The sequence below is a fragment of the Chloroflexota bacterium genome, assembly GCA_016875535.1.
In the GTDB taxonomy this organism is placed as follows: Bacteria; Chloroflexota; Dehalococcoidia; order SHYB01; family SHYB01; genus VGPF01.
Window position 1 is genome coordinate 112836 of the sequence record VGPF01000001.1, and the last position, 56576, is coordinate 169411.

Annotated in this window: 56 protein-coding genes (2 of these 56 cut by a window edge); 33 read left to right on the forward strand and 23 right to left on the reverse strand. The window is 65.1% G+C overall.

The features are described 5' to 3' along the window. The 4 genes from coaD to FJ039_00560 form a co-directional block, all read left to right on the forward strand. Positions 1-324, forward strand: partial view of a pantetheine-phosphate adenylyltransferase gene (gene coaD, locus FJ039_00545; protein ID MBM4404662.1) — the 3' portion only. 156 nt of this gene lie to the left of the window's left edge; only the last 324 of its 480 coding nucleotides appear in the window; its start codon lies beyond the left edge, outside the window; it ends in the stop codon at positions 322-324. Between the two features lie 24 nt (positions 325-348). After that, positions 349-930: a hypothetical protein gene (locus tag FJ039_00550; GenBank protein ID MBM4404663.1), complete on the forward strand. Its 582-nt coding sequence runs from the start codon at positions 349-351 to the stop codon at positions 928-930. Positions 931-1014: 84 nt separating this feature from the next. Then, a complete protein-coding gene (gene recF / locus FJ039_00555) occupies positions 1015-2181 on the forward strand; it encodes a DNA replication/repair protein RecF (protein ID MBM4404664.1) in 1167 nt (388 codons plus the stop codon). A 27-nt stretch (positions 2182-2208) separates the two neighbouring features. Continuing rightward, positions 2209-3015 (forward strand): NAD-dependent protein deacylase, encoded by an 807-nt coding sequence (locus tag FJ039_00560; protein MBM4404665.1) that lies wholly within the window; start codon positions 2209-2211, stop codon positions 3013-3015. On the opposite strand, the gene FJ039_00565 is transcribed toward FJ039_00560, so the two are convergent. After that, complete coding sequence (locus FJ039_00565; GenBank protein ID MBM4404666.1) at positions 2958-3416, reverse strand: PPOX class F420-dependent oxidoreductase; 459 nt, start codon at positions 3414-3416, stop codon at positions 2958-2960. The genes FJ039_00560 and FJ039_00565 overlap by 58 nt on opposite strands. Positions 3417-3572: 156 nt before the next feature. Here FJ039_00565 and FJ039_00570 point away from each other — a divergent pair, with 156 nt between their 5' ends. Together FJ039_00570 and FJ039_00575 are read left to right on the forward strand one after the other, a co-directional pair. Further along, entirely contained in the window at positions 3573-3992 is a 420-nt protein-coding gene (locus FJ039_00570; protein ID MBM4404667.1) for a DUF433 domain-containing protein, read from the forward strand. Beyond that, positions 3989-4333 (forward strand): hypothetical protein, encoded by a 345-nt coding sequence (locus FJ039_00575; protein ID MBM4404668.1) that lies wholly within the window; start codon positions 3989-3991, stop codon positions 4331-4333. Before FJ039_00570 ends, FJ039_00575 begins: the two co-directional genes overlap by 4 nt. Positions 4334-4339: 6 nt before the next feature. On the opposite strand, the gene FJ039_00580 is transcribed toward FJ039_00575, so the two are convergent. The 3 genes from FJ039_00580 to FJ039_00590 all read right to left on the reverse strand — a co-directional run bounded on the left by FJ039_00580 (position 4340) and on the right by FJ039_00590 (position 6569). Beyond that, entirely contained in the window at positions 4340-4927 is a 588-nt protein-coding gene (locus FJ039_00580; GenBank protein ID MBM4404669.1) for a trypsin-like serine protease, read from the reverse strand. Between the two features lie 11 nt (positions 4928-4938). Further along, positions 4939-5835 carry a PDZ domain-containing protein gene (locus tag FJ039_00585; GenBank protein ID MBM4404670.1) on the reverse strand — a complete coding sequence of 299 codons (897 nt, stop codon included), beginning with the start codon at positions 5833-5835 and terminating at the stop codon, positions 4939-4941. 122 nt (positions 5836-5957) lie between these two features. Further along, positions 5958-6569: a response regulator transcription factor gene (locus FJ039_00590; GenBank protein MBM4404671.1), complete on the reverse strand. Its 612-nt coding sequence runs from the start codon at positions 6567-6569 to the stop codon at positions 5958-5960. A 114-nt stretch (positions 6570-6683) separates the two neighbouring features. Between FJ039_00590 and FJ039_00595 the strand changes: the two genes are divergently transcribed. Continuing rightward, complete coding sequence (locus FJ039_00595) at positions 6684-7868, forward strand: alanine--glyoxylate aminotransferase family protein (GenBank protein ID MBM4404672.1); 1185 nt, start codon at positions 6684-6686, stop codon at positions 7866-7868. Here FJ039_00595 and FJ039_00600 read toward each other — a convergent pair. From FJ039_00600 to FJ039_00610, 3 genes are read right to left on the reverse strand one after another with little or no spacing between them, the layout of a single operon-like run. Continuing rightward, on the reverse strand, positions 7865-9157 hold the full coding sequence (locus FJ039_00600) for a 4Fe-4S dicluster domain-containing protein (GenBank protein ID MBM4404673.1): 1293 nt from the start codon (positions 9155-9157) through the stop codon (positions 7865-7867). The two genes, FJ039_00595 and FJ039_00600, sit on opposite strands and share 4 nt — an antisense overlap. Next, on the reverse strand, positions 9154-10512 hold the full coding sequence (locus tag FJ039_00605) for an FAD-binding oxidoreductase (protein ID MBM4404674.1): 1359 nt from the start codon (positions 10510-10512) through the stop codon (positions 9154-9156). The genes FJ039_00600 and FJ039_00605 overlap by 4 nt, the downstream gene beginning before the upstream one ends. 7 nt (positions 10513-10519) lie before the next feature. Beyond that, positions 10520-11977, reverse strand: coding sequence for an FAD-binding protein (locus tag FJ039_00610; GenBank protein ID MBM4404675.1), 1458 nt, complete (start codon positions 11975-11977; stop codon positions 10520-10522). A 61-nt stretch (positions 11978-12038) separates the two neighbouring features. On the opposite strand from FJ039_00610, the gene FJ039_00615 reads away from it, so the two are divergent. From FJ039_00615 to FJ039_00625, 3 genes are read left to right on the forward strand one after another with little or no spacing between them, the layout of a single operon-like run. Further along, on the forward strand, positions 12039-13196 hold the full coding sequence (locus tag FJ039_00615) for a glycerate kinase (GenBank protein ID MBM4404676.1): 1158 nt from the start codon (positions 12039-12041) through the stop codon (positions 13194-13196). Positions 13197-13214: 18 nt separating this feature from the next. Further along, positions 13215-13916 (forward strand): response regulator transcription factor, encoded by a 702-nt coding sequence (locus tag FJ039_00620; GenBank protein MBM4404677.1) that lies wholly within the window; start codon positions 13215-13217, stop codon positions 13914-13916. A gap of 1 nt (position 13917) precedes the next feature. Further along, positions 13918-15666: a HAMP domain-containing protein gene (locus FJ039_00625; protein MBM4404678.1), complete on the forward strand. Its 1749-nt coding sequence runs from the start codon at positions 13918-13920 to the stop codon at positions 15664-15666. Here FJ039_00625 and FJ039_00630 read toward each other — a convergent pair. Then, entirely contained in the window at positions 15647-17023 is a 1377-nt protein-coding gene (locus tag FJ039_00630; protein ID MBM4404679.1) for an MFS transporter, read from the reverse strand. The two genes, FJ039_00625 and FJ039_00630, sit on opposite strands and share 20 nt — an antisense overlap. Here FJ039_00630 and FJ039_00635 point away from each other — a divergent pair. Beyond that, positions 16905-17843, forward strand: coding sequence for a 50S ribosomal protein L25 (locus tag FJ039_00635; protein MBM4404680.1), 939 nt, complete (start codon positions 16905-16907; stop codon positions 17841-17843). The genes FJ039_00630 and FJ039_00635 overlap by 119 nt on opposite strands. A gap of 2 nt (positions 17844-17845) precedes the next feature. On the opposite strand, the gene FJ039_00640 is transcribed toward FJ039_00635, so the two are convergent. Further along, positions 17846-18799 carry a methionyl-tRNA formyltransferase gene (locus tag FJ039_00640; protein ID MBM4404681.1) on the reverse strand — a complete coding sequence of 318 codons (954 nt, stop codon included), beginning with the start codon at positions 18797-18799 and terminating at the stop codon, positions 17846-17848. A 112-nt stretch (positions 18800-18911) separates the two neighbouring features. On the opposite strand from FJ039_00640, the gene dnaA reads away from it, so the two are divergent. The 6 genes from dnaA (at position 18912) to pyrE (ending at position 23683) form a co-directional block, all read left to right on the forward strand. Further along, positions 18912-20396, forward strand: coding sequence for a chromosomal replication initiator protein DnaA (gene dnaA / locus FJ039_00645; protein MBM4404682.1), 1485 nt, complete (start codon positions 18912-18914; stop codon positions 20394-20396). A gap of 254 nt (positions 20397-20650) precedes the next feature. After that, entirely contained in the window at positions 20651-21925 is a 1275-nt protein-coding gene (gene obgE / locus FJ039_00650) for a GTPase ObgE (GenBank protein ID MBM4404683.1), read from the forward strand. 4 nt (positions 21926-21929) lie between these two features. After that, positions 21930-22532, forward strand: a complete 603-nt coding sequence (locus tag FJ039_00655; protein ID MBM4404684.1) for a nicotinate-nucleotide adenylyltransferase — start codon at positions 21930-21932, stop codon at positions 22530-22532. A gap of 17 nt (positions 22533-22549) precedes the next feature. Next, positions 22550-22750: a hypothetical protein gene (locus tag FJ039_00660; GenBank protein ID MBM4404685.1), complete on the forward strand. Its 201-nt coding sequence runs from the start codon at positions 22550-22552 to the stop codon at positions 22748-22750. Between the two features lie 104 nt (positions 22751-22854). Continuing rightward, positions 22855-23124, forward strand: a complete 270-nt coding sequence (locus tag FJ039_00665) for a transcriptional regulator (GenBank protein ID MBM4404686.1) — start codon at positions 22855-22857, stop codon at positions 23122-23124. After that, on the forward strand, positions 23084-23683 hold the full coding sequence (gene pyrE / locus FJ039_00670; protein MBM4404687.1) for an orotate phosphoribosyltransferase: 600 nt from the start codon (positions 23084-23086) through the stop codon (positions 23681-23683). The genes FJ039_00665 and pyrE overlap by 41 nt, the downstream gene beginning before the upstream one ends. An 81-nt stretch (positions 23684-23764) precedes the next feature. On the opposite strand, the gene gyrB is transcribed toward pyrE, so the two are convergent. Continuing rightward, the gene (gyrB, locus tag FJ039_00675; GenBank protein MBM4404688.1) at positions 23765-26260 is read right to left on the reverse strand and encodes a DNA topoisomerase (ATP-hydrolyzing) subunit B; all 2496 of its coding nucleotides are present in this window, start codon (positions 26258-26260) and stop codon (positions 23765-23767) included. Positions 26261-27101: 841 nt separating this feature from the next. On the opposite strand from gyrB, the gene FJ039_00680 reads away from it, so the two are divergent. Then, positions 27102-27986: a mitomycin antibiotic biosynthesis protein gene (locus tag FJ039_00680; GenBank protein ID MBM4404689.1), complete on the forward strand. Its 885-nt coding sequence runs from the start codon at positions 27102-27104 to the stop codon at positions 27984-27986. A 141-nt stretch (positions 27987-28127) separates the two neighbouring features. Here FJ039_00680 and FJ039_00685 read toward each other — a convergent pair whose 3' ends face one another. From FJ039_00685 to FJ039_00695, 3 genes are all read right to left on the reverse strand, one after another. Beyond that, the gene (locus FJ039_00685; protein ID MBM4404690.1) at positions 28128-29297 is read right to left on the reverse strand and encodes an acyl-CoA dehydrogenase; all 1170 of its coding nucleotides are present in this window, start codon (positions 29295-29297) and stop codon (positions 28128-28130) included. Positions 29298-29302: 5 nt separating this feature from the next. Beyond that, on the reverse strand, positions 29303-29506 hold the full coding sequence (locus FJ039_00690; GenBank protein MBM4404691.1) for a hypothetical protein: 204 nt from the start codon (positions 29504-29506) through the stop codon (positions 29303-29305). A 193-nt stretch (positions 29507-29699) separates the two neighbouring features. Beyond that, positions 29700-30974 carry an acyl-CoA dehydrogenase gene (locus FJ039_00695; protein MBM4404692.1) on the reverse strand — a complete coding sequence of 425 codons (1275 nt, stop codon included), beginning with the start codon at positions 30972-30974 and terminating at the stop codon, positions 29700-29702. A gap of 56 nt (positions 30975-31030) precedes the next feature. On the opposite strand from FJ039_00695, the gene FJ039_00700 reads away from it, so the two are divergent. Next, the gene (locus FJ039_00700; protein MBM4404693.1) at positions 31031-32203 is read left to right on the forward strand and encodes a mechanosensitive ion channel family protein; all 1173 of its coding nucleotides are present in this window, start codon (positions 31031-31033) and stop codon (positions 32201-32203) included. A gap of 105 nt (positions 32204-32308) precedes the next feature. Here FJ039_00700 and FJ039_00705 read toward each other — a convergent pair whose 3' ends face one another. Further along, entirely contained in the window at positions 32309-32896 is a 588-nt protein-coding gene (locus FJ039_00705) for a hypothetical protein (GenBank protein ID MBM4404694.1), read from the reverse strand. 4 nt (positions 32897-32900) lie between these two features. Continuing rightward, positions 32901-33314 carry a Zn-ribbon domain-containing OB-fold protein gene (locus FJ039_00710; GenBank protein ID MBM4404695.1) on the reverse strand — a complete coding sequence of 138 codons (414 nt, stop codon included), beginning with the start codon at positions 33312-33314 and terminating at the stop codon, positions 32901-32903. A 179-nt stretch (positions 33315-33493) separates the two neighbouring features. Between FJ039_00710 and rny the strand changes: the two genes are divergently transcribed. From rny to FJ039_00750, 8 genes are all read left to right on the forward strand, one after another. Further along, positions 33494-34981, forward strand: a complete 1488-nt coding sequence (rny, locus tag FJ039_00715) for a ribonuclease Y (GenBank protein ID MBM4404696.1) — start codon at positions 33494-33496, stop codon at positions 34979-34981. 172 nt (positions 34982-35153) lie between these two features. Beyond that, positions 35154-35921: a TIGR00282 family metallophosphoesterase gene (locus FJ039_00720; GenBank protein ID MBM4404697.1), complete on the forward strand. Its 768-nt coding sequence runs from the start codon at positions 35154-35156 to the stop codon at positions 35919-35921. A 1-nt stretch (position 35922) separates the two neighbouring features. Then, positions 35923-36759 (forward strand): PHP domain-containing protein, encoded by an 837-nt coding sequence (locus FJ039_00725; protein MBM4404698.1) that lies wholly within the window; start codon positions 35923-35925, stop codon positions 36757-36759. A gap of 147 nt (positions 36760-36906) precedes the next feature. Continuing rightward, positions 36907-37350 (forward strand): 3-hydroxyacyl-ACP dehydratase FabZ, encoded by a 444-nt coding sequence (gene fabZ, locus FJ039_00730; GenBank protein ID MBM4404699.1) that lies wholly within the window; start codon positions 36907-36909, stop codon positions 37348-37350. Between the two features lie 11 nt (positions 37351-37361). Further along, positions 37362-38045 carry a hypothetical protein gene (locus tag FJ039_00735; GenBank protein MBM4404700.1) on the forward strand — a complete coding sequence of 228 codons (684 nt, stop codon included), beginning with the start codon at positions 37362-37364 and terminating at the stop codon, positions 38043-38045. Between the two features lie 2 nt (positions 38046-38047). Next, positions 38048-38584, forward strand: coding sequence for a hypothetical protein (locus FJ039_00740; GenBank protein MBM4404701.1), 537 nt, complete (start codon positions 38048-38050; stop codon positions 38582-38584). Between the two features lie 185 nt (positions 38585-38769). Continuing rightward, complete coding sequence (locus FJ039_00745) at positions 38770-40428, forward strand: hypothetical protein (protein MBM4404702.1); 1659 nt, start codon at positions 38770-38772, stop codon at positions 40426-40428. A gap of 84 nt (positions 40429-40512) precedes the next feature. Continuing rightward, positions 40513-41328 carry an alpha/beta hydrolase gene (locus tag FJ039_00750; GenBank protein MBM4404703.1) on the forward strand — a complete coding sequence of 272 codons (816 nt, stop codon included), beginning with the start codon at positions 40513-40515 and terminating at the stop codon, positions 41326-41328. Between the two features lie 63 nt (positions 41329-41391). Here the strand turns inward: FJ039_00750 and FJ039_00755 are convergent, their stop codons facing one another. Continuing rightward, a complete protein-coding gene (locus FJ039_00755; GenBank protein ID MBM4404704.1) occupies positions 41392-42297 on the reverse strand; it encodes a decaprenyl-phosphate phosphoribosyltransferase in 906 nt (301 codons plus the stop codon). Between the two features lie 242 nt (positions 42298-42539). Between FJ039_00755 and FJ039_00760 the strand changes: the two genes are divergently transcribed. The 6 genes from FJ039_00760 (at position 42540) to FJ039_00785 (ending at position 51075) form a co-directional block, all read left to right on the forward strand. After that, positions 42540-43280, forward strand: coding sequence for a TlyA family RNA methyltransferase (locus FJ039_00760; GenBank protein MBM4404705.1), 741 nt, complete (start codon positions 42540-42542; stop codon positions 43278-43280). Between the two features lie 141 nt (positions 43281-43421). Continuing rightward, complete coding sequence (locus FJ039_00765) at positions 43422-44807, forward strand: amidophosphoribosyltransferase (GenBank protein MBM4404706.1); 1386 nt, start codon at positions 43422-43424, stop codon at positions 44805-44807. A 10-nt stretch (positions 44808-44817) separates the two neighbouring features. Beyond that, positions 44818-45852, forward strand: a complete 1035-nt coding sequence (locus FJ039_00770; GenBank protein ID MBM4404707.1) for a phosphoribosylformylglycinamidine cyclo-ligase — start codon at positions 44818-44820, stop codon at positions 45850-45852. Positions 45853-45871: 19 nt separating this feature from the next. Further along, the gene (gene purH / locus FJ039_00775) at positions 45872-47398 is read left to right on the forward strand and encodes a bifunctional phosphoribosylaminoimidazolecarboxamide formyltransferase/IMP cyclohydrolase (GenBank protein MBM4404708.1); all 1527 of its coding nucleotides are present in this window, start codon (positions 45872-45874) and stop codon (positions 47396-47398) included. A gap of 75 nt (positions 47399-47473) precedes the next feature. Continuing rightward, entirely contained in the window at positions 47474-49240 is a 1767-nt protein-coding gene (locus tag FJ039_00780) for an ABC transporter ATP-binding protein (protein MBM4404709.1), read from the forward strand. Further along, the gene (locus FJ039_00785; protein ID MBM4404710.1) at positions 49237-51075 is read left to right on the forward strand and encodes an ABC transporter ATP-binding protein; all 1839 of its coding nucleotides are present in this window, start codon (positions 49237-49239) and stop codon (positions 51073-51075) included. Before FJ039_00780 ends, FJ039_00785 begins: the two co-directional genes overlap by 4 nt. A gap of 43 nt (positions 51076-51118) precedes the next feature. Here FJ039_00785 and FJ039_00790 read toward each other — a convergent pair whose 3' ends face one another. The 7 genes from FJ039_00790 to thiE all read right to left on the reverse strand — a co-directional run. Next, the gene (locus FJ039_00790) at positions 51119-51718 is read right to left on the reverse strand and encodes a DUF192 domain-containing protein (GenBank protein ID MBM4404711.1); all 600 of its coding nucleotides are present in this window, start codon (positions 51716-51718) and stop codon (positions 51119-51121) included. Continuing rightward, positions 51715-52692 carry an ABC transporter substrate-binding protein gene (locus tag FJ039_00795; GenBank protein ID MBM4404712.1) on the reverse strand — a complete coding sequence of 326 codons (978 nt, stop codon included), beginning with the start codon at positions 52690-52692 and terminating at the stop codon, positions 51715-51717. Before FJ039_00795 ends, FJ039_00790 begins: the two co-directional genes overlap by 4 nt. 14 nt (positions 52693-52706) lie before the next feature. Next, positions 52707-53543 carry an ABC transporter permease gene (locus FJ039_00800; protein ID MBM4404713.1) on the reverse strand — a complete coding sequence of 279 codons (837 nt, stop codon included), beginning with the start codon at positions 53541-53543 and terminating at the stop codon, positions 52707-52709. Then, positions 53540-54322: an ABC transporter ATP-binding protein gene (locus tag FJ039_00805; protein ID MBM4404714.1), complete on the reverse strand. Its 783-nt coding sequence runs from the start codon at positions 54320-54322 to the stop codon at positions 53540-53542. Before FJ039_00805 ends, FJ039_00800 begins: the two co-directional genes overlap by 4 nt. Continuing rightward, a complete protein-coding gene (thiD, locus tag FJ039_00810; GenBank protein MBM4404715.1) occupies positions 54319-55140 on the reverse strand; it encodes a bifunctional hydroxymethylpyrimidine kinase/phosphomethylpyrimidine kinase in 822 nt (273 codons plus the stop codon). Before thiD ends, FJ039_00805 begins: the two co-directional genes overlap by 4 nt. Beyond that, positions 55137-56186 carry a thiamine-phosphate kinase gene (thiL, locus tag FJ039_00815; protein MBM4404716.1) on the reverse strand — a complete coding sequence of 350 codons (1050 nt, stop codon included), beginning with the start codon at positions 56184-56186 and terminating at the stop codon, positions 55137-55139. Before thiL ends, thiD begins: the two co-directional genes overlap by 4 nt. Positions 56187-56272: 86 nt before the next feature. After that, positions 56273-56576, reverse strand: partial view of a thiamine phosphate synthase gene (gene thiE / locus FJ039_00820; GenBank protein ID MBM4404717.1) — the 3' portion only. 353 nt of this gene lie beyond the right edge of the window; only the last 304 of its 657 coding nucleotides appear in the window; its start codon lies off the right edge, out of view; the stop codon is at positions 56273-56275.

The window sequence follows — 56576 nt, forward strand, 5'->3', positions numbered from 1 at the left end:
CTGTTCAAGGAGGCGGTGAAGGGCCTGACGAACGTCACCGTCCTGCCGTACAAGGGCCTGACGGTTGACTATGCGCGCACGATGAAGGCGACGGTCCTTGTGCGCGGGCTTCGGGCGATCTCCGACTTCGAGTATGAGTTCGAGATGGCGATGATGAACAACAATCTCGCCCCAGAAGTTGAAGTGGTCTGTATGATGACTCGTACGGAGTACCAGTTCCTTAGCTCAAGCCTTTTGAAGGAAGTCTGCTCCCTCGGCGGCGATGTGAGCAGGCTCGTTCCCAAGCATGTCGCCGCCGCACTCAAGTCCAAGTACCGCGGATAGCGGACGCATGGAAGGAGCCAGGGCATGACGACGAAACAGCCGAAGCTGCGCAACCGGATGGAGGTCTTCGAAATCCTGGACCGCTTGGAGGCAATCGCCGGGGGCGCGACGAAGCTCCCGCTGACCCAGCGCGCCGTCATCAATCCGCGGGATATCCAGGAGCTCGTTTCCCAGCTCCGCCACTCGCTGCCGCAGGACATCGCCGAGGCGCAGCAGATCATCCGCTACCGCGACACCATTGTGAAGCAGTCCCAGGATGAAGCGACCGGCGTGCGCAAAGCGGCCGAGCGCGAGTCCATGGAGAAGGTCTCCGACACGCAAGTGGTGAAGGACGCGAAGACGCGAGCGGAGGAGATTCGAGCGCAGGCCAAGAAGGACGCCGCCGACCTCATCGCGCAAGCGGAGGTGCAGGCGACGACACGCATCAAAGGCGCGGACGAGTATGCCGTGGACGTCCTTCGCAAGCTCGAAGAGGAGCTGAACACGCTGCTCCTCACCGCCCGCCGTGGCCTTGAGGCCCTTGAGGCCGGCCGCGAGCTGCAAGAGGAGCAGGCGGAGCAAGAAGAAGAGGAAGAGCAGTCCTCCAAGGGCAAGAAGAAGCGCTAGCTCTTCTTCCCGGTCCGTCTCGCTCTCCGTCCGCCGTGCCTATAATGGGCACATCTCCCTAGCCGCTCGCGCTGAGGCCCCTGGGTGCACATCCGCCGCCTCTCCCTGGAAAACTTCCGCAATATCCAGCGCCTCACGCTGGACTTCCCGGTTGGGCACACGGTCCTCCACGGCGAGAACGCCCAAGGAAAGACGAACCTGCTTGAGGCGGTCCACGTCTTCGCGACGGGCAAGTCCATACGGGCGGAGACGGAGCGGGACATCATCCGGTGGGAGGCGCACGGGGACGAAATCCCCTTCGCCCGGCTGCAGGGCCTCTTCCGCAAGGCGAACCGCGACCTCCAGCTTGACGTGGTGCTCCAGATCTCAAGGGCCGAGGGCGTTTCCAGAGAAGAGGAGCCCCAGCTGGTGAAGCGCATCCGCGTGAACGGCGCGCCGAAGCGGGCGGCGGCGCTCATCGGCGAGGTGCAGGCCGTACTCTTCGAGCCGCAGGACATCGAGCTGGTCTACGGCTCGCCGGGAGGGCGCAGGCGCCATCTGGACGCCACGCTTTCACAGGTGGACCGCGTCCTTTTCGACGAGCTGACGAAGTACGGGCGCGTCCTGGAGCAGCGCAATCCCTTGCTGAAGGCCATCCGCGAAGGGCGCGCCGCCAAGAACGACCTGCACTTTTGGGATGACCGGCTCATACAATCGGGCAGCGCTATCATCGCGGCGAGGGCGCAGGCGCTCAGGGAGCTGGCGCTGCTCTGCCAGGCCGTCCACGGCGAGTTGACCGGAGGCAAGGAACGCCTCGAGGTCGTCTACAAACCCTCCGTGCCCTTACTTGGCGAAGGCGACGAAGCCGCCATCGCCAAGGCTTTCGCAGCGCAACTCGCGGCACAGCGGGAGCGCGAGCTGGCCCAGGGCGTCTCCGTGGTTGGGCCGCACCGGGACGACTTCTCGTTCCTTGTGAGCGGCGTCGAGTTGGCCTCCTTCGGCTCCCGGGGGCAACAGCGCTTGGCGACACTCGCCTTGAAGCTGGGCGAGGCGCGATACATGACGGCGCGAACCGGGGAGCAGCCCATCCTTCTGCTGGACGACGTGCTCTCCGAGTTGGACGCGCCGAGGCGGTCCTTCCTCCTGCAGAACGTCAGCGGCCACGAGCAGTCCATCCTCACCACGGCTGATCTACCGTCTCTGGACGCAGGCTTCCGCCGGAAAGCGAACCTTCTCCGAGTGAGCGCGGGCGCCATCGGGCGCGACGCATAAGGCGATCCGCGCTACAATCTGGGCGTCATGCCGGCGAACGACTTTTCCAGCGAGACGCTCCGCGCCATCAACGACGCCGCGCGCCTGGTGCTGCGGGCTAAGCACACGGTGGCCCTGGTGGGCGCGGGCCTTTCGGCGGAGAGCGGCATCCCGACCTTTCGCGGGCCTGGCGGGCTGTGGACCAAGAAAGGCGAACCGGACATGCGGGGTTACCAAGCCTTCCTGCGAGACCCGAAGGCCTGGTGGGAGAACCGCCTGAAGCCGCAAGACCCGGACATGGAGGCCTTCACGAAGGCGCTGGAAGCGGGCAGGCCGAACCCGGGGCACTACGCCCTTGCGGTGATGGAGCGCTCGGGATGCCTCCAGCACATCGTGACGCAGAACGTGGACAACCTGCACCAGGCGGCGGGCAGCATGAAGGTGGCGGAGATCCACGGCAACCGCTACAAGGTGCGCTGTCTCACCTGCCTGGCGCGCTACCACCGCGATGAGATCCCGCTGACCGTCCTCCCGCCGCGCTGTCCGAGATGCCAGGGCATCTTGAAGGGCGACGGCGTGATGTTCGGCGAGCCGATCCCGCAGGACGTCCTGGGCGTCTGCCAGGAGCAAGCCTTCCTGGCCGATTGCATGCTGGTCATCGGCACCTCGGCCCTGGTCTACCCGGCGGCGAGCCTGCCGACGATCGCCCAACAGCGGGGCGCGCCGCTGATCGAGGTGAACCCGTTGCCGACGGCGCTTTCAGGCGCGTGCGACGTCATCATCCGCGCGCCCTCCGGTCAGGCGCTCCCGTACCTGGTAGAGCGCATCCGCGCGCTCAAAGAGGATGCGCAGTAGCCGTCATTCGAGGACGCCGACCGTTTCCGGGCGGATGACGAGGATGACGCAAACCTCGCCGGGGCTTCCCCAGGGAAACTGCCTCTCTCCAAGATACCGCGGGAGAGCTTGTGGATATGCGCCTCCGCGCCTTTGTGACGCCGCTCTATGACGCGGCCTCGGACGTAGATTGCGTCGTAGGGATCCTTGGTGTCAACGGCGGAGATGGCGACGCGCGGATCCCTCGCCACGTTCAGCGTCTTTTGCTGCTCATCCGTAGTATTGACGAGGATGGTGTTCCTCTCCAGATCGAGCCAAACGGGGGTCACCTGAGGGCTTCCGTCCTCCATCAACGTGGCCAGGTGGCCGATGTTCGCCTGTGTAAAGAACCTTTTGTGCGCGGCGGTCAGCTTGGCGGGCATGTGGGCCTCCTTGCGACGTCCGTACGGTCACAGGCGGGCCGGCGGCAGGGCCTGGCCGCCTTCATAGTACCAGGGCTCCGGCCAGCCCCGCACGCAGCGCCTTTGTAGACGATGAATGACAACGTAGTACAATGGGATACATGAAGGAGGCTCCGCATGAAAACAATCCAAAAGAGCCTTCGCGTTCCTCAAGAGGTCGCGGAGGGAATCGAAGGCTTAGCCGACGCCGCACAACGCGATTTCTCTTCGCTGACGAACGAGCTCCTGGAAGAAGCGCTCAAGATGCGCCGTTGTCCTGGGATCTGGTTCGCCGAAGGTCCATCAGGACGTCGTGCTCGCATCGCTGACACGGGGCTGGATGTCTGGGAGGTCATCGCAGCATACAAACACATGTCGTCATCATGGCCGCGCCTCCGCAAAGCCTACGACTGGCTCACCCAAGCCCAGCTCCGCGCCGCCCTCGGCTATTACGCCGCCTATCCGGATGAAATCGAGCGCGCTCTCACCCGCAACGTATCCTGGACGAAAGAGCGCTTAGGGAAGCAGCACCCTTCGCTGCGGGCGATGGCTGAGTGAAGTATTACCTTGACGAGGATATCAACCCCCGCGTTGCTACATTGCTTCGCGCCGCCAGAGTGGACGCAGTCAGCGCTCATGAGGCAGATGCGCGGGGGTTGACCGGCGGGGAGCAGCTCCGGCTTGCCGCGAAGGCCGGGCGATGTCTTGTCACGCGCAACCGGGACGACTTCATCAAGCTCACGCTGCAATGGTTCAACGATCAGCGTCCGCACTTCGGCGTCCTCATCGTTCCCTATTCGATTCCGCCCGACCGCATCTCCACGATAGCTGCTGCTTTGACCGACTATGCACGCCGACACCGAGAGGGTCTTCACCCGTACACCGTTGACTTTCTCTAGCGCCCTTCACACGCCGAAGGCTTCCTTCAAGAAGCGCTTCACCGCCGCCACGGGCACCGCAAGGCCGACATCCAGCCCAGCCATCATCGTATTGATGCCGACCAGGCGGCCTTCGGCGTCAACGAGGGGGCCGCCCGAGTGTCCCGGGCGCACGTGGATACCGGCCGCGAGCCATTCGCGCGCCGGACCGCCGTCCAGGCGGACCTCTCGCCGCTTGCCGATGTAGACGCCCGCCGTGGCCGCGCCGGGGACGCCCCACGGGTTGCCGATGGCGAAGAGGAATTGCCCAGAGCGCAGTCTATCGGAATCGCCGAGGGCGATGGGCGTGAGGCCTGAGGCGGGGGCGGAGAGCGCGGCGAGATCGTAGTAGCGGTCGTCAGCCAGGATGCGCGCTTCGACTCGGCTCCCGTCCGGGAGAGAAACCTCCTTCACGCCGCCGCCGATGACATGGGCGTTGGTCACGATGAGCCCGTCCGGGTGCACGATGGTCCCTGAGCCGAAGCCCGATCCGCTCTGGATGTGGACGAGGCCGTGTTCAGCCTGGTTCACGGTCTTTGCAAGCTCATTGTTAAGCGCGTCAAGGATGGCAGGCATGACGATGCTCCTTAGGGGCGTTCACCGATTATGACCGAGAGGTCGCGGACCTGGCCCCCGCGCACCACAGTCACTTGGACGGCCTTGCCCACGCGCTCGCCGCCAAGGGAGGCCAGCAACTCGTTGGGGAAGCGCACAGGCTGCTTTTCGAGAGCGATGACGATATCGCCGAGGAGGAGCCCCCCTATATCGGCGGGGCTTCCCGGTTCCACGGAGTTCACGAGGAGCCCTGTCTCCTGCTTGGCCTGTTGCGCCGTGGCCCCCTGGAGACGCACGGGGTAGGTGCCGATGCCGAGGTAGCCGCGCTTCACCCTGCCGTGGGCAAGGATCGCCTCGACGACGCGGCCGATGGTGGCGTGAGGAATCGCCACAGGCGCGCCGCGATTGAGGGCCGTGGAGTTCATCCCGGCGAACTGTCCCGCGCCGCTGACGAGGGGGCCGCCGGAGAAGCCGGGGCACATCGTGACGTCCGTCTGGACATAGCGATCTATTCGGCCGCCGACGGCAGTGCGCCAGGCATCGCCCAGGGCGCTGACGACGCCGATGGTGGCCTGCACAGTGCGCCCGGGGCGGCCGAGGGCGAGAACGATATGGCCGACGCGGAGCGTCATATGCTCGGCCCATGTGGCCTTCGCGAGCCCCGTCACTTGGACGCGCAGGACGGCGATGTCCGTCGTAGGGTCGCGCCCCGCGAGGCTCGCCTGGGTACTCGCGCCGTTCGGCAGGCCGATGCCGATGCCCTCATCGCGCTCGAGAGCGTGGTTCGCCGTCACGATGACGCCATCGGACGACCAGACGATGCCGCTGGCTGGGAGTCTGCTTCGCCCTTCCACGCGCACGATGGACGGCCCTGCCAGCTCAACCGTTGTTGCAAGATTCTCCGAGAGCGTTCCTAGGATGCTCGACATCGCTTTCCTCCAAATGACGCGCCGCTACACAGCCATGCACGATTCCGATAGACCAACGATAGAAGCGCTGCGGCAGGAGGGGACTAGCCGAAGGGCTAGTCTTTCCCTAGGAAAGAGGACAGTTAGAGGATGATGAGCCCGAGGCGCGTCGCACGGGTAACCGCCTCGGTGCGGCTCTGCGCGCCGAGTTTGCCCAAGATGGCGTTCACATGGAACTTCACGGTGTGCTCCGTGACGTTCAAGCGGCCTGCGATAGCCTTGTTGGAAAGCCCTTCGGCAAGGAGGCGCAGGACCTCGATCTCCCGTGATGTCAGCTCGTCGGCGGCGTTCAGGCCCGCCTGGGGGGCCCACCCGCGCTCGGCCAGCGAGGCATCGTAGACCGCGATGCCCTCCGCCACGGCATGGATGGCGGCCTGCACCTGGGAGGGACGCGCAGTCCTCTTCAAAAGGCCGCGGGCGCCGGAGAGGCGAACCTCGGCGGCCTGGGCGGCATCAGCGACGAGGGGGAGGGCTAGGGCGCGGACGGCCTCGAGGCGCGCAGGCAGCAACGGCCCCCAGCCGACGTCCCAGAGCAACACTTGCGCCGAGAAAGCAGCTAGCGCTTCGGGCGTCGCCTCACCTTCCGTGAGCTGGGCAGAGATGCTCACCCCTTCGCCCCTTTCCAGGAGCGCGGCAAGCCCCGCCCGGGCCAGAGCATCATCGCCGATGATCACAATCGTGACGGCTTGCGGCATAGGTGCATCCCATTAGATGCAGCAGGGCCGTAAGGGGTGGCACGCCCTTTCCTTGACGGCCCGCCGAAGCCGCTGCTAGGCTGACCGCTACGCCTTTCGACTCCCGGAGGAAGCATGACCGAACGCACCGTGGGCGAGCTAAACCCGCCCGAACGCCTCTTGCTCGGCCCAGGCCCGGCGAACATCCCGCCGTGCGTCCACAAGGCCATGAACACACCCTTGCTTGGCCACCTTGATCCGGCCTTCCTCGCACTCATGGATGAGACGGTGCATCTCCTGCGCCTTGTCTTCAAGACGGCGAACAAGCTCACCATTCCCGTCTCCGGCACAGGCTCCGCAGGGATGGAGGCGGCGCTGTGCAACGTCATCGAGCCCGGCGATACAGTTGTAGTCGGCGTGCACGGCTACTTCGGCGAGCGCATCACGGATATGGCATCGCGCTACGGAGCAAAGGTCGTGCGCGTTGAGGGGGAATGGGGCAGGCCCCTGGACCCGGCGCAGTTCAAGGCGGCCTTGGAAAAAGAAAAGAGGGCCAAGCTCGTCGCTATCGTCCATGCCGAAACGTCAACAGGCGTCTTGCAACCGCTCCCCGAGCTTGCGCGCCTGGCCCACGACCACGGGGCGCTGCTCCTGGCGGATACGGTGACCTCGCTCGGCGGCGTGGACGTGCGGATTGACGAGTGGGGCGTGGACATCGCCTATAGCGGCACGCAGAAGTGCATCGGCGCTCCCCCGGGCCTTGCGCCCATCACCTTCGGCCAGCGCGCGCTGGATGTGCTCCGCAATCGGAAGAGCAGGGTGGCTAACTGGTACCTGGACCTGACGATGCTCGATAAGTACTGGGGCTCCGAGCGCACCTACCACCACACCGCGCCGATCACGATGGTCTACGCCCTGCGCGAGGCGCTCCGCGTCGTCGTGGAAGAGGGGTTGGAGCAGCGCCACGCCCGGCATCAGGCGGTCGCGGCGGCCTTTCGCGCGGGCGTGGAGGCGATGGGTCTGGGACTCCTGGCTCCGGCGGCCTTCCGCGCGAACCCGCTCACGACAGTGAAGATCCCCCAGGGCGTGGACGATATGGCGATGCGCAGCGCCCTCCTCAACGAGTTCAACATCGAGATCGGCGGCGGGCTTGGCCCCTTGAAGGGCAAGATCTGGCGCGTGGGCCTCATGGGCTACAACGCCACGCCGAAGAACACCTTCACCCTCTTGAGCGCCCTAGAGCGGCTGCTGCCGCGACAGGGCTTCAAACCGGCGCCCGGCGCAGGCCTGGCCGCGGCGCAGAAGGCGCTGGGCGGCTAGTCCCGGTACGATTCGTCCAGCAACTCAACAACGTGCGCCACCCGGGCGCGCATCCCGTTGCGCTCAACGCCGCGCTGGAGCTGAAGCATGCAGCCCGGGTTCGCCGTGGCGATGATCGCCGGCTGCGCCGCAGCGACATGCTCCATCTTATGCTCGAGGAGCCGCGACGACATCTCCGGCTGAACGATGTTATAGACGCCTGCCGCGCCGCAGCACATATCGGCGTTCTGCATCTCGATGAGCTTCAGCCCCGGGATGGCCCTCAGCACCGCGCGCGGCGCATCCTTGATGCGCTGGGCGTGAGCCAGGTGGCACGAGTCCTGGTAGGTCACGCGCGCTTCGATGGCCCTTTTCCCCGGTGCCAGGGGCAGGCCCGCCAGGAATTCGTTCGCGTCCTTCACCATCTTCCCAAAGCGCTCCGCCTTCTCCCGGTAGGCCGAGTCGTCCTTCAGCAGGTCGCCATACTCCTTCATCGCCGAGCCGCACCCGGCGGAGTTCACGATGACGGCCTCCGCACCGGTTGCCAACAAGACGTCTATGTTCTTCCGCGCCAGGGCGCGGGCTGCTTCGCGCTCGCCGCCGTGGGCGCTGAGCGCGCCGCAGCAGCCTTGACGTCTGGGCACGACCACCTCACAGCCGTTGTGCGCTAAGACGCGCGCCGTCGCCTCGTTCACCGGGCCGTAGGTGAGCGGCATCACACAGCCGTTCAGCATCGCGACCAGGCGCTTCTTCGCGCCGAGGGCAGGGACCACTTCGCCCCTGGGCGGCGAATAGAACTTGGGCAGCATCGGCAGTTGCTGGTCCATGCGGTCAAGGGGGCCGAAGGGCTTGAGCAGGCGCAGCTGGCGCACAAGCCACTGGAGGCCGGTGCGCTGGTAGAGCTTGAGGCAGTAGCCCATCGCGCGCATGAGCCGCGGCCTGGGGAGCAGCACGCGGAATGCGAGCTTCCGCCCCACGCGCTCGACGAACGCTCGCTTCGTCTTTGCGGCGATCTGCGCGCGCGTCGCCTCCATCATGCGGCCGAAGGGAACGCCCGAGGGGCAGACGGCTTCGCAGGCGCGGCATTGCAGACACAGCTCCAGGTGCGCCGTCGCCGTCTCCGTGAGCCCCGTGCGCCGCTCGTGGACCGCCTTCATGATGGAGATGCGCCCGCGCGGCGATTCGGTCTCCAGGCCCGTCTGCACATAGGTGGGACACGATTGCAGGCAGAGGCCGCAGTGGACGCAGCGCCAGATATCGGCCTCCGCCGGGGCGTCCTGTCCGGAAAAGAAGGGGGCCTGCGCGCTCATAGGCCGCCCACAAACCTTCCGGGATTCATGATGCGCGCCGGATCGAAGCGCTCCTTCAGGTTGCGCATGATGGGGAAGTCGTTCCCCAGCTCGCCCCAGACGTCAATGGCGCGCTTGATGGCGGCGGTGGCGCTCTCCAAGATAAAGGTCCCGCCTCCGTTGGCCGTCGCCTTGCGCAACGTCGCCGCCGTCTCGCTCATCGGCCTGGCTTCGCCGGGGCCTCCGCCTTCGGCCCACCAGGCTGTGCGGATGATGCCGCCCGCCAGATGGGCGACGATCGCCGCTTCCAGATGCGTGCTTTCGGCGAGGGCCTCATGGCCGTGGACGAGGCGCGCGAACTCGGGGAACCGCGTCGCCGCCTTGGTGATCATCGAAGATGGCCGGTCAACGCGACGGCCCATGTTCACAATTTCTCGCCACAAAGCGTCGTGCGCGCCGGGGTCGTCAACCACGAGCGGCTTCCCCTGCGCTTCGGCGATCAGTTTGTGGGCGACCTGAACCTGGCGCTTCACCGCCTCAGGCTTCCCATCAAAAGCCACAGCAACAAAATAATCCCGGTCGCCCATATCCGGCAGGGCGGCGCGTGGGGCCGAAAGTCGGTATGCGGCGGCGTTGAAAAGGTCGAGGGCAACCGGGCGGAGGCTGCTCTGCATGAGTAAAGCGGCGCAGGCCAGGGCCTCCTCCAGCTTCACGAAGGCCCCGAGCAGCGTCGCCCGCGACTCCGGCAGCGGCGCCAGCTTGAAGGTCGCCTCCGTGATGATGCCGAGGCTGCCGAGGGCGCCGATGAAGAGCTTGCAGAGGTCGTAGCCGGCGACGTTCTTCACGACTTTGCCGCCGCCCTTGATGACCAGGCCGTTCGCCTCCACAACCTTCACACCGATGAGCCTGTCCCTGGCGGCGCCGTAACCAAGCCGGCGGGAGCCGGCGACGTTCGCCGAAAGGATGCCGCCGATGGTGGCCCTATCCGCGTGCGGCGAATCAAGGGGAAGCATCTGGCCGTGTTTTGCCAGGTTGCGGTTCAACCCCTCAAGGGTAATGCCCGCCTCCACCGTCACGGTGAGGTCGGCGGGCTCGTGCTCCAGCACGCGGTTCATCCGCCGCAGGCCGATGACCACGCCCGGGCGCTCAGGCGGGCGGCCAAGGGACACCATCGTGCCGCCGCCGCGGGCCATCACCGATATGCGCTCCTGCGCCGCGATCTTCATCGCGCGCGCCGTCTGCGCCGCATCCCCGGGAAAGAGCGCCGTCCGGGGAACAACGCCGTCCACCGCGAAGGCGCTCAATTCGCCGCCTGAGGCGATATACTGCGCGCCGACGGCGGCGGCGAAGGTCTGTTCTAGGCTGGCGGTGGTCATGGCGCGCTCACAGCACCGCTTCAGCGCCCATGGCGGCGCGCATGGGGTGGCGGCTCGCTTCGCCGCAGCCCCGGCCCGTGGGGAGCACCTTGCACGGGTTGAAGTTCTCCGTGGCGTAGAAGGCCGCCTTCACCTTCTCCATCGCTGCCATGTCGTCGGCGGAGAAGATGAGCGGCATGAAGCTCTTCTTTTCGAGACCCACGCCATGCTCTCCTGTGATGGAGCCGCCCACTTCAACGCAGACGCGCATGATCTCCTCGCCGGCGAGCAGGACGCGCTCGCTTTCGCCCGGGACGCGCTCATCGAAGAGGACGTTGGGGTGCAGGTTGCCATCGCCCGCATGAAAGACATTGGCGACGCGGAAGCGGTGGCGCTCGCAGATCTCCAGCACCCTGGCAAGGACCTCCGGCAGCTTGGAGCGCGGAACAACGCCGTCCAGGATGTAATAGTTGGGCGCCAGGCGGCCAAGTGCCCCCAGCGCGCCCTTGCGGCCGGCCCAGAGTCGCTCGCGGTCTTCCGGCCTCTCGGCGGAGCGGATCTCTCGGGCGGCAAGCCCCTTGCAGACTTCCTCTACAGAGGCCGCCTCGGCCGCGACGGACTCCCGCAGGCCGTCCACCTCGATAAGGAGCACGGCTCCCGCCTCCGGCGGATAGTCCGCGCCGTCAACGGCCTGGCTCACTGCGCTCATCGTCACCTTGTCAATCATCTCCAGCGCCGCCGGGATGATGCCCGCCGCGATGATGTTGGAGACGGCGCGGCTTGCCTGGCTGACATCATCAAAGATGGCCAGCAGGGTCCGAACCGCCTCCGGGTTCTGGGTGAGCCGCACCAGCACCTTCGTCGCTATGCCCATCGTTCCCTCGGAGCCGACGAAGAGTCCTGTGAGGTCGTACCCCGGCCTGTCTTGCGTCGGCCCGCCGAGCCAGACGATATCGCCGTTGGGAAGGACGGCCTCCGCGCCGAGGATGTGGTTCGTGGTCACGCCGTAGGCCAGGCAGTGCGGCCCGCCGGAGTTCTCCGCCACGTTGCCGCCGATGGTGCAGGTGCGCTGGCTGGAGGGATCGGGCGCGTAGTGCAAGCCGTGCTTCGCGGTCTGCTGGCTTAGGTGAAGGTTCACGAGGCCCGGCTCCACCAGGGCCGTCCGCGCGATGGGGTCTATCTCCAAAATCCTGTTCATGCGCGTCAGGCTGATGAGCAGGCCTCCTTGTATCGCCACCGCGCCGCCGCTGAGCCCGGTGCCTGCTCCCCTGGGGAGCACGGGGGCGCCGTGCGCATTCGCCAGCTTGACGAGCGCCGCGACCTGCTCCGTCGTCGTGGGGAAGGCCACGACGCTCGGCGCGCCCTTGCCGATGGAACCATCGGCCTCAAAGACCAACAGGTCTTCGGGCTCAAAGAGCACGGCGGACGGGCCGACGATCTCTGCGGCTTCGCGGGCAAGGTCCGGCTGTTTCGTGCGCTTCGCCATCCGGCGCGCCTCCCTGAAATCTCGATGATTATACAACCCTAACCTGGTATACTCCGCCGTCATGAACGTCCTGTGCGCCCCGCAGGCTTTCAAGGGCAGCCTCACCGCGCTCGCGGCCGCGCAGGCGATGGCCGAAGGCGTTCGCCAGGCCTTGCCCCAGGCCACGGTCACCATCGCGCCCATGGCCGATGGCGGCGATGACACCCTCGATGTCCTGGTCTCCGCCACCAGGGGCCGCTACTTCACTGCTCACGTTCAGGACGCCCTTGGGCGGGCCATCTCTGCTCGTTGGGGCGCGTTGGGCGATGGCGAAACCGCCGTGGTGGAGATGGCTCAGGCCTCCGGCATCCGCCTCCTCAAGACAGAGGAGCTTGACCCCCTGCGGACGACGACCTTCGGCACGGGCCAGTTGATCACGGCCGCCCTAAAGGCAAGTTACCGAAAGATCCTCGTCGGCATCGGCGGTAGCGCCACGGTGGATGGAGGCACAGGAGCCGTTGCGGCGCTTGGCGGGCGCTTCCTTGACTCCTCAGGCGCTCCCTTGCCTCCCGGCGGCGGTGCCCTGGCACGGCTCCATCGCATTGACCTCTCGGCTCTCGATGTGCGCCTGGCCCAGACGGCGATCAGCGTCGCCTGCGACGTGGACATCCCGCTCTGCGGACCCCGGGGCGCGTGGACCTTCGCGCCCCAAAAGGGAGCGACCCCCCAGATGGCGAAGGAGCTTGCAGCCGCTATGGAGCACTTTAGCGCAGTCGTCGCCGCCCAGGCGGGCGTTGACTTGCGCGCGATGCCTCTTGCCGGGCCCGCCGGAGGTTTGGCCGGAGGTCTGCATGCCCTCTGCAGAGCCAAACTGCTGCACGGCTCCAAGCTGGTCCTCGGCGTCACCGGCCTGGACAAGCGTATCGCTCAGGCGGACCTGGTCATCACCGGGGAGGGCGCGTTCGACCGCACGACGCTCTCCGGCAAAGGCCCCAGAGAGGTGGCCGCCTGCGCCAAGCGCGCGGGCGTGCCCGTCATCGTCGTCGCCGGGCATGTGGCGACGGACCTGCCCGACCTGGCGGGCCTGGGCATTGTGGGCGCGGAGCCGCTTCTCGCGCACGCTCCCTCCCTGGAATATGCGACGGCCCACGCCGCCGCCATCATCACCAAGGCGACGGCCGCCGCGTTAACAAAGCGTTATCAGGGCGGCGCGCCGGGATGGAAGGCTTCCCGGGTATAATGGGTGCGGAGTGTTGCCATGGCCTCTCCGGCCGTTCTCGTCGTCGAGGATGAAGAGACCCTCGCGCGCGCCATCACGTACTCACTGGAACGCGAGGGCTACTCCGCACTCGCGGCCAAAGACGGCGCCGAAGGGCTCGCCATGGCCAAACAGCATGCCCCCGACCTGGTCATCCTGGACCTCATGCTGCCGAAGATTGACGGCCTTGAGGTCTGCCGGATCCTCCGCCGCGAAACAACGCTCCCAATCCTGATGCTGACCGCGAAAGCTGAAGAGGTGGACAAGATCGTGGGTCTGGAGCTCGGCGCAGACGACTATATGACCAAGCCCTTCAGCATGCGGGAGCTGATGGCGCGGGTGAAGGCCCTCCTCCGGCGCGTGGAGCTGGACAGGCGCGCGGCCAAGGCCGCTCCCGCAGGCGAGGTCCTGCGCAGCGACGGCCTCACCCTCGATCCCGCCGCCCGCCGGGTGAAGCTGCGCGAAAGGCCCATTGCCCTGCGCCCCAAGGAGTTCGACCTGCTGGCCTTCCTGATGCGCAACAAGGCCATCGTCTTCACGCGCGACGCGCTCCTTGAGCAGGTCTGGGGCTATGAGTACGGCGGCGATTCGCGAACGGTTGACGTACACATCCGATGGCTCCGCGAGAAGATAGAGGAGGCGCCCGGCGAGCCGAAGCATCTCCTCACCGTGCGCGGCGTCGGCTACAAGTTCGAGGGCTAGCATGCCAAGGAGTCTCTTCTGGCGCGCCTTCCCCGTCATCCTGCTTCCGCTGATCGTCGTCCTCATCGTCCTCGGCGTCATCCTCGCCGGGCGCGCCCGCGATAACGCGGAAGCGGCGCTGGAGAAGCGCCTCTCGGCGGAGGCCCGCGGCCTCTCCGCCGCTGCGAGCTTTGCTCTCAACGACCCGCGTCGCGATGTGCTCCTCATGGCGGCCAGCGCTTCCCTTCTCGACGGCAAGAGCGACGCGGCCATCGTCCGCGCAGACGGGTCCCTCGTCTTCGCCTCGAACGCTCAGGCCTCCCTGAGTCTCCGCGACGCTCCGGAGGTTGCGGCGGCCCTTTCCGGGGGCGAAGGCCGCTCGATGCGCCTCAGTCCTGACACCGGGGAGCGCCGCCTGTACCTGGCGGTTCCCCTGCGCGGCCTCGATGACCGGATCGTCGGCGCTGTTCGGGCCTCCGCGCCCGCCGCCTCCATCGGCGCCGCAGGCGGCGGCGTGGCTGCGCCGCTCCTGATCAGCGGGGCCATCGCCCTCGCCGTCTTGGTGGCTGCCGCCCTGTGGATCACGGGGATGCTGCGCCGCTCCCTCCGGCAGCTGGCCGATGTCACCACGCGCCTCTCCGGCGGCGCATTGAGCGAGCGCGTCTCCGAGCCGGTGGTCGCGGAGGCGGAGCCGCTGGCCCTGGCGATCAACGAGATGGCGGACAGCCTGGAGAAGCAGGTCCGCATCGGCTATGCGGAGCGCGATACGCTGGGGACGATCATCAACAGCATGGCGGACGCCCTTCTGCTGGTGGACGCTGGAGACATCGTGCGCGTCGCGAATCCGGCGGCGGTCCGCCTCTTCGCCGCGACGTCGGGCGGCGTGGTGGGCGCGCGCCTCATGGCGGTCGTGCGCGACCATGATATCGGCCGCCTGGCGAACGCCGCCGGAGCCGAGGGGCGCCGCCAGTCCCGCCACCTGGAGTTCGGCTCGGAGCGGCGGCTCCTCAACGTGACCGCCACGCCCATCCGCTTCGAATCGGAGTTGGGCGTCCTTGTCCTGGCCCAAGACCTGACGGAGATCCAACGACTGGAGGCGATGCGCAAGGACTTCGTCGCCAATATCTCCCACGAATTGCGCACGCCGCTCGCCTCAGTCAAGGCCGCTGTGGAAACGCTCGAGGGCGGCGCGCTCCAAGACCAGGCTGCCGCTAAGGACTTCCTCTCCCGTATCAACGTGGAAGTGGACCACCTCACGGAGATCGTCCAGCAGCTCCTTGACCTATCCCGCATCGAGACCGGGCGCGTCCAGTTCGATCTGGCCCCGCGCGCCGCTGCCGAACTTATCCGGGAGGCCGTGCATCGCATCCAGCCGCAGGCGGAGAGGCTGGGCCTCCAGGTGAACGTTGACCTCGCCGAGGGGCTGCCGGCTGTCGTGGCAGACAGCGCCGCTATCCACCGCGTCCTCATGAATCTGCTGGACAACGCGATGAAGTACACGCCTAAAGAACGTTCCGTCTCCGTCACGGCGCGCGTGTCGGGCGCGTTCGTGGAAATCTCTGTGCGCGATGCGGGCGAGGGCATCGCCTCCGAAGACCTGCCGCATGTCTTCGAGCGCTTCTACAAGGCCGATCGCTCCCGGGCGAGCAAAGGCGCGGGGCTGGGGTTGGCTCTCTGCAAGCACATCGTCCAGGCGCACGGCGGCATCATCTGGGCCGAGAGCGATCTCGGGAAGGGCTCCGTCTTCCGCTTCACCCTCCCGGCCGCGTAGCGGCGCCGCCTTCAGGCTCTCGTGCGCCGCGCAGCCGGAAGATCATCCCCACCTGGGTGGCGGCCGCTGAGAGGCCGAAGATCGCCAGCGCCGTCTGCGGGGAATAGGCGTTCGCCAAGCCGCCCACGGCCAGCTGTCCGAGGGGCGCGACGCCCCAGATTACGATGCGGATGGAGAAGACCCTTCCCTGAAACTCCTTCGTCGTCACCACCTGAACCAGCGTCATGTTGATGATCATATAGAGGGACTGGAAGAACCCGACGAGGAACATGAGGAAGACGGAGAGCAGGAAGAGCTCCGAGCGCGCAAAGCCCGCTACGCACAGGCCCGAGAGGACGCCGAAGAAGAGCATCCACCCCGTGTTCCGGGAACGGGAGGCGCTCACGGCGAGGGCCGCCGCCGCGATGAGCCCGCCGATGCCCGTGGCGGTCTGAAGCCAGCCGAGCCCGGAGGCGTCTACCTTCAGCACGTCCCGCTGGAAGATGGGCAGGAGCGATTGGTAGGGCGCGGAAAACATCGTAACCAGACCCGCGCCGATGAGCAACTGCGCCAGGAACGGCGTCTTTCCTATATATCGGAACCCGTCCACAAAGGTCTGCATGGCCGATTGGCCGCTGACCTTTCGCGAAGGCGGCAGCCTGGGAACCCGCAGCACAAGGAGCAGGCCGACCACGTTCACCGCCAGGGCGGTGTAGTAGGCGGCCTCAACGCCGCCGCCGCTCACGATGAATCCCGCGATGGCCGGGCCTGCGATCATGGTGACGTTGAAGACGCCGTTGAACAGCACCAGGCCGTTCGGCGCGGCCTCCGGCGCGACCAGGTCGGCGATCATCGCCTGGCGCGCGGGGAGGGTTACGCCCATGAGGAAGCCACTGATAAAGCCCAGGACCATCAGGGCCGGGACGCTGATGCCGCCGGTTGTGACCAGAATCGCTGTAATGAGCGTCACGCCCAGGTTCAGCGTCTCTGCGGCAGCGACGAGAAGCTTGCGGTCCACCCGGTCGGCGAGAGCGCCCGCGAAGGGGGCAAAGATGATGGGGGCTGATCCCATCGCAAAGACGGCGGTGATAGTGAAGGGGTCCTCTGTCAGGTCGCGGGCCAGGTAGCCCCGGGCCAGCCCTTGCATCTGCAGCGCGCTCCAGGTGAAGAACGAAGCGAACCACAGCCAGCGATAGCCTGGGTTATAGAGGGCGAGGATCGCGTTATGTCTGCGCGTTACTGTAGAAAAGGAAGCGGCCATGGGGCGCTCTCCAAGGCGCGCCTTCAGTATAGGCCCTCCAGGAGCGCGGTTGCAGCAGAGGCCCGGTTGCGGTATTCTTGATGCTCGTTTGCACCCCCTCCGCGAGTGTGGAACCATGGCTCAACTAACCTTAGATGTTCGTGCGCGCGCGTTGACCGGCAAAAAGAGCCGCTATCTGCGGCGAGCGGGCTTTGTCCCCGCCAATCTCTATGGCGCCGGGATGGTCTCCTCCTCCCTGCAGGTTGACGCCAAGAGCCTTGTCAAGGCAGTTGCCACCACCTCGCGGAACAGCCTCGTCTCTCTCAAGGTCCACGGCGAGTCCGTTGAGCGCAGCGCCTTCATCTGGAACATCCAGCGCGACCCGCTGACCGAAGAGATCGTCCACGTTGATTTCTATCACGTGGACCCTGCCCGCAAGATGCGCGGGCGCGTTCCCCTCACCGTGAAGAACGTTGACCCGAACCTGGCGAAGAACGAGCTCCGCGTCGCCATCATGATTCCGGCTCTTGAAGTCGAATGTCTCCCCGCCGATCTGCCGGTCAGCATCACGATTGACTGCACAGACCTGCACAAGCTCGGTGACGACGTGAAGGCCTCGGCGCTCCCCGTCCCTGAGCGGGTCACGATGCTGACCAAGCCCTCCCAGGCCGTGGCGAAAGTGGCCTTCGTCCAGAAGGTCAAAGAGATCGAAGAGGCTCCCGTGGCCGCCGCCGAAGGCGCTGCCCCGGCGGAAGGGGCCGCCGCTCCCGCAGGCGAAAAGACTGCCGAGGGCGCAGCGCCCGCTGCCAAAGGTGGCGCTGCCGCTCCCGCCAAAGGCGCCGCTCCTGCGGCAAAGGGCGGAGCTGCCGCGCCGGCGAAAGGCGCTGCTCCTGCCGCCCCCGCCGCCAAGGGCGCCGCTCCCGCGAAGGGCGCTCCTGCCAAGCCGGAGAAGAAGTAGCTCTAGCTCGGGAGCCGTTCTCCGGGAAAATCGGGCCGCCCCGCCAGGAACTCCTGCGCCGTCATCGCGCGCTTGCCTTCAAGCTGCAGTCGCTCCACGACCAGCGCTCCGCTTCCCGCGCAGATGGCCAACTGCCTTCCCCTCTCTCCGTCCCCGGTAGCATTTAGGAGCACTATCGCTCCAGGCGCGCCGTACACGCCATCAAGCGGTCGGGCTTGCAGGATCTTCACATTCGCGCCTCGCCATGTGGTGAAGCTGCCGGGCCACGGACTGTACGCCCGCGTCTGCAGCCACAACTCCCGCGCCAGGCGCGACCATTCGATCCGCCCGTCTTCCTTCTCCACGAGCTTCGTCACAGTCGCCTCGCGCTCGTCCTGCGCCCGGGGAGAAATGCTCCCGGCAAGCCACAGCGAGAGCGTCTCCGTTAGCAGTTCCGCGCCCTCTCGGGCAAGCCGCTCGCCAAGGCTTCCCGTCGTGTCGTCATCATGGATCGGCGTTCGCCGCTGCGCGAGAACCGGGCCCGTGTCCATCCCGGCATCGAGCAGCATGATGGTGACGCCCGTCTCCCGATCCCCCGCAAGGATCGCCGCTGCCAGGGGCGAAGGCCCCCGGTACTTCGGCAGGAGCGATGGGTGGATGTTGAGCGCCCCTTTGGGCGCGGCGTCCAGAACAGCCTGCGGCAGGATCTTTCCGTACGCGGCGACCACAAGCACCTCGGGGGAAAAGCTCCGCAGCTCGTCAATCGCTTCAGGGGCGCGAAGGGTCTTCGGCGTGCAGACGCGCAAGCCGAGCTGCAGCGCGCGCCGCTTCACCGGCGTCTCTTCGATTTGCCGTCCGCGCCCGGACGGACGGTCCGGCTGGGCATAGACGGCAACGACTTCGCTGCCTCCTCGAACGAGCTGCTCGAGCGCAGGCACTGCGAAATCCGGCGTTCCCATGAAAATGACGCGCGCCATCGTCAGACGATTATAGAGCGACGATTTCCCGGGGACAAACGGCTCTCGTGATGTTTTTGCGCACGAACGCGCTCGTGGCGATTGTGTGCGTTTCGTTTGTCGTTTCGTGAGCATGCGCATTTCTCTAGAAAACTCGCGACGAAATGACTTGACCGCATCCTGTCACTGCTGTACCTTGTGCCACGGACTTTTCCACTCCCTCTGGTTTTTGGAGTTTTCCTTGATCGTGCGGCTCGCCCGCGAAGTCTGGGAGACCGCCCTCGGGCGTCTCCAAGTCGAAGTCACTCGTCACAACTACGAAACCTGGCTGAAGGACACGGTAGGACTGGAATATAGCGGGGACGTCTTCACCGTAGGCGCTCCCTCCGCTTTCGTGGCGGAGTGTCTTGAGAAGCGGATGACGCCGATCATCCACAAAACCCTCAAGGCGCTTCTCCAGCGAGAGGTTACAGTCACCTACCGAGTCGTTCATGCAGGAATCGCGGCGCAGGACGATGGCGGACTCTCGTTGCGCGCGCCTGCTCCAGCCGCTCCCGCCAGAGAGCGCTCGCGCCCCCAGGGGAACAGCCTCAATCCGCGCTATACCTTCGCCAGTTTCGTCGTTGGCAAATCGAACCATTTCGCTCACGCCGCCGCCGTCGCCGTCGCTGAAAATCCGGGGCACAGCTACAACCCGCTCGTCATCCATTCCGGCGTCGGCCTGGGGAAAACGCATCTCCTGCACGCCATCGCCCATCACGTGCAGAGCAAGGGCCTGCAATATCTCTATGTGAGCGCGGAGCAGTTCACCAACGACTTCGTCTCCGCCCTGCGCGAATCGCGCGTCGAGGAGTTCCGGGAGAAATATCGCAGTATTGATGTGCTCCTCATTGACGATATCCAGTTCATCGCCGGCAAGGAACATTCCCGGGAGACCTTCTTCCACACCTTCAACGACCTGCACCTCGCAAGCAAGCAGATCGTCATTTCCAGCGATGCCCTTCCCCGGTCGCTGCCCCTGCTGGAGGACCGCTTCCTCTCCAGGCTGGAGGGCGGCCTTCGCGCGGAGATTCTCCCTCCCGATCTTGAGACGCGGATGGCCATCCTCACCAAGAAGGCCCAGCAGATGCATATCGCCGTGCCGCCGGACGTGGTGGACTTCATCGCCCGCAAGGTCCCCCGCAACATCCGCGAGATGGAGGGCGCCTTCAACCGCCTCCTCGCCATGGCACAGCTCACGAACCAGCCGCTTACCCTCGATCTCGCGGCCCAGGCCGTCGCTGATCTGCCCACAGTCGCAAAGCGCCCTGCCACCGCGAACCCGCAGGAGATCGTCTCCGCAACCGCCGCCTACTTCGGCCTCACGCCGGACGATCTTCGCGCGAAGACGCGCAAGAAAAACATCGCCCACGCGCGCCAGGTCGCCGCCTACCTCCTCCGCGAAGATACCAATCGCTCCCTTGCCGAGATCGGCCAGCTCCTCGGCGAACGCGGACACAGCACGGTCCTTCGCGCGCACGATAAGATCGCCTACGAGCTCAACTTGGACGCGGAGCTTCGCAAGCAGATCGGCGAGGTTCGCGACTCCATGGATCAGCGTCGTAGCCAGTCTGCCTAACCCGGCCCGCGACTGTGCGTAAGTGGCCCCTTGTTGTGCATAACCCTGTTTTTCTGTGCGTTTCCTGCCTCCTCTCCACCTCTTAGCTCGTCGCAGTTCCCGCGTTAGGGACACCCTGCACAGTTCGCACTTCTCTGCGCACACTAGAACTCGCGAGCCACTCCTGCAGTCATCCTATAATGAGCACAGCGCGCACAGGCTTATTAACGCTACTACTATATATAGAAATGATCTATCTTCTTTAGAAAACAACTATGATAGACATTCTAGAAATCGTTGCGACTGCCGGAGATGGAGGCAGTGGAGCGATCAGCTTCCGACGGGAGAAAAACATCCCTCGCGGCGGTCCTGATGGGGGAGATGGAGGCCGGGGTGGAAGTATCTTTCTGAAGGCCTCCGCGCAGGAGGCAACCTTGCGTGCCTTTCGGTACAAGAGGGAGTTCAAGGCTAAGCCGGGGGATGCTGGCAGCAGTAATAACAAGTTCGGGAAGTCGGGAGAAGACGTCACAATCGAAGTGCCGCTCGGAACCGTGATTTGGAGGCATACGGATGCACGGGAACTCCAGAAGTACGGAGAATTGCTGAAGGAAGGGGAGACCCTTCGGATTGCCAGGGGTGGAAAAGGAGGCAGAGGGAACGCTACCTATGCAACGCCCACGCAACAGGTGCCTTACATCGCTGAGCGCGGAGAACCTGGAGAGAAGGCAAAGTACAAGCTTGAACTAAAACTGCTTGCTGATGTGGGAATCATCGGGAGGCCGAACGCAGGAAAGTCTACCCTGCTGGCGGCCGCTACCAAGGCCCAGCCGAAAATAGCGCCCTACCCCTTCACCACACTGGAACCCATGCTTGGAGTTGTCACAGTCGGGGACACGAACTTCGTGCTTGCTGAGATTCCAGGCCTCATCAAGGGCGCGCATGCAGGAGTAGGCCTCGGCCATGAGTTCCTCCGGCACGCAACCCGTACACGCCTCCTGCTACACCTTGTGGACGGCTCTCTGGAAGACATCGCCGAGGCCGTCCGGGAAATAAACTCCGAACTGCGCGAGTATGGGGCTGGCCTCCAGGAGAAGCCGCAGATCTTCGTTGTGAACAAGGTAGACATGCCGGAGGTGGACGGGAGCCGGAAGGAGATACGGGAGGCCCTCCGAAAGTTTGGTTCTCAGCTCTATTTCATCTCGGCCGCTGGAAATGTCGGCGTGAAGCAATTGATGGAAGTCGTCGCCCAAAGGGTGGTAGAGGCCCGCGCGGAGGAGGCGGAGCGGGAGAAAGAGGCCGTCGCAGAGCCGATAGCGGTTGTGGCCGAAGAGCCTCCTCCGAAGCCAAAGGCGCACAAAGAGGGCGATGTCTACATTGTGGACGAGCCGCGCGCAATCCGGCTGATCCTGGGGAGCGACCTTAGGCATTGGGCAGGGCGTGTCCAGGCAAAGGTTCAACTTGACCGCCTGGGCGTCAGCCGGGCCCTGGAGGAGCTGGGCATAGACATCGGCGATAGAGTGCGCTTCGGCGGCGTGGAATTAGAATGGTAGGCCTATGCGCTGCGGCATCTTAGGCGGCACCTTCAATCCCATACACCTGGGCCACCTCATCATCGCCGAGGAGGCCCGCGAACAGCTTGGCCTGGACGAGGTCATCTTTGTCCCGGCGGCGCGCCCCTGGATGAAGGAGGCGAAGGAGCTTGCCTCCGCCAAGGATCGCCTTGCCATGGTCCGCCTGGCGATCAAGGGCAACCCGCGCTTCACCGTTTCCGCCGTGGATATCGAACGCCCGGGGCCGTCTTACGCCGTGGACAGCACCAGTGATATCAGGAAGGCGCGCGGGTCGAGCTGCGAACTGCTCTTCATCATGGGCATGGACTCCCTGAACGACCTTCCCAAGTGGCACAACAGTAAACAACTCCTCAGCCTTTGCCGCATCGCTGCCCTGGCGCGACCGGGCATCCCCACTAAGCGGGCGCTGGCCCGCCTAGATCGAGCGCTCCCTGGGGCCAGGCGGCGCGTGGACGTCATCGAGACGACGAATATAGACATCAGCGCGACGGACATCAGGAGGCGCGTCGCCTCTGGGCGTTCCATCGCCTATCGCGTCCCCGGCCCGGTTTCGGCCTATATCGCGAAGCACAGACTGTACAGATAGCAAAGTGGACGCCGCACATGCAAATCTACTTTGCGGACAGGCACCTCGCACGGCTGGCCTCTGAGGTACAATACACGGGCAGAATCCCTCCGGGGGTTGTGAAGACCTACCGTAAGACGATACAGTTGTTACGAGATGCCGCTGACGAGCGTGACCTGTATGCGCGCCGGGCCCTGTGCTACAAGCGGCTAAAAGGTCAACGCCGGCACCAGCATTAGTTGCGCCTCAATGACCGGCTTCGGTTGATAATCGAGATGGAAGGAACAGGAAGCGATAAGGCAGTGACGGTCATAGCGATAGAGGACTATCACTAGAGGTCTCCATGAAGAAATTGAGACGAGCAGAGGAATTTCCCCCAGGCGAGTTTATCGAGGATGAACCCAAGGCCAGGAAGCGGTCCATCGAATATTTTGCAGAGAAGTCCGGTCTCGGCTCGCGTCGTGCGCAGGACCTCATTGATGCGAAGGTGGCCGTCACGCCGGAAATCGCGAAAGGTCTCTCAGGAGCGTTCGGGTCCAGCGCCCAGACGTGGCTGAACCTGGAGACCTCGTATCGCCAATGGAAAGCGGAGAAGGCCCGGCGTGCCTCTTGATCCACAGGACCCGCGCCGCCAGCGCCTCAGGGAAATCATCGCGGCGAAGGCCGTCCTTCGCGGCGACTTCACCCTCGCCTCAGGACAAAGGAGCACCATCTATTTCGATGGGCGCAAGGTGACGAACGACGCAGAGGGCGTGGCGCTCGTCGGCGCGCTGGTGGAGGAGATCGCCCAGGAGGCGAAGGCGGAGGCCATCGGCGGGCCCGCAACCGGCGCTATCCCGATCGTCACTGCGGCGCAGATCGCCTCGTACCAGAGGAGACGCGCCCTGCCGGGCTTCTACGTTCGCTCTGAGAGGAAGGCCCACGGGACGGGCCAGCTTATCGAGGGGAATCTGCCGACGGCGAAGGGTGCGCGCGTGGCGGTGGTGGAGGATGCGATCACGACGGGCGGCTCCTTGCTGAAGGCGATCGAGGCGATCGAAGCCGCCGGGTGCAAAGTGGCCAAGGTGATTGTGATGGTGGACCGCCAGCAGGGCGGGGTGGAGAATCTGCGCAGCAAGGGCTATGACGTGGAGGCGCTCTTCAAGGCGGACGGCCAGGGGAGGATCGAGTAAAACGAAAGCGACAGGCGTGTAGAGAACGAAAACGGCCCCGGATTTCCGGGGCCGTTTCTGTTTGACTGGAAGAGCGGACGACTAGATATCCAGGTTCTTGACCTGCTTGGCATAAGCGTGGATGAACTGCTTGCGCGGCTGGACCTCTTCACCCATGAGGGTGGTGAAGACCTCCTCCGCCTTGATGGCATCCTCGACGCCTACCCGAAGGAGAGTGCGCGAGGCGGGGTCCATGGTGCTCTCCCAGAGCTGTTCGGGGTTCATTTCGCCCAAGCCCTTATAGCGCTGGACGGTAAGCCCGCGGATGCCCGATTCGATGAGGGTATCGAGGAGGCCGAGGAAGGACTGGACGGAGGCCACCTCGCCGACCTCTTTGTCTTTGCGCATAACCACGTGCGCGCCGCCATCCAGCGCGGAGAGGGAGGCATAGGCGTCATAGAAGCGCTTGAGGGCGCCGCCCTGCACCAGGTTCAGATCCACGGCGGGATGCACCGGGCTGTGGGGATCGCCGTTCTTCATGGCGATGCTGAAGCTGGTGGCGCCGTCTCCTTGGAGCTTTGCCTCTTTCACCGGGGGCAGGGACTGGATGAGCTTGACCAGCTTTTCAACATCTTCCTTCTTGGTGAAGTTGATGCCCTGGAGGGAATCGAAGCCGACTTTGCTGTGGAGGGCGAAGAGGAAGTCGCGGGAGTAGCCCTTGCCTTCGAGCTCGGCGATGGCCTGGCGGAGGTTCAGGATCGCCTCGGCGGGCGGGCCTTCCTGGGCAGGAGCGGGAGCGGCGGCCTCCGGGGCCTTCGCGCCCTTGCCCTTGGCGGGCTTTTCCGGCGCGGCGGGGCGAGCCTTGCCTTTGGGCATGACGGCCAGATCTTTGAGGGCGAAGTCCACCACCACCTGGTCGCGCTCACGATCGCTGTAGACCCAGCGGCTGTCCTTGCCGATGGCCACCCGGTAGAGCGGCGGCTGGGCGATATAGAGATATTCTTTGGCGATGAGCTCGGGCATGTGGCGGAAGAAGAAGGTCAGGAGGAGCGTGCGGATGTGGGAGCCGTCCACATCGGCGTCCGTCATGATGATGACGCGGTGGTAGCGCAGCCTGTCCACGGTGAAGGCCTCGCCGATGCTGGTGCCGAGGGCCGTGATGAGGGCGCGGATCTCTTCGTGGCCGAGCATCTTGTCCAGGCGGGCCTTTTCCACGTTGAGGATCTTGCCCTTGAGGGGCAGGATGGCCTGGAAGCTGCGGTCGCGGCCCATCTTGGCGGAGCCGCCGGCCGATTCGCCCTCGACGATGTAGATCTCGCTCTTGGCGGGGTCGCGCTCGGAGCAATCGGCGAGCTTACCAGGGAGGGTGCCGGCTTCGAGGGCGGACTTGCGCTGGACGAGGTCGCGGGCCTTGCGGGCGGCTTCGCGGGCGCGGGCGGCGGTGAGACACTTTTCGAAGACGCGGCGCGCGTCCGCGGGATGCTCGTCGAGCCAGGCGGAGAAGCTATCGTGGGTGACGGTGTCCACGTAGCCCTTCACTTCGGCGTTGCCAAGCTTGCCCTTGGTCTGGCCTTCGAACTGGGGCTCGCTGATGCGGACGCTGATGACGACGGTGAGGCCTTCGCGGACGTCTTCGCCGGTGAGGGCGGCTTCGTTGTCCTTGAGGAGCTTCTGGCGCTTGGCGTAATCGTTCAGGGCGCGGGTGAGGGCGGTGCGGAAGCCGGTGACATGGGTGCCGCCGTCCCTGGTGTTGATGCAGTTGACGAAGGCGAGGAGGGTTTCGGCGAAGCTGTCGTTGTACTGGACGGCCAGTTCGACGAAAGCGCCTTCGATCATCTTGGCGACGTGGAAGGGCTTTTCGTTGTAGACCTTGCGCTTGGCGTTGAGGTGCTGGACGAAGCTGGCGACGCCGCCATCGAAGTAGAAGGTGGCCTCCCGGCCATCTCGCTCATCGAGCAATTGGATCTCGAGGCCGCGGTTGAGGTAGCAGAGCTCGCGGAAGCGCTGGGCGAGGGTCTCGTAGTCGTAGTTGGTGTTATTGGGGAAGATTTGGGGGTCGGCGATGAAGGTGATGGTGGTGCCGCGGACGCCCGTGGGAGGCAGGTCGGCCATCTTGGCCTGGGGCGCGCCTCGGGAGAAGTCCATGAAGACGTGGCGGCCATCGCGCTGGACTTCGGCGCGGAACTTCACTGAGAGGGCGTTGACGACGTGGGCGCCGACGCCGTGGAGACCGCCGGAGACTTTGTAGCCGCCGCTGCCGAACTTGGCGCCTGCGTGGAGCTGAGTAAGGGCCAGCTCGAGGCCGGTTTTGCCTGTGGCCTTGTGGACGTCTATAGGGATGCCTCGGCCATCGTCTATGACGGTGACGCTGCCGTCCTTGCCGAGCTTGACGACGATGCGGGCGCAGAAGCCGGCCATCGCTTCGTCCACAGAGTTGTCCACGATTTCGTAGACGAGGTGATGGAGACCACGCTCATCGGTGCTGCCGATGTACATGCCGGGGCGGCGCCGGACGGCTTCCAGGCCTTCCAGAACGGTGATGTCTTGGGCGGTATAACTTTCGGCTTTTGTGGCGACTTTTGTATCGTCTAACGGCATGGGAGGACCATCCACTGGAGATGAGTTTATGGCAACCCTCGCGGGGAGGGCTTTCTACTCTGTTGCGTAACTGGCATAAATCTAGCACAAACCGGGAGAAATTGGAAGGGGAGCCCGTAGGCAGGTTCTGAACCTGGAACAGAACCCTACCCAAAGACAGGAAGGAGGATTTTTCCGCGGATTGGGCAGATTTTAGGGCTAGAGTTTTTGGGGTTAGAAGGGGCTATCCGGAGCGTGCTTTAGATGAGTCCGGGAGCCGATCGGCTTTGCCTCCGATATTGAGGATTTTGTGTGATCTTTTCGCCTAGCGTTTGGAGGTTCTTTGCGCGGGCGGTCCGTTCGAATCCGGTCGTCCGCCTGAGGCGGATGGCGCCCCATCGCAGGAGACGGGGATGGCCCACGCGCCACGGCGACAGGTGTCAGCCGGCCGGGGTTCGACTTGTGAGCCTGCGGCGTTTGTCTTGCAGGAGCGCACGGGCCCCTGCAAGGGGTCCGGGCCGCTGGGCCGGGTGTGCTTTAAGCGAAGAGTCCCTCGAACGTCGCTGCCTGCGCTTTGGTTTAGGTGCGCTGGGCCGGTTTTGTCCCCGAGGCCTCGGGGGATTTGTGCGGCGCAGCGCCGGACGCGCCCGCGCGGGCACCAGGCAGAGACAGTTGTGTATAACCTCCTACTATGTAGTATAGGCAGTATCGTCAAGCGGGGGAAGGGTGAGAGAAATTCGTCCACAGATCGCACAGATTTACACGGATTGAGTGGTTGAGGAGATCGAGGCGGCGGAGCAACGGGCGGGCCTTTGTTATACTCGGCGCCGGTTGGGAGACAACGAGACGACGGGAGGGTGAGATGAAGGCAACGATAGCGCGTTTCAGCGCGAAGAGTCCTTCGGAGGCCGTCGTGGAGGCGATCACGAGGGACGGGGCGGCGATCATCGAGGGGCTGCTGACGCGGGAGGCGCTTTCCCGGGTGAACGAGGAGATCGAGGGGGCTATCGCGGCGGCAGAGCCGGGGCGGGCGGTGTTCAGCCCGGTGATGCAGGCCTTTCACGGGCCGGAGACGCGGCATGTGGAGGGCGCGGCGGGCGTTTCGCGGACGTTCGCGAGCGAGGTGATGTGCCACCCGATGCTGTTGGAGATCTGCGACCGCATCCTGCTGCCGGCATGCGCGCAGTATCAGCTGAACTTGGGCCAGATCCTCCAGCGCGGGCCCGGCGCGGGGGAGCAGCGTCTGCACCGAGACGAGGTTATCTGGAGCGACCTGCCGCGCCCGCACCCGGAGATCCAGGTAGCATCCATGATCGCGCTGGTGGATTTCACAGCAGCGAACGGGGCGACGCGGATCGTGCCGGGGAGCCACCGTGAGCCGGAGCGGTGGCTCGCGCCCGTGGAGCAGATGCGGAGGGCACCGCCGCCGGACCGGATCGTGTGCGCTGAGATGCCCGCGGGGTCGGCGGTGGTTTACTCGGGAGGGACGATCCACGCCGGAGGGGCGAACGCGACGCAGACGCCCCGACGCGGGGCGCATCTTTCGTACTGCGCGGGCTGGCTGAGGACGGAGGAGAATAATGTGCTGGCGGTGCCGCCGGCGATTGCGGCGAGGCTGCCGCGCCGGGCGCAGGAGCTGTTGGGTTACGGGATGTATAACGGGATGGGGCGCGGCGGCGGGTATCTGGGAATGGTTGACCTGCGGGACCCGATCGAGCTGCTTGCGGAGGGAAGGTTGGGGAGATGAGGGAGAGGATCAAGCCGTACTGACGCACTCTTCCGATGGGAGCCTGTGGGCTTGCACCCCATACTGCGAGTAGACCCTTCGCTTCCTGGCGGTCCCATGCGGAATCGGGATGAAACCAGCAAGGAGCGCTTCGTGCGCGAATCAGAGGTGCAGCAGGGTGGCGACTTCGTTGAGGTGGTAGTCGGCGTCACCGAAGAGGAGTTCGAAGGATTTGGCGCGGCGGAAGTAGAGCTGGAGGTCGTGGTCGTCCACATAGGCGATGCCGGCGTGGATCTGGTGGGCCTCGCGGGTGACGCGGCGGTAGGCGTCGCTGAGCCAGGCCTTGGCCTGTGCGACCTCTAGGGCGCAGGCCTGTTTGGCGTCCAGTTTCCAGGCGGCGAAGTAGGTGAGGTAGCGCGCGGTATCCACGTCGGTCGCCATATCGGCGCACTTGTGCTGGATGGCCTGGAAGCTGCCGATGGGCCTGCCGAACTGGATGCGCTGCTTGGCGTAGGCGACGGTCATATCCAAGGCTTGCTGCGCGCCGCCGACCATCATGGCGCAGGCGGCGAGGGCGCCGCGGCGGAGGAGGCCGCGGATGAGGGGCCAGCCTTTTTCCAGGGGGCCGATGAGGGCATCGCGGGGAACGGCGACGTTATCGAAGCGGACTTCGGCCTGGGCTTCGCCGCCGAAGGAGGGTAAGGGCGAGAGGGAGATGCCGGGCGAGGCTGCATCCACCAGGAAGAGGGAGATGCCGGCGGGGCCTTTGCCCGGCTTGGTGCGGGCGGCGACGATGAAGTGGGTGGCGGAGAGGCCATCGAGGACGAAGAGTTTTGTGCCGGAGAGTCGCCAGGCGCCTTCGGGGGAATCTGAAGAAGGAGCAGCCCCTCCTCTCGGGCTGGCGCTCGAGGCGGTGAGCTGGACGTCGGAGGCTTCATAGGAGGCGTCTGCTTCGCAGAGGGCGAGGGTGACGATGGCTTGGCCGGAGGCGATGGCGGGGAGGAGGCGAGCCTTTTGCTCATCGGAGCCGGAGGCGAGGAGGAGGTCGCCGGAGAGGGCGACGGAGGAGAGGAAGGGGGAGACGATGGCGGCGCGGCCCATCTCCTCCAGGAGAGCGGCGAGATCGAGGAAGGTCCCGCCGGAGCCGCCGTACCGCTCGGGGAAGGGGAGGCCGAGCCAGCCGAGGCCGGCCATCTTGCGCCAGAGGTCTGGGTCGTGCCGCGCAGGCGTTTTTTCCAGCAGCTTGATTTTCGCCGGAGGCGATTCGCGCGCGAAGAAGTCGCGAACGGTCTTGCGGAGGAGCTCTTGGGATTCGGACCAATCGAGGTTCATGAGGGCTAGGCGACGCTCTTGGGCTTTGTGCCCTTGGCGAATCTTCGGGCAAGGGAGAGGCCTTCCCAGAGGACGTAGAGGTCGAAGACGATGGCGGCGATGCCGTACCAGAAGTGGTCTTTGGCGAAGTAGTAGCCCGCCCAGACGAGGAAGCCGACGAAGAGGAAGAGGGTGACGGCCACGCCGAGGCGGCCTCTAGGAGATTTCAAGAGTTCTTTCATTATGGAATAGCACCTCTGATTTTTTGGCGGCCCTGAGGGCCGAGAACGGTCGTGGAGAGCCGGCGTGAGCGACGAGTAGACCCTTCGCTTCCCGGTTGTCCTGATGGGGAATCGGGATGAAGACAACCGCGAGCGCTCTTCGGTGCAGTATACGGAGTCTTCGACAGGGTGACAGGAATAATCATCGTGGGAGGCCTAGGCCGCGCTGGGCGATGATGTTGCGCATGAGCTCGCTGGAGCCGCCGCCGAAGGTGGGCATGACGGCGTAGCGGTAGCGGTAGTTGATGAGGCCATCGAGGGCGGCGCGGGGAGCGCCATCCGGCAGGAGGCCGAAGAGGCCGGCGATCTGCATGCCTGCGTTGCTGAGGCGCTGTTGGAACTCCGTGGCGAACATCTTGAGCATGGAGGCTTCATAGTTTGGGATGCGGTTCCGGCCGATCATCCAGGCGGTGCGGATGGCGAGGAGCTTCATGGCGCCGAGCTCGATGGAGAGGGCGGCGATGCGCTTGCGGACTTCGAAGTCTTTGGAGAGAGGCTTGCCGCCGCGGCGGGTCTCCTTGCAGTAGCGCACGAGCTCATCGAACTCGAATTCGAGGCGGCCCCAGGGGAAGAGGGCGATGCGCTCGAAATCCAGGGCGGCGGCGGCGTAGTACCAGCCCCGGTTCACTTCGCCGACGAGGCGGCCGGCGGGGACGCGGACGTTGTCCCAATAGGTGATGTTGGTGCGATAGCCCGCCAGGGTGACGAGGGGCTGGATGGAGATGCCCGGGAGTTTCATGTCCACCAGGAACATCGAGATGCCCTTGTGCTTGGGGGCCGATTGGTCCGTGCGTGCGGCGAGCCAGCAATAGTCGGCGCGCTCGGCGCCGCTGGTGAAGATCTTCTGGCCGTTGATGACCCAGTCGTCGCCATCGCGATCGGCGCGGGTCTGGAGGGAGGCGAGGTCTGAGCCGGCGTTGGGCTCGGTATAGCCGAGGCAGAAGTTGACTTCGCCGCGGGCGATGAGGGGGAGGAAGGTTTTCTTCTGCTCATCGGTGCCGAAGTGGATGAGGGTGGGCCCGACGACGGACATACCGGTGGAGCCGGGGCTCATGTGGTAGTAGGAGAGCTCCCAGGAATAGATGAGCTGTTCGATGGCGGGCTTGGCCTGGCCGCCGTAGTCCTTGGGCCAGGAGACGGCCATCCAATCCCGTTCGACGAGCTTCTTGACGAAGTCGCGCTGGAAGGCCTGGCCGTCTTCGGACTCGATCTGGCCGAGCATGCGGCGCTTGATGTCCGGGGGGACCTCCTTGGCAAGGAAGTCGCGGAGCTCTTTCCGGAAGCGGCGCTCCTGCTTGGTGTAGGCGAAGTCCATGGCGGGAGGATAGCACAGGAAGCGGGAGAGGGGAACGGAGGAGGCATCCACAGAGGGCATAGAGGCGAAGAGGAAGTAAGGAGCGAGGAGCAGGGTTTGCAATCGGCGGCGTGCGCGGCATACTACTGCACAGCAATTCACGAATCGGAAGGTGTGCGATGCAGGCGATCACGACGCCGATCCTGGCAAGCGTGCTGAGCGAGCGGGCGGACAAGAACATCGAATGGCTTGTGGCGGCCGTCGCGCTGACCATCGCGGCGCTGGCTCTCGCGTGGATCTATTTGCCGCGCACGGTCAAGCGGTTCATCGTGTGGATAGACGTCTATATCCCCGGAGACCTGACGAGCATGGCGCCGCTGACGGCGCGGCTGGCGACGCTGGCGGCGACGGGACTGATCTTGATGGGGCTATCGCTAAGCCTTGCGAACTCGCTGGGGGCGGACACGTCCGACTTCCTGCAGAAGCTGCAGGACAGCGGCATCGCGGTAGGGGATTGGTTCCGCACGCGGTTCCTGAAGATCGGCATCGTGATCCTGGCGGCGATGATCGGCATCCGCATCATCCGCCGGGCGATCCCGAATGTCATCGGCGAGTATGTGCGCCAGCAATTGCGGCCCGGGATCACCAAGGATGAGATAGACAAGCGGCAGAGGACGCTGGAATCGGTGGCGATCCACGCCTTTGGGAGCGTCATCGTGACGCTGGCGACGTTCGCGGTGCTGGCGGAGATCGGGCTGAACGTGGGGCCGGTGCTTGCGGCGGCGGGGATCGCGGGCGTGGCGATCGGCTTCGGCGCGCAGAACGTGGTGCGAGACGTGCTGGCCGGAGTGTTCATCCTGCTGGAGGACCAGTACCGCGTGGGCGATGTGATCCAGGTTGCGGGCATCGGCGGGATGGTGGAGGAGGTGACGCTGCGGCGGACGGTGCTGCGCGACCTGGAGGCGGCGGTGCATATCATCCCGAACGGGGAGATCAAGCTGGTGACGAACCGGACGAAGGACAAGGCGCGGATGGCTGTGGACTTGGAGGTGGCCTATAAGGAGGACATAGACCGGTGCATCGCGGTCATCAACCGAGTAGGCGAGGAAATATCGTCAGACCCGACGTTCGCGCCGCTGATCACGTCCAAGATCAAAGTGCTGCGCGTGCAGGAGCTGGCGGCTTCGGGCGTGGTGCTGCGCGTGTTAGGGGAGACGGTGCCGCTGAAGCATTGGGACATCGAAGGAGAGTTCAGGCGGCGGATCAAGAAGGCGTTCGACGAGGAGGGGATCGAGATTCCATTCCCGCATACGACGGTCTATTGGGGGAAGGGCCAGAAGCCGGGGCACTAGGCGGGAGGAAGGAACAGGGAAGAGAGGGAAGAGGCTGAGGGTCGGAGAGCGACAGGTCCACCGAGTGGAGACGCGGCAGCGGCAGTCGCAGGACAATCGCAACGCTTATGGTGACGACTTGGCGCGGCGGGAGTTGCTGCGGTAGAGGAGGAAGGCGCCGACGATGAGGATGACGATGACGGCGCCCCAAACTGCGGCGCCGCCTCCGCCGGTGCCGGGCGGCTCGACGACTTCGACCTCGCCGTCCACGGTGCCGAGGCCGTGGGCGCTTTCGACGGCAATGGTGTAGCGCCACGCGCCCGCCTTATTGAATGTGATGGGGTATTCATAGAACTCGGGGAAGGCGACGAACTGAGGGAACTCCACGCGGCCTGCGGTTGTGCCATCGGGCCTGACGCCGATGAAGACGATATCGAGGTCGCCCTCGAGGGGCTGTTGGATCTTGGCGTCCAGCACGCGGACGGTGATGCGGGAGCCGAGGCCTGCGGTGGGCCTCTTGACGCGGGTGACGACTGTGATGTCATAGGGGCCGCTGACGGCGCGGGCGTTCTGGTTCGGGAGGTCGGCGGCGGGGGTGGCCTGAGCGCGCGCGAGGGGGGCGGGGGAGAGAAGGAAGGCGACAGCTATAAGAAAGAGGAATGGGAGGAGGCGCGCGAAGGGGGGCCGGCGGCGAGCGGAGGGGGAGGCAGGCAAGGGATCAGCGCGAGGCGGGGCGGAACCTGTGGAGGGTCACGCCATCGCTTACCTTTTCGAAGGTTACTTCCAACGGCATGCCGATGCGCAGGTCTTCATTCTTGCAGTCCACGATGTTGCTGATCATCCGCACGCCTTCGGCCAGCTCCACAAGGATGACGGGATAGGGGACCTTGTCCTTGAAGGCGGGGAGGGTGGGCGGGTAGATGATGGTCCAGCTATAGAGGGTGGCCTTGCCGCTTGCCTTTTCCCACGTGAAGGATTCTGAGGCGCAGTTGGGGCAGGCGGGACGGGGATAGAAGCGAGCCTTGCCGCAGGCGCCACAGCGCTGATAGAGGAGTTCGCCGCGATTGCAGCCCTCCCAGAAAGGGGCGCTCTCTTGATCGGCGGCCGGGACGGGAACGGGTGCGTTAGCCATAGGTATCCATAAGACGGGAGGGATGGGGGAATTCTAGGTTTGGGGAGCGGCCCGTGTCAACAGAATTGTTTACCAGTTTGGTTGACATTATTGACACTCTGGACGACGCGACCGTAGTATTGGGATGAGGCCTGCCGTAGCATGGGCGGGTCTTATGTTAAGAAAGGTGGTAGCCTACCGTGTGGAACCCGTTCAGCGCACTCGCGGCGCTGTTCACTGGGGGTTCAAAGCGGAAGATCGAGGCAGCCAGACAAGAAGCCGAAAAGGTTATCAAGGAGACGGAGAACCGCCAGGCCGAGATAATCAAGGAAGCGAAGGCTGATGCAAGCAGGGTCCGCGCCGAGGCTGAGAACGAGTACAAAGAGCGACGCAATGAGATACAACGCCAAGAGCGCCGGATCCAGCAAAAAGAAGACAACCTCGACCGGAAGCTGGAGACCCTAGACCGCCGCGAACGACAAGTCCAGGATAAAGAGAAGGGGATAGACGAGCTCCGCCTGCAGATCGAAGAGACGAAGAAGAAGCAGGTGACGGAGCTGGAACGCGTGGCCGGCCTGACGAAGGAAGAGGCGCTGGCCCAGCTGTTGAAGAAGGTGGACGACGCGCTCGAGCATGAGCGCGCGAAGCGCATCTTCGACATCGAGCAGAAGGTCCGCGAGGAAGCGGATATGAGGGCTCGGAAGGCGATCGCGCTTGCGATCCAGCGCCTGACGAGCGACGTGGTCTCGGAATCCACGGTGACGGTGGTGCAGATCCCGAGCGACGACATGAAGGGACGGCTCATCGGCCGCGAGGGACGGAATATCCGCGCCCTGGAGCAGGCGACGGGCGTTGACCTGGTGATTGACGACACGCCGGAGGCGGTGACGCTCTCCTGCTACGACCCGATCCGCCGGGAGGTGGCGCGGGTGGCGCTGACGAAGCTGATGCTGGACGGGCGCATCCACCCGGCGCGCATCGAAGAGATGGTGAACAAGGCGAAGACGGAGGTGGAGGAGGATGTGCGGAAGGCGGGCGAGCAGGCGGTGCTGGAGGCCGGGGTGCTGGGCCTGAGCCGCGAAGTGGTGGCCCTGCTGGGCAGGCTGAAGTACCGGACCAGCTACGGGCAGAACGTGCTGAAGCACAGCATCGAAGTTTCGCATCTGGCCGGGATCATGGCCTCCGAGATCGGCGCGAACATCCAGGTGTGCAAGGCAGGCGCGCTGCTGCACGACCTTGGGAAGGCGCTCTCCCACGAAGTGGAGGGCGGGCATGCGGAGATCGGCGGCGAGATCGCGCGGAAGTACGGCATCAAGCCGGAGATCGCCGCGGCGATCGAAGACCACCACGTGGACGACCGGGTGAACGTGGAGGCGTTTCTGGTGGCGGCGGCGGACGCGATCAGCGGGGCGCGCCCCGGAGCCCGACGGGACACGGCGGAGCTGTACGTGAAGCGGCTGCAGGATCTTGAGGCGGCGGCGAACAGCTTCGAGGGAGTGGAGAAATCGTTCGCGATCCAGGCCGGGCGCGAGGTGCGCATCCTGGTGAAGCCGGAGCGTGTGGACGATATCAACGCCGCCAAGCTGGCGCACGACGTGGCGAAGAAGATCCAGGACACGCTGGTCTACCCGGGCCAGATCAAGGTGACGGTGGTGCGGGAGACGCGCTCCGTGAGCTACGCGAAGTAGCGGCCAGACGACTCATACGACGTAGACGCCGAACGACCCTGGCGAGCGCCAGGGTCGTTCCTTTTCGGCGCGGCTTTTCGCGCCAGAGGAGACGGGGTATACTAGCCAGGTTGGGCTAGAGGATTCCACGGAGCAGATCGGGGCCGGAAAGGCCCCGACTAGATAGAGCACGATGCGCGTACTGATGGTCGGCGATGTGGTAGGCCAGCCTGGGCGAAAGGCGGTGCGCAAGCTGCTGCCGAAGCTGAAGCAGGAGCTTGCGCCGGACCTGGTGATCGCCAACGGTGAGAACAGCGCCAACGGGCTTGGCATGACGCCGGAGACGGTGCAGGAGCTGTACGATTCCGGCGTGGATGTCATCACGTCCGGCAACCACGCCTGGGACAAACGGGAGATCGTCCCGTACCTGGAGAGCGAACTGCCGCTCATCCGACCGCTGAATTATCCGCCCGGTGTTCCCGGGCACGGGTACACCTTCTGCAAGGGGGCGCTCATCGTGAACGTGCTGGGCCGGGTCTTTCTGCCATCGGTAGACGACCCGTTCCGCGCGCTGAACAACCTGCTGGACGAAGAAGGCCACCGGACGAAGGTGGTGATCGTGGACGCGCACACTGAGGCGACTTCGGAGATCGGGGCGCTGGGGTGGTATTTCGACGGGCGCGTCTCGGCGATCCTGGGGACGCACACACACGTGGCGACGGCGGACGCGCGGGTGCTGCCGAAGGGGACGGCCTTCGTTTCGGACGTGGGGATGGTGGGGCCGAGGGGTTCGATCATCGGCAATGTGCCGGAAGACGTGCTGAAGCGGTTCGCGACGCAGCTGTATTCGCCGCTCGGCGTGGCGGACGGGCCTGTGACCTTCAGCTCCGTGCTGGTGGAGATAGAGGCCAGGACGGGGAAGGCGAAGAGCATCCAGCGCGTTGATCGAGAGGTCGCGTAGGATGGGCGCCCAGGTTGACCTGCACATGCATTCGACGTACTCCGACGGGACGCTGAAGCCCGCGGAGCTCATCGCGAAGATCGGCAAGACGACGCTGAAGGTGATCGCGCTGACGGACCACGACACGACGCAGGGGCTGGATGAGGCGACGGCCGCGGCAAAGGCCTTCCCGCACCTGACGATCATCCCCGGCGTGGAGATCAGCACGGAGATCGAAGGCGGCGAGGTGCACATCCTGGCCTACTATGTGAATAAAGCGGACGCCGGGTTTCAGAAGGAGTTGGAGCGGTTCCGCGCCTCGCGCTACGAGCGGGGCCAGAAGATGGTGGAGAAGCTGGCGGAGCTGGGGATGCCGCTCTCCTGGAAGCGGGTGCTGGAGGTCGCGGGAGACGGCGCGGTGGGCAGGCCGCATGTGGCGCGAGCGCTCATCGAGAAGGGGTACGTCGCTTCGCACCAGGAGGCGTTCGACAAGTACCTTGCCAAGGGGCAGCCGGCCTATGTGGAGCGGGAGAAGCTGACGCCGGAAGAGGCGATAGGGCTCGCGGTGAGGAACGGCGCGCTGCCGGTGCTGGCGCACCCGGCCTATGTGAAGGAAGTGGAGAAGATCATCCCATCGCTGAAGGCGGCGGGCCTGGTTGGGATGGAGGTTTATTATTCGACGTACAGCGAGGCGGACACGGCGCGGTTCAAGATGCTGGCCGACCAGCATGGGCTGGTGCCGTGCGGGGGGAGCGACTATCACGGGAACGGCTACGCCGGCGAGGTGGAGCCGGGAGTTGTGGGGCCGCCGATGTCCACGGCGGAGCGGCTGAAGGCGATGAAGGCGGCGAAGAGATAGGAGAGCCTTAGCGACGAGAATCCACTCCCTTTTGTTCTCTCCCGCGCTACTCGCGGATGAGAGTAGCTCGAAGACGAGCACAGCTCATCGGAATGAGCGATGGGGAGAGCAGGAGAGGAAGGCAGAGGGCCAAGGCACGTGACGCAGATGCTCGATAGCCAGCAGATTCAAGAGATCATCCCGCACCGACCGCCGTTCCTTCTGGTGGACCGCATCCTTGAGCTGGAGCCGGGGAAGCGGGCGGTAGGCATCAAGAACTTCACGGTGAACGAGGCCTTTTTCGCGGGGCATTTCCCGGGGAATCCCATCGTGCCGGGGGTGCTGATGGTGGAGGCGCTGGCGCAGGTGGGATGCGTGGCGATCCTGACGATGCCGGAGAATAAGGGGAGGCTGGTCTACTTCGCAGGGATCGAGGTGCGGTTCAAGGCGCCGGTGCGGCCCGGGGACACGCTGAAGCTGGATGTGACGCTGACGAACCTGCGCGGACGCATCGGCAAGGGGGCGGCGAAGGCGACAGTGGGCGAGAGCGCGGTGGCGGAGGGCGAGCTGACGTTCGCCATCGTTGACGCGCCGCCGGGCAAGGCGAGCTAGGCGGAAGGCGCGTGGCTACGACTAGCCTGCTGATCGCCTCGGCGTATTTCTTCTGCTCGATCCCGACGGCCTACCTTCTCGTCAAAGCGCTCAAGGGGATTGACCTGCGGACGTTCGGCAGCGGGTCAGTGACGGGTTCCAATGCGGGACAGGCGCTGGGGAAGTGGGCCGTCATCGTCGTCGGCATCCTGGATATCTTGAAGGGCGCGGCGCCGGTGTGGGCGGCCCAAGCCTTGGACCAGTCTACGTCTGAGCAGATGCTGGCGGGGATCGCAGGGGTTATCGGGCATAACTGGTCGGCGTATCTGGGTTTTCAAGGCGGGCGCGGGATGGCGGTGGTGATCGGCGTGATGCTGGCGCTGGCGCAACTGGAGTTGCTGCTGTTCATCATCGTCGCGATCTTCGGCATCGCATTCATCGGCAATATCCCTTTGGTGATGGGCCTCGCTATGCTCCTCGCGCCGATGTGGGCCTATGTGTTTGACGAGGATGCCGCGCTTATCTGGGGGTTCGGGACCATCGTCCTGCTCATCATCGTGAAGCGGCTGACCGGGAACTGGACGCCGTTGCCGCCTGATGGCGGAAGGCGGACCCTCCTGAACCGGCTCCTGTACGACCGGGATACGAAGGAGCGGCACGCCTGGGTGAAGCGGACGGGCGTGGACAACCGTGCGCCGACGCAGGAGGCGCGGTAGCGATGGAGCTGCGCTGCGCCAACCACCCGGACGTGGAGACGAGGGTCTCCTGCAACAAGTGCGGGAAGCTGATCTGCTTCCGGTGCATGGTCTCGACGCCGGTGGGCTACCGGTGCCGGGAGTGCGCGAAGATACGCCCCAATCCGCTGACGCAGGTCTCGACGGAGCTGTACGCGAAGGCGATCGGCGCGGCGTTCCTTTCGGGCGCGGCAGGGGCGCTGGCCTGGGGTCTGGCGAAGAATTCGCGACTGTACGGGCTGCTTTCCGTGGTGCTGGCGATGGGGATCGGCTACGGGATCGGCGTGCTGGTGAGCAAGGCGTCGAACCGGAAGCAAGCGCCGAGCATCGCGGCCATCGCGGCGGCGGGAGCCGTGGGAGCCTTTATCTTCGGCAATGTCCTTGGCCTTATCTTCCGGTTCGATGTTTCGGCCGGGTTCGCCTTCCAGCATGCCCTGGAGTTCAGGCCGTGGGACACGATCTGGAGCTGGCTCTCTCTGGCGCTTTCCGCGGCGATGGCGTACACCAGAGCGCGGCAGTAGATTCACTTTGCATGCGGATATATCTGGGCTACAATGCCGGGGCGGAAGCGGGTTTGCATGGGGGTCAAGGAGCGGGGAGCAGGGTGTAGAAGAGGAACGAACTCCCGGACTGAGCCGCTCCGCAGAAGCACGGCATAAACGCACAAGGGCTCCCAAGCGGGACCCAAGAAGAAAGGTAATCAGCTATGCCTGACATTGACGGCGGTCACCTGGTGGCGAAGGCCCTGAAGGCCGAGGGCGTGGAGTACATCTTCACGCTGAACGGCGGGCATATCTACGACATCTACGAGGGATGCGCCGACGAAGGCATCAAGATCATTGACGTGCGGCACGAGCAGGTGGCGGGACACGCGGCCGAAGGCTGGTCGCGGGTGGCGCGGAAGCCGGGCGTGGCGGTGGTGACGGCGGGCCCTGGGGTGACGGACACGGTGACGGCGGTGGCGAACGCCTTCCAAGCGCCGAGCCCGATGGTGATCATCGGCGGGAACAGCGGCATACGGTCGCTGCTATCCGGCGGGCTGCAGGAGTTCGACAGCGTGACGTTGATGCGCTCCATCACGAAGTGGGCGAACCAGTGCGCGGACACCTCGCGCATCCCGGACTTCATCGCGACGGCCTTCCGCCATGCGACGACGCCGAAGCAAGGGCCCGCGTACATCGAGATCCCGATAGACATCCTGGGCGGGCGGGTGCCGGTGGAGAAGGTGGAGTTTCCGAAGCAGTACCGGACGAAGGCGAAGATGCCCGGCGATTCCGGCTACATCCAAGAGGCGGCGAAGCTCATCGCGAAGGCGCAGCGGCCGGTGGTGATGGCGGGCAGCGACGTCTGGTGGTGCGACGCGGCCGGGGAGCTGCGGGAGCTGGTTGAGCGGATGAAGGCGCCGGTCTTCCTGAACGCCATGGGGCGCGGGAGCATTCCTGCGGGCCATCCGCAGCTGGGGGCGCAGGCGCGGCGGTTCGCGCTGACGCAGACGGACCTGCTAGTGCTGATCGGCACGCCGGTGGACTTCCGCCTGAGCTTCGGCAAGCCGAACCTGCTGCACCCCGAAGCGAAGATGATCCACATCATGCAGGACGCCACGGAGATCGGCCGCAACCGGGCCGTGGAGGTCGGCATCTCGGGGGATTCGAAGCTCATCCTGCGGGGGCTCTTGAACGAGCTGCCGAGAACGGGCCATGAGCCGCACGGCGACTGGCTGGACAAGGTGATGGCGGAGGAGCGCGGCTTCAAAGAGGGCGACCAAGCCTTACGAAAGAATAATTCGACGCCGATCCACCCTATGCGATTGGTGGCGGAGATTGACCAGTATCTGGACAAGGACGCCACGGTGATCGGGGACGGCGGAGACATCGTGACCTTCGGCGCCCGGGCGATCGGCATCCATAAGCCGGGACACTGGCTGGACCCGGGGCAGTTCGGTTGTCTGGGAGTCGGCACCGGCTTCGCCATCGGGGCGCAGCTGGCGCGGCCCGGCAAGCAAGTGCTGCTGCTGAACGGCGACGGCGGCTGGGGGCTGAACGGGATGGACATGGAGACGATGGTGCGCTTCAAGCTGCCGGTGGTCTCCGTGATTTCCAACAACGGCGGCTGGGGCCAGACGATCATGGGCGTGAAGAAGCGCTACGGGCGCGCCCTGGGCTGCGACCTCTCCCAGTCCACGCGCTATGACAAGATCGTGGAGGCGATGGGCGGCCACGGGGAGCTGGTGGAGCGGCCGGAGCAGATCCGGCCGGCGCTGGAGCGGGCTTTCAAATCGGGCCTGCCGGCCTGTCTCAACGTCGTCACCGACCCGAACGTGGGCTACGGCGAGATGCCGGGTCGATCGCAGAAGCGCATCTACTAAGAGGTTCAAGGAGCAGGGAGCAAGGGGTTCCCACGGCCGATAGCGGCTGTGCAGCGCTACCCGAACGCAGGCCCGCAGCGCACCATGTCTTTCGCAGTCCTAGACGGCGTTCGCATCTATTACGAGGTCGCAGGCGGCGGCCATCCGGTGATCTTTCTCCACGGGCAGGGAGTGGACCACCGCGAGTGGCAGTTCCAGGTGGAGGCTATTTCCAAGACGTACACGGTAGTGACGTACGACCATCGGGGGCACGGGAAGTCGGCTGCGCCGGAGACGGGCTACACGACCCAGCACTATTCGAAGGACCTGTACGGGCTGATCCGCCATCTGGGGATGACGAAGCCGTCCATCGTGGGGCATTCGATGGGCGGGAACGTGGCGATGGACTACGCGCTGACACACCCGGAGGCGATCACAACGCTGACGCTGGTGGATTCCGGGCTGGACGGCTTCGAGCGGGATGAGGCGTTCATCGCGAAGGCGAAGCGGCGGAGGAAGATCGCGCAGCGGGAGGGGTTGGGGGAGAAGTTCGTGCGGGCCTCGCTGCGGAGCGATGCGTTCGCGGGGTTGCGGGACAAGCCGGAGCTGATGGAGCTTTCCCGGCAGATGTTGAGCGGGTGGAGCGGAGCGAGTTGGAAGGACAAGGTGGTCTACCCGCACCCCGAAAAATGGGCGAAGGACCGGCTGGAGGACCTGAAGGTCCCGACGCTGGTGATGGTGGGAGAGCGGGACGGCGGACGGTTCCACCGCGTCGCGAGCCTGATGGGCTCGAAGATCCGGGTGGTGCGCACGGTGACGCTGGCAAACGTGGGGCACATGCCGCAGATGGAGGACCCGGAGGCGTTCAACGATACGCTTGTGGATTTCCTGGGGGGAGCGATCGGGAAAGCGCTGATATAGGAAGGCTCAAGGAGCAGGGAACAGGGGTTAAGAGAAAGAGCCAACAGCAGGGAGAACAACAGGCTAGCGGGTGGCGGCGATGATGGAGGCGGCGGTGATGAACCAGGCGAGGATGTTGAGGATGAGGGGCTTGTCCGTCAGGAAGATTTCCTCAGGACTACCACCTAGGTTCTTTTTGTGGATGAGGTAGAGGTAGCGGAAGAGCCCGAACATCACGAAGGGGATCGTGAGCATCATGGCGTTGTTTTCGGGCAGGTTGTCCGCTGTGAAGGTGTAGAGGGCGTAGGCGACGAGGGTGGCCGGGGCGACGACGGCGACGAACTGATCCAGGAGCGCCACGGAGTATTCCTTCAGCACCGGGCGTTGATTTTCCCCTGATGCATCGAGGGTGGCCATCTCATTGCGGCGCTTGCCGAAGGAGATGAGGAGCGCCCCGAGGCTGGTCATGATGTAGAGCCAGGGCGAGATGGGCACATCTATGGCCAGCGCGCCCGCCGCCGCCCGCAGGACGAAGCCGCCGGCAACGGCCATGACGTCTATGATGACGAAATCCTTGAGCCGAACGCTATAACCGACGGTAAGCGCTAGGTAGACGATAGCAACATACCCGAAGTTCGCGTTAATCAGGAATGAGAGGGCTAGGCCTACTGCGGCCAGGGCGACCGCGGCGACGAGGGCGAAGCGGTGGTGGAGGCGGCCGGAAGCCAATGGGCGGTGCTGTTTTTTGGGGTGGAGGCGGTCTTCTTCGATATCGAAGTAGTCGTTGATGATGTAGGTGACGCCGGAGAGGATGGAGAAAGCGAAGAAGCCGAGGGTGGCCCAGCCGAAGAGGGAGAGCTCGCCGGAGAAATCGTCCGCCGCGTGGTCGCCCAGGGTAAAGAAGAAGGCAAGGTAGAGGAGCAGATTCTTGGCCCACTGCTTGGGACGGAGGGCCAGGAGGAGATGCCAGAGCTGGCTGAGGGGGTTCATGGGCGGGGGAGGGGCGTCCACAGACCACACAGATATACAGAGAGCTGGTTCGAGGGAAGGGAGAGGTTATCCGCAGAAAACGCAGATGTGTGAAAGGGAACCGGAAGAGAATCGCTTCGTGCGTTCATAGGGGCATACAATACGCAGAGGATGGCGAAACATCAAGCGGGAATGGAAGTCAGTGAGCGAGGAAAATAGGAAGAGAAGATAGGAAGATAGGAAGGCAGGATAGGCCGCGTCGCATGAAACAGGTTAAGAAGCGAATAGACGTGCTCCTGGTTGAGAAGGGGCTAGCGGAAAGCCGGGAGAAGGCGAAGCGGATGCTGATGGCTGGTCAGGTGCGCATCGGTACGGAGGTCATCAGCAAGCCGGGGGCGGTCGTCGCCGAGGATGCGCGGCTTGCGGTGGAGCGCGGGTTGCCGTATGTGAGCCGGGGCGGACTGAAGCTGGAGCGCGCGCTGGAGGCGTTCAAGATCGAGGTGCGGGGCAAGACGGCGCTGGACGTGGGCGCTTCCACGGGGGGATTCACCGATTGCCTGCTGCAGCGCGGCGCGGCAAAGGTCTATGCCGTGGATGTAGGGACGGACCAACTACACTACAAACTGCGCCAGGACAGGCGCGTGGTCTGCATGGAGGGCGTGAACGCCCATTACGACTTTGCGCTGCCGGAGGCGGTGGGGATCGTGACGGCGGATGTCTCGTTCATCTCTCTAACCAAGGTTCTGCCCCAGGCGCTGAAGCATCTTACGCCGGGCGGCACACTGGTCTGCCTGGTGAAGCCGCAGTTCGAGGCGGGGCGCGAGCAGGTGGGAAGGGGCGGCGTAGTGAAGGACCCGCGAACGCACGGGGAGGTGCTTTCGAGCTTCCTTGTGTGGGCAATCGGACAGCGGCTGAGTTTCAGAGGACTAACGCCATCGCCCATCGAGGGAGACAAAGGCAACCGGGAGTTCCTGGCGGCGTTCGAGAGGCCGCTTGGGGGATAGCCTGCACGGGTTCTCATGAAAACGAGAAGATTTTCGCATTGACCGCCAGGGAGGGCGTGACTATACTGGTAGGGCGTTCATCGCACCTGCTGGTCGTTCCGATCCGCACAGCTCTCCAAAGGGGTAGGGTTGCTAGACAACCTGAACGAAAGCTGCGGAGTCTTCGGAGTCTACGCCCCCGGCGAAGACGTATCCCGCATTACCTTCTTCGGCATCTTCGCCCTGCAGCATCGCGGGCAAGAGAGCGCGGGGATCGCCACCGCCGACGGCGCGAAGCTGAACCTGCACACGCGGATGGGGCTCGTCTCCCAGGTCTTTGAAGAGGACGACCTGGAGCGGCTGAAGGGCCACATCGCCATCGGGCACACGCGGTATTCCACCACGGGCTCCAGCAAGATCGTGAACGCCCAGCCAATCCAGGTGAAGGGCCCCTGGGGGCCGATGGCGCTGGCGCACAACGGCAACATCGTGAACGCGGTGGAGCTGCGGGCCGACCTGGAGCGGCAAGGGGCGGAGTTCCAGACGACGACGGACTCAGAAGCTATCGCGTGGATGATCGCGCTGGCCCCGGGCAGGACGTGGCAGGAGCGCTTACGGTACGCGATGGCCCGCATCAAGGGGGCGTACAGCCTCACGATCATCACGTTGGATACGCTGATCGGCGTGCGGGACCCGCTGGGCGTGCGGCCGCTCTGCTTCGGGCGGCTGAACGGCGGCTGGGTGATCGCGTCCGAGACGTGCGCGCTGGAGCACCTGGGCGCCCATGTGGAGCGGGACGTGCGCCCCGGCGAAGTGCTTGTCATTGACAAGGACGGCGTCCAGACGTTCAACGGCGCGACAACGGAGCGCACGGCGGGCTGTGTCTTTGAGCTGATCTATTTCGCCCGGCCGGATAGCCGGATTGACGGGAACCCCGTCTACCAGGCGCGAGAGGCGATGGGGGCGCAGCTGGCGGTGGAGCATGCGGTGGAGGCGGATATCGTCACGGGCGTGCCCGATTCGGCGGTAGCCGCGGGCCTGGGCTACGCGCGGCAGGCGAACATCCCGTACAGCCAGGCGCTGACCAAGAACCGCTATGTAGGCAGAACGTTCATCCAGCCGGACCAGCGCCTGCGCGATCTGGGCGTGCGGCTGAAGTTCAACGCGCTGCCGGACGTGGTCCGGGGGAAGCGCGTGGTGCTGGTGGACGACAGCATCGTGCGGGGGACGACGACGCCGCACATCGTGAGCCTTTTGCGCAAGGCGGGCGCCGCCGAGGTGCACATGCGCGTGTGCGCGCCGCCCATCCGCTGGGCGTGCCACTTCGGCGTGGACATGGCGACGAAGGCGGAGCTGATCGCGGCGCAGAAGACGGTGGAAGAGATCAGGAAGAAGATCGGCGCGGACACGCTCGGCTACCTGAGCGTGGAGGGCCTGGCGAAGGCGACAGGGGGCGACGGCTCGAAGTTCTGCAACGCCTGCTTCACCGGGCGTTATCCGATCCCCGTCCAGCTTGAGCTGGACAAGTTTGCATTAGAAGTGGTGTAGAGGCCCCCGAGTGCATTCCCCGACGGACTCCGCCAACCAGTACGCGGCGGCGGGCGTTGATATTGACGCCGCCGAGCGCGCGAAGCAGCTAATCAAGCCCCTGGCGCGCTCCACGGCGCGGCCGGGCTATATGTCGGACATCGGCTTCTTCGGGGCCTTTTTCCAGGTGCAGGGCTACAAAGAGCCCGTCCTTGTCTCCAGCACGGATTCCGTGGGCACGAAGGTGCTGATCGCGATCCAGATGCGGAAGCTGGACACGGTGGGGCATGACATCGTCAATCACTGCGTCAACGATATCTTCGTCGGCGGCGCAGATCCGCTCTTCTTTCTCGATTATCTCGGTCTGGGACACTTAGTTCCCGAGGAAGTGGAGCAGATCGTGAAGGGGCTGGCCGCGGCGTGCAAGGCAAACAACTGCTCGCTGGTGGGCGGCGAGACGGCGCAGCTCCCGGCGCTCTACAAGCCGGGAGATTTCGACCTGGTGGGCTTCATCGTGGGCGCGGTGGAGAAGAGCGGCATCATTGACGGCTCAACGATCAAACCGGGAGACGCGATCATCGGGATCCCATCGAGCGGCCTGCACACGAACGGCTATTCCCTGGGGCGGCGGGTCTTCAACACGGAGAGCGACCCCAAGGCGCTTTCCGTGCGCCACGCCGACCTGGGGCGTACGCTGGGCGAAGCGCTGCTGGAGCCGCACCGCTCCTATTATCACGACGTGAAGCCGGTGATCGGGCAGGTGAAGGGGATGGCGCATATCACCGGAGGCGGCCTGCCGGGGAACGTGCCGCGGGTGCTGCCGAAGGGCGTGACGGCGGTCTTTGACCGCAAGGCGTGGAGCGTGCCGCCGCTCTTCCAGATGATCCAGCGGGCAGGCAAGGTGGACGACGAGGAGATGTTCAAGGTCTTCAACATGGGCATCGGCATGACGGTCTTCTGCGCGCCGGAGCACGTTCGCGCGATCACGGTCCGCATCCCGGATGCCAAGGTCATCGGGCAGGTCACGGCGCAGAGCGGCCCGCAGCGGGTCATTATCAATCCCTGATAGGCAACGGGGTTCCACTATGAAAGCGATCGTCAGCGTTTCCGATAAACGCGGCCTGGTCCCATTCATCCAGAGCCTGCAGGGGCAGGGCCTGGACCTCTATAGCACCGGCGGGACGAAGAAGGCGTTGCAGGAGGCCGGGGTCAAGGTCCACGGGATCAGCGACCTGACGGGCTTCCCGGAGATTCTGGACGGACGGGTGAAGACGCTCCACCCGAAGTTGCACGGCGGCCTGCTGGCGAAGCGGAGCGACGCGAAGCACACGAATGAGTTGAAGGCGAACGCGATTGACTACATAGACATAGTGGTGGTGAACCTCTATCCCTTCGTGCAGACGGCGAGCAAGCCGGGCGTAACCCTGGATGAGGCGCTGGAGAACATAGACATCGGCGGGCCGACGCTGCTGCGCGCCTCCGCGAAGAACTTCCCATCCGTGCTGGTGGTGGTGGACCCGGACGATTACGGCTGGGTGCAGGAGCGCCTGAAGGCCGGAGGCGTCTCCCAGGAAGAGCGGCGCAAGCTGGCGCAGAAGGCCTTCCAGCACGTGGCGCTGTACGATACGGCGATCGCCGGGTACCTGCGCGGCGAGGGCGACCCGTTCACGCAGGAGCTGACGATCGGCCTGACGCGGCTGCAGAGCCTCCGCTATGGGGAGAACCCGCACCAGAAGGCGGCCTTCTACCGGGAGGCATTGAGCGGCGAGGGGACGATCGCCAGCGCGAAGCAGCTCCACGGCAAGGAGCTTTCCTACAACAATATCCTGGACGCAGACGCGGCATGGAGCGCCGCGCGGGATTTCTCCGGGCCGACGGCGGCGGTGATCAAGCACACGAACCCGTGCGGCCTGGCTTCGCACAGCGACCTTGCCGAGGCCTACCGGCGCGCCTATTCGGGAGACACCGTTTCGGCGTTCGGAGGCATCGTGGCGCTGAACCGCGAGGTTGACCTGGCGACGGCGGAGGAGATCCGGAAGATCTTCTATGAGATCGTCATCGCGCCCGGGTACAAGCCGGATGCGCTGGCGCTGCTCCAGAAGAAGAAGGACCTGCGCATCCTGCAGGTCCCGCTGCCCAAGGGCAAAGTCGCCACCGGGCTGGACTTCCGCCGGGTGACGGGCGGCATGCTGGCCCAGGGCTACGACGACATCGCGGAGGAGGCGAAGACGTGGAAGGCGGTCACGAAGCGGCAGCCGACGCCCCTAGAGCTGGAGCAGCTGGCCTTCGCATGGGGCGTGGTGAAGCACGTGAAATCGAATGCCATCGTGCTGGTGAAGGACAAGACGCTGGTGGGCATGGGCGCGGGCCAGCCGAACCGGGTGGTGAGCGTGCACCTGGCGCTGCGGGCTGCGGGCGAGAAGGCGAAGGGCTCTGTGCTGGCTTCGGACGCCTTCTTCCCCTTCCCGGACGGGCCACAGATGGCCCTGGCCGGAGGGATCACGGCGATTGCGCAGCCCGGCGGCTCCATCCGCGATGAAGAGGTGATCAAGGCGGCGGACGAGGCGGGCGCGACGATGCTCTTCACGGGCGTGCGGCACTTCAGGCATTAGTCGCAGGCGCAAGAGGCGCGCGCTTCATCCGGCGCTCCTGGGGGAGAGGCCATGGGGCTATAATAGGTAGCCTGCATGAAGACGCTTGTCCGACTTCTCGCCTTCCTCCGTCCCCATAGAGGACTCGTCGCACTGGCCTTCCTGAGCCTTTTCGGCTCGACGGTCCTCTCGCTTGCCATGCCGCGCATCCTGGGCTCCTCAATTGACCGGGTGGCGGAGCAGGGCAAGTTCAGCTACCTGGCCTACGCCGGCGTGGTTGTTATCGGCATCGCGCTCGGGCGGGGACTTTTCGCCTATTTTGAAAGTTACTTTCGCGAAGCCCTTTCCCAGCAGGTGGCCTACGATATCCGCAACACCATCTACGATAAGCTCCAGCGCTTGAGCTTCGCCTACCACGATAGGCAGCAGACGGGCCAGCTGATGTCCCGCGCGACGGCGGACGTGGAGAACGTGCGGTGGTTCGTGAACATCGGCGTGGTGCGGCTGGTGTATCTCATCCTGCTCGTCGGCGCTGTGGCGGGCATCCTCATGAGCATTGACTGGGCGCTGGCGCTGATGTGCCTCGGCTTCCTCCCCATCGTGATGGCGCGGGGCGTGCACATCTCGCGGAAGCTGCGCGTGGTCTGGAACCGGGCGCAGGAAATGACGGGCGAGCTGGGGACGCTGATGCAAGAGAGCATGGTGGGCATCAAGGTGGTGAAGGCCTTCCACCGGGCGGAGTACGAGGAGCGGAAGTTCGCCGCGAAGTCGCAGGAGCTTTCCGACGAGAACCTGCTGGCGGTGCGCGTCCAGGCGAGCAATACACCGCTGATGAACTTCCTCTTCACAGGGCTCATCGGCCTGATGCTGTGGTACGGCGGCCACCAGATCATTGACGGCAAGCTGACGCCGGGCGAGCTGACGCAATTCATCCTTTACATGGCGATGCTGCAGATGCCGGTGCGCATCACGGGCTTCCTGATCAACCTGGTGGCGCGCGCGATCTCCTCCGGCGACCGCATCTTCGAGATCTTGGACGCGAAATCGCCGGTGGAAGAGCGGCCGGGCGCGGTGGAGCTGAAGGATGTGAAAGGGCACATCGCCTTTGAGCGTGTCTCGTTCGATTACGAAGCGACGGCGCCGCTGCTGCGCGACGTTTCGGTCGAGGCGAAGCCGGGAGAAGTGGTCGCGCTCCTGGGAGCGACGGGCTCCGGCAAGACGACGCTGGTGCAGCTCCTGCCCAGGTTTTACGACGTGACGGCCGGGCGCATCACGATAGACGGGACGGACGTGCGCGATGTGACGCTGGAATCGCTGCGGCGCACGGTAGGCGTGGTGCAACAGGATATCTTCCTTTTCTCGGCGACGGCGCGGGACAACATCGCGTACGGCGCGCAGAAGGCGACGCGAGAGCAGGTGGAGTGGGCGGCGAAGATCGCACGCCTCCACGATTTCATCATGAGCCTGCCGCAGGGCTATGACACCTGGGTGGGCGAGCGCGGCATCACACTCTCCGGCGGCCAGAAGCAGCGGGTAGCCATCGCGCGGACGCTGCTGACGGATCCGCGCATCATCGTGCTGGACGATTCGACTTCCAGCGTGGACACGAAGACGGAGTTCGAGATACGGGAGGCGCTGAACCGCCTGATGCAGGGGCGCACAACATTCGTCATCGCGCAGCGCCTTTCCACGCTGAAGCACGCGAACCTGATCCTGGTGTTGAAGGACGGGCGCATCCTCCAGCGGGGCACCCACGAATCGCTCCTGCGCGAGGTGGGGCTCTACCGGGAGATCTACGAACTGCAGCTGCGCCCCCAGGAAGAGGCGGGCGCGTTGGGCGCGCCTGCAGAGGCGCGGCGATGATGCACCACGGCGGCGGCACGGGGCATGGCCACGGACACCGCCACGGGCACGGGATGATGGGGCGGCTGGGCGACGGCGACGACGAGACGCTGGGGAAGCCGTATGACCATAAGGTCGTGACAAGGCTCTTCCGCTACCTGGGCCCGTACAGGGGAAAGATGCTGGTCGCCACGATCTCGACGCTGCTCTACACCGGGTCCATCGTGGCCGTGCCGTGGCTTGTGGGCGCGGGGATCAATGAGGTGACGGCGAGCGACGGGCGCGGGCTGAACGCCATCGTGATCGCCTTCACGGCGGTGGCCCTTGCCGGATGGGCGGCGAACTACGTGCAGTTGGTGGTGATGGCGCAGATCAGCCAGGGCGTGCTGTACACCCTGCGGACGCAGATGTTCCAGCACCTGCACCGCCTCTCGCTGGGGTTCTATGACAAGAACGAGGTCGGACGGATCATGTCTCGGGTGCAGAACGACGTGCAGACGCTGCAGGAGTTCCTCTCCAGCGGCGTCCTGAGCGTCTCCGAGTTGTTCAGCCTCGCGGGTATCGCAGCGGCGATGTTTCTCCTGGACTGGCAATTGGCCCTGCTGACGCTTGCGGTTGCGCCGGTGCTCATCTGCGCCCTGATGCGGTGGCAGCTTCGCGCGCGGAATAGTTTCATCCGCGTGCGCCAGGCGATCTCCGTGGTGAACGCGGGCCTGCAGGAGAATATCTCCGGCGTGCGCGTCATCCAGAGCCTGAATCGGCAGGACGAGAACCGCCGCCGGTTCGACGCCATCAACAGGAGCCACCTGACGGCGAATCTGGACGCAGGGCGGATGTCGTCGGTGGTCCTGCCGCTGGTGGAAGTCCTGATGGCAGTGGCGCTGGCCGTGGTGATCATGTACGGCGGCAACCAGGTGCTGCACACGAAGCTCCAGCTGAGCGTCCTCGTCGCCTTCGCCCTCTACATCCAGCGCTTCTTCGACCCGATCCGCAACCTGACGATGCAGTACACGGAACTCCAGCGGGCCATGGCCTCCGGGACGCGCATCTTTGAGGTGCTGGACACGAGGCCGGAAATCACGGATGCGCCTGGCGCGACGGAGCTTTCCCAGGTGAAGGGCGAGATCCGCTTCGAGGGCGTGAGCCACAGCTATGTGCCGGATATATGGGTGCTGCAGGCTATCAACCTGCACATCAAGCCGGGCGAGACGATCGCGCTGGTGGGGCTGACGGGCGCGGGCAAGACGACGGTGACGGCGCTGATCGCGCGGTTCTATGAGGCGACTAAGGGGCGCATCACGATTGACGGGCACGACGTGCGCCAGGTGACGATGCGCTCGCTCGCCAAGCAGATCGGCATGGTGCTGCAGGACCCGTACCTCTTCTCGGCGACGGTGCGGGAGAATATCCGCTACGGCCGCCTGGAGGCGACGGATGCCGAGGTGGAGCAAGCGGCGCGGACCGTGGGGGCGCACGATTTCATCATGAGGCTGCCGAAGGGCTATGACACAGTGCTTGCGGAGCGCGGCGGCAACTTGAGCGTGGGGCAGCGGCAGCTCCTGAGTTTCGCGCGGGCGCTCCTGGCCGATCCGCGCATCCTGATGCTGGATGAGGCGACGGCGAACATTGACACGCACACGGAGGCGTTGATCCAAACGGCCCTAGGCCGGCTGTTGAAGGGCAGAACGTCGGTCGTTATCGCGCACCGGCTTTCGACGATACGAGGCGCGGACCGCATCGTGGTGCTGGAGAAGGGGCGCATCGCGGAGATGGGATCGCACCAGGAGCTCTTGGCGGAGGGGGGGCTTTATCACAAGCTCTACACGATGAACTATCAGCTGGAAGCGGGCGTGTAGTAAGCCGGGACGGCCTTAGGCCGTCCCTACCCGGGCACCGGTGCTACGGGCAGCCCGGCACGGCGACGGTGAAGCCGGAGAAGCGCACTGCATCGCCGATTCCGATCCCTTTAGCGGCGACATCGCCGGCGTTGATTTCCAGGATGTAGCGAACAGGTCGCGAGGGGCTATAGACGGGCAGGCCTGTGGCCTGATTCGGGTCGCGCGGCGGCGGGACGTTGGCAGTGAGATCGGCGACAGCGCACTTGCCGTCTATCCACACGAAATCGAGGGGGATGAGCATCCCCTTCATCCAGAAAGTGTAGAGGGCGTCTTCCTCATAGGGGAAAATCATGCCTGTGGACGGCGCAAGCTGTGGACGGCCTGAGAGGCCTTTGGCCTTCTCATCGAAGGTACGGGCGACGTCCACGCGAAATGAGGCGGCGCCAACGGTGACCACCGGCCCCTGGACGGCTGTCGCCGTTGGCGTGGCGGCGGAGGTAGGCGAAGGTGGCGCGGTTGGCGAGGCGATAGGCGTGTTCGTCGAGGGGGGAGGGCGCGTCTGCGTTGCCGTCGGCAATGGTGAAGCGCTCTCGCAGGCGGCGAGGGCCAGCCCGGCGAGAAGCAGAGCGAGAGGCAGCTTGAAGCGAGGCATCGGCGTCACTGGAGGAACTTGTTCGTCATCGTGCCGTCAATCGCGACGGGCTTTTCGACAATCTTATTGTCCACGAGGAACTGGATGAAGCTGCGCCACTTCGCCTCGTCCATGAGGCCGAAGGGCTGTGGCGCCGATCGCCAGAGCGGCACGAGGAGGCGCACGCCGCGCGTCACCAGCTCGCGGTCGGACTCCTGGCTGGCCTTGACGACGGCATTGATGGCGGCGTCCGGGTTCTGCACTGCATAGGCGTGACCCTTGGCCACGGCGCGCAGGAACTTGCGCAGGTTTTCGTCGGCGCCCCTGGCACGCTTTTCATTGACGACGAAGACGAGCTCGTTGAACTCGGGCACGCCCCAGTCCTGAAGTTTGAAGACATTCACCGGGTGGCCTTCCATCTCGGCGAGCACGGCCTCCACGTTCCAGTAGCCGCCGATGATGGCGTCAACCTGCTTGCTGATGAGGGCCTTGCTCAACTCAAAGCCTACGTTAATCATGGTTACGCTGGATGGGTTGACTCCGGCCTTGCTGAGGACGGCTTTGAGGTAGACCTCTTCCGTGGGGATGCCTGTGAAGCCGATCTTCTTGCCGCCGAGCTGGGCCGGACTGGCGATGCCCGAGCTTCTCAGCACCTGGATCGAGTTGAGGGGCGTCGGCACGATGGAGCCGATGGCGGTGATGGGCAGGCCCTCGGCGCGGGCGAGGATGACGGCGGGCTCGTAGCTGATGGCGATATCGGCGCGGTTAGCGGCAACGAACTTCGGCGGGTCCTCCGGATTGCCGGGGGCCTGGAGCTTCACTTTGAGCCCCTCTTCCTTGAAGTAGCCCTGGGCCTCAGCCGCGTAGAGGCCGGCGTGATCGGCGTTGGGGAACCAATCGAGGATGACGGTCAATTTGTCTTTGTCGTCTCCACCGCAGGCGGTCATGAGCAGGGCGGCCATGAGGAAGAGGGCGACAGCGGTGGCGAGCAAGAACTTTTTCATTGGAAGCTCCGTTCTTAGTTTTGGGCAGATGGGCGTTTGGCCCAGGGGAGAGCCTTGCGCTCGACGAAGGCGACTGCGGAGAAGAGGATGAGGCCCATGAGGGCGAGAACGACGATGGAGGCGAAGACGCGGGCCGTAAGGAACTGGGCCGAGGAATATTTGAGGAAGTAGCCCAAGCCTTCGTTCGCGCCGACCCATTCGCCGAAGATAGCGCCGATAACGCTGACGGCGGCTGCGACCTTGGCGCCGGAGAAGAAATAGGGGAGCGCCGACGGCATCTGCACGAGCTTGAAGACCTGCCAGCGCGTCGCGCCCATGGAGCGCATGAGGCTGACGAGGTCGGGGTCCACGCTGCGGATGCCGTCCACCATGTTGATGGTGATAGGAAAGAAGGTGATGAGGACGATGACGATGATCTTGGGCATGAGGCTGAAGCCGAACCAGACGACGAGGACGGGCGCGATGGCGATGACGGGGACCGCCTGGGAGGCGACGACGTAGGGGTAGAGGGCCCGTTCGGCGAGGCGCGACTGGGAGATGGCGACGGCGAGCGCCGCGCCGACGGCGAGGGCGACGGCAAAGCCGATGAGCGCCTCCTCCGCGGTCACGGCGGCGTGCCGCATGATGAGGCCGGGGCTTTCGGCGAAGGCCTGGATGACTTCCCAGGGAGACGGCAAGAGCCACTGCTTGAGCGATGAGAAATCGGCGACGGCCTGCCAGACGGCGATGGCGATGAGGCCCAGGAGAAGCGAGAGCACGTAGCCACCTGCCGCCGATGCCAGCGGCGAGGGGCGGCGCGCGGCTCCACCGGGAGCGCGGGACTTGGCAACGGCGTTGTGGACGGCGCTCATGCGGCACCCGCCAGGGCGGCGCCATCGCGGAGGGCGGCAAGGAGCGCCGCCTTGCGTGCGATGAAGTCCTGGGTCAGCACAAGGTCATAGCGGCGCGGGCGCGGCAGGGTGACGGCAAGCTCGCTCCTCACCTGGCCGGGGAGGGGCGTCATGACGTAGATGCGGTCGGAGAGGAGCAAGGCCTCGTCCATGTCATGGGTGACGAGGACGACGGTCTTGCCGAGGCGCTCCCAGAGGCTTAGGAGCCACTGGTGCATCGCCGAGCGGGTGAGGGAGTCGAGCGCGCCGAAGGGCTCGTCTAGGAGGAGCAGCTCTTTTTCAAAGAGGACGGTGCGGAGGAAGGCGGCGCGCTGGCGCATGCCGCCGGAGAGGGTGTGGGGATGGGCCGAGGCGAAGGGGCCGAGGCCGAACTCCTCGAGGAGGGGCCGCGCTTTGGCGCGGGCTTCGGCTCGAGGGACGCCTGCGATCTCCTGCGCAAGGATGACGTTATCGAGGACGGTGCGCCAGGGAACGAGGAGGTCTTTCTGCGGCATGTAGCCTGCAAGGCCGACCTGGCCCGTGACGACCGCGCTGTTCAGGAGAACGCGCCCCTCATCGGGCGGGATGAGCCCGGCGATGACGCCGAGCAGCGTGCTTTTGCCGCAGCCGCTCGGCCCGATGATGGAGACGAATTCCCCCTGGCGGACCGAGATGCTGACATTGCGAAGCGTCGGCAGCTCCCGCGTCTTTTCGACGAAGGTCTTGCTGACGCCATGAACCTGCAGCAGGGGAGTCGTCATCGCCATGTGCTCGTCGTCCCTACGAGGTGGTTCGTCGGCCCGTGGCCTTGCCCGAGCGGCGCGGCGCCGGCGATGGCCTGGGTGACGAAGGACTTGGCCCGTGTGATCGCGAGAGGCGGGCGCATGCCTTTCGCCAGCCCGGCGGTGATGGCGGCGGAGAAGGTGCAGCCTGTGCCGTGGGTGCTCTTTGTTTCGATGCGCCTGGAGCGAAGCTCCGTGAAGGACTTGCCGTCATAGACGACGTCAATGGCGTCTTGGGAGTCGGCGTGACCGCCTTTGACGACGACCCACTGCGCGCCTGAGGAGAGTAGCTCTTTTGCAGCGCGACGCATCTCTTCAGGCGTTTCCACACGCAGACCGGTGAGGGCCGCCGCCTCATGGGTATTCGGCGTGACGACGGCAGCAAGGGGCAGAAGATGCTTGCGAACGGTGGCGCGGGCCTCTTCGGTCAGGAGGGGATGGCCGCCTTTGGCGATCATCACCGGGTCAACGACGAGGTTGGGGATGCGCAGTTCCTTCACCAGTGAGGCGACGAGGCGCACGACGGCGCTTGAGGAGAGCATGCCGGTCTTTGCGGCGTCTAGTCCGATATCGCTCACGACGCTGCGCACCTGCTTTTCGATGAGCGGCAGGGGAAGCTCAAGGGCATCTTGGACGCCCAGGGTGTTCTGCGCCGTGACGGCGGTAAGGGCGCTCATGCCGTAGACGCCGAAGGCCGTGAAGGTCTTCAGGTCGGCCTGGATGCCTGCGCCGCCCCCGCTATCGGAGCCGGCGATGGTGAGCGCGCGCCTTATGGGCTGAGGCTTCCGGGGACTCATGAGGCCTTTCTTTTCGCTCGTTGCTTGGCGAAATGGTCCCACCCTGTGGGCTCAACATGCTCGCGCCTGCCGTCGGCGTGGCGCAGGAGGATGCCTTGTGCGGACGTCGTCTCGCCGATGAGAGCCACCGGCGTGCCCGTCTCTCGCCGAACGCGTTCGGTGAGGTTCCGGGCCTGCTCCTTGGGGCAGGTGAAGAGCAGTTCGTAGTCCTCGCCGCCGTGGAGGGCGATGGCGAGCGGGTCCAATCGCAGGGATCGCGCGATGGAGCGGGTGGCGGGAGCGATCGGGAGGGCCGAGGCATCGAGCGATGCGCCGATGCCGCTCGTCTCGCAGATGTGGCCGAGATCGCCAGCCAGGCCATCGCTCACGTCAATCATCGCCGTGGCGAGTCCTGAGGAGGCGATGACGCGCCCTTCGCGTATGCGCGGGGTCGGCGTGCGGTGGGCCTTCGCCAGGGGCGCGATGGCCTTTGAGGGGCGCAGGCGGCGTTCCAGGGCGATACGGCCCATGGCGGATGCGCCTACGGTACCGGTGACAAGGATGGCCTCGCCGGGCTTGGCCGCGCCGCGGCGCAGCAGCTCGACTTCAGCCATTTCGCCCAGGAGGGTGATGTCTATGATGAGCATGGCGCTGCTGGTGATGTTGCCGCCGATGATCGCCGCGCCGAAGCGCCCCAAGCCTTCGCGGAGGCCCTTGTAGAGGCCGTCCACCCAGGCGGTGGGCGTCTGCGGCGGCAGGCCGAGGGAGATGAGGGCATAAAGCGCCGTGCCACCCATGGCGGCGATGTCGCTCAGGTTCACGGCGGCGCAGCGGAGGCCGAGGTCGCGCGCGGAGGAGCGTTCTTTCACGAAGTGGCGGCCTTCCACTTGGATATCGCAGGTGGCGAGGAGGAGCTTGCCGGAGTCCTGGCGGAAGGCGGCGCAGTCATCGCCGATGCCGAGGACGAGGCGCCCGGCGGCCTTGGGGTTGCCTCCGGCGATGCGCGCGATGAGGCCGAATTCGCCGAGGGCGCCGACGGTTTTCTTTTCAATAGGATGACTAGGCATAGCGCAGACTCTGTGAGTGACGGAAGGGAAGCACCCTCTCCCTGTCCTCTCCCATCAAGGGAGAGGAGGATAAGGAGTTCGATTTGTTAGACATAGGCGCGCCTCGCCGAGCTGATGCGCTGTCGGAGGTCCGCTGCCGCGGACTTCACATCGGGCGCGGAGACGACTGCGGAGATGACGGCGACGCTATCCGCGCCGGCGCCGATGACTTCGGCGATGTGGTGCGCCTTGATGCCGCCGATGGCGATGATGGGCAATCGCGTCATCCTGCGGATGGCGGCTATGGCCTGGGGGCCGACGGGCGGGCCGGCATCGGTCTTGCTGTTGCGCGCCTCATAGATAGGGCCGATGGCGACATAGCTCGCTCCTTGGCTTTCGGCTATCGCGACC

Coding starts and splice junctions, on each gene's coding strand:
- FJ039_00550 (MBM4404663.1), top strand. CDS start 349: ATGACGACGAAACAGCCGAAGCTGCGCAACCGGATGGAGGTCTTCGAA.
- FJ039_00560 (MBM4404665.1), top strand. CDS start 2,209: ATGCCGGCGAACGACTTTTCCAGCGAGACGCTCCGCGCCATCAACGAC.
- FJ039_00565 (MBM4404666.1), bottom strand. CDS start 3,416: ATGCCCGCCAAGCTGACCGCCGCGCACAAAAGGTTCTTTACACAGGCG.
- FJ039_00570 (MBM4404667.1), top strand. CDS start 3,573: ATGAAAACAATCCAAAAGAGCCTTCGCGTTCCTCAAGAGGTCGCGGAG.
- FJ039_00580 (MBM4404669.1), bottom strand. CDS start 4,927: ATGCCTGCCATCCTTGACGCGCTTAACAATGAGCTTGCAAAGACCGTG.
- FJ039_00585 (MBM4404670.1), bottom strand. CDS start 5,835: ATGTCGAGCATCCTAGGAACGCTCTCGGAGAATCTTGCAACAACGGTT.
- FJ039_00590 (MBM4404671.1), bottom strand. CDS start 6,569: ATGCCGCAAGCCGTCACGATTGTGATCATCGGCGATGATGCTCTGGCC.
- FJ039_00595 (MBM4404672.1), top strand. CDS start 6,684: ATGACCGAACGCACCGTGGGCGAGCTAAACCCGCCCGAACGCCTCTTG.
- FJ039_00600 (MBM4404673.1), bottom strand. CDS start 9,157: ATGAGCGCGCAGGCCCCCTTCTTTTCCGGACAGGACGCCCCGGCGGAG.
- FJ039_00605 (MBM4404674.1), bottom strand. CDS start 10,512: ATGACCACCGCCAGCCTAGAACAGACCTTCGCCGCCGCCGTCGGCGCG.
- FJ039_00610 (MBM4404675.1), bottom strand. CDS start 11,977: ATGGCGAAGCGCACGAAACAGCCGGACCTTGCCCGCGAAGCCGCAGAG.
- FJ039_00615 (MBM4404676.1), top strand. CDS start 12,039: ATGAACGTCCTGTGCGCCCCGCAGGCTTTCAAGGGCAGCCTCACCGCG.
- FJ039_00620 (MBM4404677.1), top strand. CDS start 13,215: ATGGCCTCTCCGGCCGTTCTCGTCGTCGAGGATGAAGAGACCCTCGCG.
- FJ039_00625 (MBM4404678.1), top strand. CDS start 13,918: ATGCCAAGGAGTCTCTTCTGGCGCGCCTTCCCCGTCATCCTGCTTCCG.
- FJ039_00635 (MBM4404680.1), top strand. CDS start 16,905: ATGGGGCGCTCTCCAAGGCGCGCCTTCAGTATAGGCCCTCCAGGAGCG.
- FJ039_00630 (MBM4404679.1), bottom strand. CDS start 17,023: ATGGTTCCACACTCGCGGAGGGGGTGCAAACGAGCATCAAGAATACCG.
- FJ039_00640 (MBM4404681.1), bottom strand. CDS start 18,799: ATGGCGCGCGTCATTTTCATGGGAACGCCGGATTTCGCAGTGCCTGCG.
- dnaA (MBM4404682.1), top strand. CDS start 18,912: ATGCGCATTTCTCTAGAAAACTCGCGACGAAATGACTTGACCGCATCC.
- obgE (MBM4404683.1), top strand. CDS start 20,651: ATGATAGACATTCTAGAAATCGTTGCGACTGCCGGAGATGGAGGCAGT.
- FJ039_00655 (MBM4404684.1), top strand. CDS start 21,930: ATGCGCTGCGGCATCTTAGGCGGCACCTTCAATCCCATACACCTGGGC.
- FJ039_00660 (MBM4404685.1), top strand. CDS start 22,550: ATGCAAATCTACTTTGCGGACAGGCACCTCGCACGGCTGGCCTCTGAG.
- FJ039_00665 (MBM4404686.1), top strand. CDS start 22,855: ATGAAGAAATTGAGACGAGCAGAGGAATTTCCCCCAGGCGAGTTTATC.
- gyrB (MBM4404688.1), bottom strand. CDS start 26,260: ATGCCGTTAGACGATACAAAAGTCGCCACAAAAGCCGAAAGTTATACC.
- FJ039_00680 (MBM4404689.1), top strand. CDS start 27,102: ATGAAGGCAACGATAGCGCGTTTCAGCGCGAAGAGTCCTTCGGAGGCC.
- FJ039_00685 (MBM4404690.1), bottom strand. CDS start 29,297: ATGAACCTCGATTGGTCCGAATCCCAAGAGCTCCTCCGCAAGACCGTT.
- FJ039_00700 (MBM4404693.1), top strand. CDS start 31,031: ATGCAGGCGATCACGACGCCGATCCTGGCAAGCGTGCTGAGCGAGCGG.
- FJ039_00710 (MBM4404695.1), bottom strand. CDS start 33,314: ATGGCTAACGCACCCGTTCCCGTCCCGGCCGCCGATCAAGAGAGCGCC.
- FJ039_00720 (MBM4404697.1), top strand. CDS start 35,154: ATGCGCGTACTGATGGTCGGCGATGTGGTAGGCCAGCCTGGGCGAAAG.
- FJ039_00725 (MBM4404698.1), top strand. CDS start 35,923: ATGGGCGCCCAGGTTGACCTGCACATGCATTCGACGTACTCCGACGGG.
- fabZ (MBM4404699.1), top strand. CDS start 36,907: ATGCTCGATAGCCAGCAGATTCAAGAGATCATCCCGCACCGACCGCCG.
- FJ039_00740 (MBM4404701.1), top strand. CDS start 38,048: ATGGAGCTGCGCTGCGCCAACCACCCGGACGTGGAGACGAGGGTCTCC.
- FJ039_00745 (MBM4404702.1), top strand. CDS start 38,770: ATGCCTGACATTGACGGCGGTCACCTGGTGGCGAAGGCCCTGAAGGCC.
- FJ039_00750 (MBM4404703.1), top strand. CDS start 40,513: ATGTCTTTCGCAGTCCTAGACGGCGTTCGCATCTATTACGAGGTCGCA.
- FJ039_00755 (MBM4404704.1), bottom strand. CDS start 42,297: ATGAACCCCCTCAGCCAGCTCTGGCATCTCCTCCTGGCCCTCCGTCCC.
- FJ039_00760 (MBM4404705.1), top strand. CDS start 42,540: ATGAAACAGGTTAAGAAGCGAATAGACGTGCTCCTGGTTGAGAAGGGG.
- purH (MBM4404708.1), top strand. CDS start 45,872: ATGAAAGCGATCGTCAGCGTTTCCGATAAACGCGGCCTGGTCCCATTC.
- FJ039_00780 (MBM4404709.1), top strand. CDS start 47,474: ATGAAGACGCTTGTCCGACTTCTCGCCTTCCTCCGTCCCCATAGAGGA.
- FJ039_00785 (MBM4404710.1), top strand. CDS start 49,237: ATGATGCACCACGGCGGCGGCACGGGGCATGGCCACGGACACCGCCAC.
- FJ039_00795 (MBM4404712.1), bottom strand. CDS start 52,692: ATGAAAAAGTTCTTGCTCGCCACCGCTGTCGCCCTCTTCCTCATGGCC.
- FJ039_00800 (MBM4404713.1), bottom strand. CDS start 53,543: ATGAGCGCCGTCCACAACGCCGTTGCCAAGTCCCGCGCTCCCGGTGGA.
- FJ039_00805 (MBM4404714.1), bottom strand. CDS start 54,322: ATGACGACTCCCCTGCTGCAGGTTCATGGCGTCAGCAAGACCTTCGTC.
- thiD (MBM4404715.1), bottom strand. CDS start 55,140: ATGAGTCCCCGGAAGCCTCAGCCCATAAGGCGCGCGCTCACCATCGCC.
- thiL (MBM4404716.1), bottom strand. CDS start 56,186: ATGCCTAGTCATCCTATTGAAAAGAAAACCGTCGGCGCCCTCGGCGAA.